The following is a 57,671-nucleotide window of genomic DNA, read 5'->3' as shown; positions in this document are numbered from 1 at the left end:
GTGGCGGTTGACGACCGTGATCGTCTCCTCGGCCTTGCGGATCTGGAGCCGGTCCCACATCCGCACCATGCGCTTGGCGGCGCGCACCGCGACCACGTCCGGGGTGAGCAGCAGCAGCGCCTGGTCGGCGGTCTCGATGGCGGCGGCGGTCGCGGACGTCACGTACGTACCGCAGTCGACGATCACCACCTCGTAGCGGCCGCGCAGGGCGGTGAGGGTCTGACGGGCGACCCGGTCGGTGACCTCCTCGCCGCGTTCACCGTCGGCCGGGGCCAGCAGCAGGCCGATGCCGGACTCATGCGTAAAGACGGCGTCCTGAAGGACGCGCGGCGTGATGTCGCGGATGGTCGCGAGGTCGGCGACGGAGCGGCGGAACTGGACGTCCAGGTACGAGGCGACGTCGCCGGACTGCAGGTCGAGGTCGAAGAGCGCGACGGAGTGGCCGGACGCGTGGGCGGCGAGGGCGAGTTGGACGGCGGTGAGGGTGGTGCCGACGCCGCCCTTCGCGCCGGTCACGGCGATGACGCGGCCTCCGACGCCGTGCCCGCCGGGGACGAGGTCGGTGCTCGCGCTGCCCAGGTGCCGCCGCATCCCGGCGGACCAGGCCGCGGCGGCCTGGACGCGCTCGGCGAGGGCGTCGTACGCGAGCGGGAACCCGACGATGCCGCGGGCGCCGGAGTCCATGGCGGCCGTGAGCAGGGCGGGGCTGGTGTCGGCGGTGATGAGGACGACGCCGACGGCCGGGAAGCGGAGCACCAGGTCCCGGATGAGGTCGAGGGCGGGGACCGGCCCGATGCGCTCATGCACGAGCACGACCTCGGGCAGCTCCTCGACGGACTCGGCGGCGAGGCGGGCGAGGGTGTCGATGAGGGTGGTGGAGTCGGCGACGGGCAGGGCGGGTTCGGCGTCGGGGAGCTGCCCGATGAGGCTGGAGAGGGCGCGGCCGGCGTCGACGTCGGCGATGGCGGGGAGGATGCGGGTGCTCATGAGCGGCCCGCCTCTGCGATGGTGGCCATGCCGCTTGCTGCGGTGGGCATGCCGCGCCTCCTACTTGTCCTCGTCGAGGGTGTACGTCCGGTCGCCGGGCGGCACGTTCGTCGACCCGCCCCCGCCGACGAGGGCGAGCCGCACGTGCGTGGCGAACGACTCCGCGTACGCGACGCGCTGCGCGTCGGCGGTGTCCAGCGCGAAGGTGATCGGCACCCCGTCGGTCTGCTTGCGGCGGGTGCGGTCGTCCTGCTCCGGGTCGAACGGGGTCAGCTTGCCCACGTCGATGACCTTGGCATTCGCCACGATGACCTTGGACTGGTCCTTGCTCTTGTCGTTCTCGGCCTTGAAGGTGGCGTAGATGTTGACCTTCGAGCCCGGGGTGACCTTGCCCGCGACACCGGTGGACGCGTCGATCATGATCGCGATCTCCTGCTGCCCGGCGGCGAGTTCGGGCCGCTTGACGATCATGTCGGTCTGGAGAAGCGAACCCTTGCGGAGCTGGGTGACGGCGATCTTGCCCCGGATCTGCCGCAGATCGGTCACGGCGGTGTCCGACCGCCACCGCTCCGGCATCTCCGTCTTCTCGAACTGATCGGCCGTAAGCGCCTTGTAGGGCGCGACGTCCTCCTTGAGCCGGTACGCCGCGACTTCCGGCCCCACCTTCGAGTTCACGTCACGGATGACCGACAGCACGCCCGCGAACGCGCCGAACGCGGTCAGGACCGAAAGGACCAGCAGGATGACGCCGCGGCGCTGGCGTGAGTTCATGGGCCGTACTACCTCGATCGGGGACGTGTGCTGGGGACGTGTGGTGGTGGTTACGGTCGGTGAGGGGGGTGGGGCGTACTTCGGGCTCGCGTATGCGAGGAGTGAGGGCTGTTACGTCACGCCGCGGGGCAGGGCGTCCCGAGAGGCGGGCAGGACGGAGGCAGGGGCGGAGGCGGTGACGGGAGAAGCGGTGGGGCGCTCGTCCGGCGGGGGCAGCGGCGCGGCGCAGAACGCGCAGCGGTCACCGATGAGTTCGAGGCCGCACCAGTGGCACTCCTCTCTCCGAACCGACGACACCAGCTGATAGAGCACGGAAATATCCGGAATGGCGGCGGCAAACTCAACGAGCTTGCCGGTGGCCCACCACCGCGACGACTCTGCGGGCAACCGGACATCACTGACACCCTGGACGTTCCACTGCGAGGCGAGGGTCACGGCGACCCAGTCCGGGGCGAGCTGCCCCTGCGCGTACAGCAGCCGGGTGGCGAACCCGGGCCCGGCGGGGCAGGCATCCCCGCCCCCCTTCCCGTTCACCCTCACCAACTCGGGCCGGGGCGTGGCCAGCACGGCGAACTGGGCACCGGGCACCCACGACTTGGCGTGCGACTGCAGGCTTACGGGCACCCGGTCGAGCTTGGCGACGGAGCCGAGCAGGGCGCCCGCGTAGATGTAGTGGGAGAGCAGCCGCCCGGCACAGGCGAGGACGCCGGGGCTGAAGTCGCAGATGGACAACTGCCTTAGCTGCAGCGCGAGTACGGCAAGCCCGAGCGGCGGCAGTTCGGGCCGGAGCAAGGCGATCCGGTCGCTCTCCAGCACGGACCGGACGGCGTGCAGGCGCTGCACGACGGGCGCGGGCGCGGAGGCCGGGCAGAGCACGATCACGTAGCCGTGGTGCTCGATGAGCGTGTGCATCTCGGTGATCGCCCGGTCCAGCGAGTAGTCCTGGGCGGCTCCCCGCGGATCGCGCGCGGCGGCGACGGCGGACTGCAGTACGGCCGCGGAGGGGGTGTGCCGGTCGGGCGACGGCAGCACGAGGTCGGGGCCGGTGACGGCTATCGCGGTCGGCATGCGGACACCCCCGGTCGACGTGCACTGATACTCACCCTGCCGCTTCCCCCTGCTACTTCCCCTTCTGCTTCAGCACCATATCCAGGCAGGGGCCACGCCAACACCCAACTTCGCAGTGTTCACTTGTGAGGTGAGGGGGCCGCTGTCCGGATCGTTGCGTATGCGGGTGTCCGGTCCGCGTGCGACGATCACTCTGTGGAATGCCCGGGTAGCCGACGATCTTCTCGGGGGTGGGCCAGGTGAAAATCGATGAGATACGCGCGAGATTCGACGGCCGTGGACGCGTCGAACTGAGACTCCGGCATCTCAACGTCGGCCGACGAAACGACATCGACTGGATCGCCTTTGCGCTCGGCTACCGCCTGCTTGGCGTCCACAACCTCGGCAAAGCCGGGTTCCGACTCGACTTCGAACGCGACGACGGTCCACTGGCACGCCGCCGTGCCGAGTTGACCCGCGCACGGCTGCTCGCGGGCGGGCCGCTGCTGCCGGTGGTGGAACTGCCTCCGCCCCCGCCACCGGGGCCTCCCCCGTCGGCTCCCCCACCGGATGACTCTCGGCAGCGCCGGCCCCGCAGGTCCCTGTCCGAGCCGCCACCGCCGCCTGGGCCTCCGCCATCCAGAGGGCCAGAGTGAGGGAAGCAGTACGTCCCGTAGGAGAGTTGAGGAACCGTCTGCCCTCACGACAGATCACTGCGCCCCCACCAAGAGGGCCGCACCGGCACACCGTCGTCGTACCGTGCCTGCGCATCCAGGTCCGGGGCCTGCGGGTCCGTGGCCTGCGGTACAGCATCCTCGGGCCCAGGATCCGCCAGCGGTGCGGCGATTCGGGGATCCGCCGAGTCCTGGATCAGTTCCGCCACAGTGAGCCGGGTGCTGAAGTCCTGCAGGACACCGTCGATCAAGAGCAGGAACCCGTCACCGTGCCGGTACAGGCGGCGCCGCTTCGGGCTGCGCGGATGCTCGGGCTGATAGACGAGCGCGTGCCGCTCCAACTCCGCAAGCGCGTCCTCCCGGGTTCCTTCCACGTGACCGATCACGAATCCGGTGGGGTACTTGCGCTCCCCCGACCCCGTGGTCGTCTCGACCACCAAACCCCATTTCGCCATACGCGACCCCTTTCACTTCACGTCTCACTTCACGTCCGCCGACCAGGTCGACGCACCAACCCATACGCCGCCCCACCCTCACACGGCACCGTCCCCCACATCCGCGTCCCCCCACCCGGCTCCCGCGCCTCCCCGAACCCCCACTCCCCCTCACACGCACGCGCCACACAAGCCAGCAGGCGCAGGGCGGCACGGCGCCGAGCGTCGCAGGCGGCGGCGAGGCGCGGGTGGGTGTGCCGGGGGTGTGCGTCGTAGACGATGACGCGGAGGGCGCCGTCGCGGAAGCGGAGCGAGAGGTAAACCTCGGCGCTGGCCGCACCGAACTGACAGCCGGCCGAGATCAGTTCCGACACCATCTGCGTCGCCGGGTCGAGGAGGGCGGTGAGCCCGTGCGCGGCGAGAACGGTTCGGGTGGCCGCGCGGGCGATGGCAGGCGAGCTGAGGGCGGCGGGAAGGGTGAGGCTGTAGGCGAGGTCTTCGGGGGTGGGGGTGCGGTGGTCGCCGTTGGCGGGGCAGGGGGTGACGGCAGGCATGGAGGCTCCCTGAGTGACTGGGTCACGGGTGTGTGGTCGGGCAGCGGTGGCTCGTCTCCCTGGCGCGGACCCGCCCCTCCCAGGGGAGGAGAGTGCGGGCAGGCTCGCGCGATGCACTGCCAACTGCCGTGTGTAGCTTGTGCGTTACTTAACGTAGGGCAGTTGGGGGCTAATTTGGCCCTCGTCGGTGAAAGTTGCACCCGATCGTGGCTCGCTCACACGTGCAAGCGGCAGACTGCTCACGTCAGCACTTGGAGGAAGTGGCATGGCAGCGAGGACATCGCCCACGGAACGTCAGAAGCGCCTCGGGGCCGAAGTACGCAGGATGCGTACGGCAGCAGGCATGTCCGCCGAGTACGCCGCCGGACTGCTGGGAGTCGACCGCGGGAAGATTTCCCACATCGAGTCCGGTGTGCGCGCGATCAGTCCGGAGCGCGTGCGCACGCTTGCCTGCAACTGCGGCTGCGAAGACGCTGATTACGTGGATGCCCTGGCAGACATGGCCCGCCCCGGCCGACGCGGCTGGTGGGACCGCTACAGGGGTTCTCTACCTCAAGGCTTGCTGGACATCGCAGAATTGGAACAGCACTCCGTACGCATGCGGGCGGCGTACTCCATGCACATCCCCGGCCTGCTCCAGACCTCGGACCACGCCCTCGCCGTCTTCCGCGTCGTCATCCCACAGCTCCCACAGCACGAGATCGCCCTGCGCCTGGCCCATCGGGTGGAACGCCAGCAAGTCCTGGATGACGAAGACCCGACACCATTCGTCGCGATCGTGCACGAGGCGGCCCTACGTATGCGATTCGGCGGGCCCGACGTCGCCCGGGAACAACTCGACCACCTGGTCAAGCGATCCGAGGAACCCAACATCGAGATCAGAGTCATCCCATTCGAGGCCGGAGCATTCCCCGGGGCGGGTCAGACAGTCCTCTACGCGGAAGGGCCAGTGTCACAGCTGGACACCGTACAAGTCGACAACTCTCACGGACCAGACTTTCTGCATGCCGAGGGGCAGTTGGCGAAATACCGGGCTCATCTGGACTGGATGGAGAACATCGCTCTAGCCCCCGAAGCGTCCCGCGACTTCATCGCCCAAATCGCCACCACCTTCTGACTCTTGAGGAGAAGTAATCGTGTCCGAGATCAACTGGGACGACCCGTTCTGCGGCGAGGGAAACTCCTGCTTCCGCCTCGGCACCGACGAACTCGGCAACGCCTACATCGCCATAGCCGGCGAGGAGGACCACTACCTCACCGACTCCCACGAGGCACTCCGCACCATGATCCGCGACATCAAGGCAGGCAAAGCGGACCACTTGCTCTGACGCACGTTGCGATCCAGCCACTCCGCAATTACCCGACTGCAAACTGTCACACCTGACGACTAGAGTTTCCCGTGAGGCTTTGGCCATACGGGGAGGCATGGTGCAGTCAAGTCAAGGCGGGGGAAGCGGGGGCGGCACGAGCGGGCAGTCGTGGACAACGAGCCTGTTCGACGGAGCGAGGAACGCGACCGCCGACCTCTACACCGAGCTGTCGTCCTTCGCAAAGTTCCAGCGCCGCGTGGACGACCTGATTCGCGACCTCAAGGGGTCGGAAGCCGGACCGGGAAAGGTCGGTCAAGAGCGCCTGGCACGCCACCAGTTGGGTGGTGGAGAGGGCGGCTGGGCCGAGGCGGCGGGTCTGTTCGGCGCGTACGAAACGGTGATCACGGAGCTGGAGAGCCTGTCGAAGGTCCTCTCCGACTCCATCGAGGGCATGGGCATCGCGGTGATGGCCGCGCACAAGGGTTACGAGAACATCGACGTGGACATCCTCGACCGGATGAGGGCAATCACGGTGGGGATCGACAAGCACGGTGGCGGGACGAGCGGCGCCGAAGGCACTGGCGCGGGCCAGGAACAGCCCTCGGCCAACGACGCTGGAGGGTCGATCTGATGGCCACATCCTTCGAGGGCATGAGCCACGAGGAAATGCTCAAGTGGCTGGATCAGGCCAACAGCGGCCATGTGCAGGCCGCAGCGGACCGGCTGGTCGCGGCGGCCAAGGAGATCCGCAAGATCGGCGAAGAGCTCAAGGTCCGCCCGCAGTACGTGGAGTGGAAGGGCGAGGGCGCGGACGCGTTCCGTACGTGGAGCGCGGACCTGGCCAACTCGACGCTGCGCCTCGGCGACTTCAGCGAGGACTCCGGTACGTGGCTGTCCCGATCAGCGACGGCAATCGCCACGGCACAGGCCGCGATCCCTCGCGACAAGGGCAGCGCCGAGGGCAACTTGGCTGCGGCACAGGCCAACTCCAACGACCCGGACGCGCGGAAGGTGGGCACCAAGTCGGCGGACGAGCTGTCCGCGATTGCGGCGGGCAAGGAGAAGGTGCGGCAGGAAGCGGCTGCCGAGATGCGGAAGTTGGGGCAGTCTTACCAGCATTCGACTTCGCAGTTGGAGGGGTTGGAGCGGCCGAAATTCAGGAAGGTGCCCGAACAACTGGTGCCTGACCCGCGCATGATCAGCTCTAAGGAGTCATCGCCTGGCACCCATAGCCCTGGTACTGGGTCGGCCACACCCTCCAGCGGAGATTCCCCCTCCGGGGCAGGTGCAGAACACCGGAATCCCGGCCATGGCGTTGGGGGTGGCGGGGTGGGCACCGGTTCCGAAGTGCCCGACACAACTCGTCGGCCACTGCCTGAAGCCGTGGACCCCGTAGGTGTGGAGATCGACGGTACGGCGACGCTGCCACCGCAGCCCTCATCGCCTCCGACAAATCCAGTCGGTCCGCCGACCGGAGGTCGGCCTGAGGGGGGTGGTCCACAGCCCCTGAGCCCAATGCCGCCAACGTTCGGTGGCGGTCCGAACCTTTCCCCGCCCCCAGCGGGCCCAGGGCGCGGCACGGGCAGCGGTCGACTCCCGACCCCTTCTAGTGGCCGCACAGCACCGCCACCAGGTGGCCGCACGGCGACACCGCCCCCAGGACGTGCGGCCGGCAGGGGTACGCCAACGCCCGGCACGACCGGACCGGTACGCCCAGTGACCGGCGGGAGGCCATCGCCTCTGCCCGGAAGGGCGGGTGGCCCGACTCCCGGGCGAGTGCCGAACAACAACGGCATCGTCGGCGGGCGACCTACTCCCCCGGCCACAGGCAGGCCGTCAGCCGGAATACCTCGAGGCACAGTCATCGGTGGCGAGCGACAGAGCCCCGTCGGCCGTGGACCGAACGGACAAGGGGTCGGCACCCCACGACCCGGCCCCGGGCAGCGCGGGACGACTCCCCGGCAGCGGCCTACTGGAGCTGACAACGGCATCGTCGGCGGGCAGCCAAGACAACAAGGACGCCCTGGCGCCCGCCCGTCCGCCCCCGGTGGCGCAGGCATGGCAGGGGGCCAGGGTTCCCAACCGCCGACCACGCGCCGTGACCGCGATCGTGACCGAGACGAGAAGCGGAGCGACAGGCCCGACTACCTCACCGAAGACCAGGAGACCTGGCAGCAGGGCGGCCCTAGGGTCGTACCTCCGGTGATCGACTGACCGTGCCCAAAGAGACCAAGAGGACGTACATGTCTGCCAGCACGATGCTCCGCGGCCACATCGGCAGTAGGGGCGCCGCTGCTGTGGCCCTGCTGTTGATCGGCGTGGTGGCTACTCCCGCACAAGCGGATTCTTTTAGCGACAAGCAGTGGCACCTGAGCGCCATGAAGGCTGATCAGATGTGGCAGACGAGCACGGGTAAGGGTGTCACTGTCGCCGTCATCGATACGGGCGTTGATGACAAACAGCAGGATTTGCGAGGACGTGTGCTCCCTGGATTGGACGAGGCTCCGAAGTCAGCAGGAGATGAGCACACAGACTACGACGGCCACGGAACCGGTATGGCCATCCTCATCGCAGGCGCCAAGGGAAGCGGCGGGCTCGCCCCCGCAGCCAAGATCCTGCCGATTCGGCTGGCCGACCGTGGACTGGATTCTGGCCGGTACACCAAGGAGTTCAACGAAACAGTCAGTGCTGGAATCCGTCATGCAGTTGACTCCGGCGCGCGCGTCATCAATATCTCCATGCGTGCGTTCGAAGGGTCGAAGCAACTCACCTCTGCCGTGAAGTACGCCTTGGATAAGGGGGCATTGGTCTTTGCAGGAGTTGGGAACAACGGCGATTCTGACCTCGAGTACCCGGCGGCAACCCCTGGAGTAGTGGCGGTCGGGGCAATCGGGAAGAACCTCCGCAAGACGAAGGAGTCCCAGTACGGTCCACAGGTGGATGTCGCCGCCCCTGGCGAGGAGATCTACTCCACCTGCAACACCGGTGCCGGCTTGTGCAAGTCCCACGGCACCAGCGACGCCACAGCCTTGGCCTCCGCCAGCGCCGCCCTCATCTGGTCCAAACACCCCAACTGGACCAACAATCAGGTTCTCCGAGTCATGCTCAACACCATCGGCGCCCCCACGGACGGCTCCAAGCGCAACGACTCAATCGGCTACGGAGTCGTGCGCCCCCGGGTCGCCCTGGAGAACCCGGGCGACCCAGGTCCAGCCGACGAGTACCCGTTGCCCGACCTCAAGCAGGCATCAACCGCATCCCCCACCCCCTCAACCCCCAAGCCCGGCTCCGGCTCTGGGACTGGCGAAGAGAACCAGCCCAAGAACCGGCCGGCAGCATCAGCCTCTTCCAGCTCGGACGACTCCAGCAACACAACGCTCATGGTTTCCCTGGGCGTTGGAGCAGTAGCGGTGATCGGCGGGGCACTCATCGCCATGGCACTCCGCAAGCGACGCCATACCGCCTCGAGCTGACCGCGCAGCGGTGGCAACTCCGGGGAAGGGCCCGGCTGATGGCTTGGGACAAGCGGGGGAGCATCAAAGCCGAGACGACTGACTGACACTCGGCGAAGATGCAGCCCACCAAGCCGTGACACCAAGCGGCCCCGGAGGCCCCCAGCTCCGGCACAGGGCATGCCGCCATGCCACCGAAGAGGCGCACGGACCAGGACGATTGGCTTCGTCCAAAAGAACCTTGAGGTGACGTCGCCCTTCAGGTAATCCCGAACTACCCACGGAGCAGCACGGCTGAAGTCGCCTCAATGCTCTTTCGCATACGTCACAACCCACGCGATCGAGAGTGCCACGCCAGCCCCCCCTGCCGCGAGGAAGCCGAGGACTTGCAGGATTCCGGATCCCTCCATCATTCCTCTGACGGCACCCGCGAGGCCAACCACAGCGGCACCTATTCCGAGGATAAATGTGCGGTGGCCCCTCGGCTTCAGCCAGTTCAAGGAGAAGGGAGCCCGATACGAGGTGGGGGTGTTGCTTGCATGCCTCACTTGTATTTCACCTTTGATGGTACGTCGGGGGCGACTACCTTGTCTTCACCCGGCTCTCTGCTTGACCCTGGCGGGGTGTAATAGAAATCAATCATGGTGGCCGCGACGCCAAGCGGCGCCCCGAATACCTTGCCACCGAACTTTCCCAGAACATTTACCGCGGACGGTTTGCGGTGAAGTCCACCGCCCCCAATGTTCTTCTCAAGACCACCACTCACCAGGCCCCCAGCTGCCGACGGAAGTCCGCCCTTGAAGTACTCGACTCCCTTGTCAACATCGCCGTGAAGGAAGTACTGGCCACTATTCATCCACGAGCGGAAGCTGAGGAATTCAGCCACCGGTTTGATCGTGCCACTGCCCCACCTATTTCCGGGTTCGTATTCCGTCGTGTCCAGCTTTGTCCGCTCGTATTCGGCTGAGGCTGCCTTTGCTTCCTTGAGTGACCCGTAGTACTGGCTGTTGAACTCGTGCGGGTCCTTGGTGAGGCTGGCCAGGCCCCAGGCGCAAGCTGCGTCTGCGTCGGCCGCGCGCTGGAGTATGGCCTCCATCTGCTTGAGGAGCGTCTCCACCTCGCCATCGGGGACGTCGGAGTCCTGCTGGTGGCTGACGACGCCGTCCGGGGCGATGGTAAGGCCCCTGGGCGGGTTCTCGTAGATCGCCTGGAGGTCGGACTTGGCCTTACTGAACTCGCTGTACGCGTCCTTCAGGAGGTTGGTGATGCTCTCCGCCTGCGTCACCGCATCCTGGAACTCGTATGCCGTCTTGGTGACGAACGGCTTGGTGACGGAGGCGTTTTCGCCCCTCCAGGCCGTCCCTTTCGCGTAGCTGCCCATGTGTCCGGCATCCTTCGCGAGTTCCTTGAGCTTCTTGGTCATGACGACCCAGTCGTCGATCGCCGAGTCGAGCGGTTTCGTCTTCAGATTGAGAAGCTGCTGGAACAGCACCTGTGCCTCACCTGGAACCTGTCAATGGGGTGGGAATAGAGGAGGTGGAGCGGAAGACGCGTGTGGGCACCGCTCAGATGATGGGCCCTTCTGGCTTCGGTACCGAAGGCGCACCGGAAGAGCCCTGAGGTTCCCCCTCGGGCACATCGTAGTAATCAGATATCTTGGACGCACTGATCGTGGCGGCGACGAACTCATCGTCCTTCTTCTTCAACTTTTTAGAGAAGTCGAGATGATTAGAAATGTGAGCGCAGGCATCGAGCAGCGTCCCGATCTGCTTCTCCCATACCTTGGAGACCTCGATCAGCGCGGCACCGGTGGCGAACCCGTCGTCCTTCAGGCTGGCGCCGGCGGCCCTGGTCTGGGTCTGAGCGTGCTTGCCGTCGGACTTGAGATGGTTGTGCAGCAGATAGGCGGAATGGCCAATCTTGCCCAGCTCGTCGTCAAAGACGACGAGGTCAGCGTCGGACGGAGAAGGGTGCGGATCCATCTCGGGGGTACTGTTCAGCTCCATACGAGCAGCGGCCGCCGCCTTGAGACCAGCCCACTCCTCTTCGAAAGACATGGCCCTCCTCGCGTCGAGACGTATACGTGCAGGACCCAATTATGAACTGATCGCGTCGCGCACCGCATCCACCAACCAAAGTCATGACGTCGGAAGTTGGCCATATCCAACTGCTGCCAGTCAGTACCAGTGGCCGTTGACCACGACTGACACGATCAGTTGTTCCAGTGCTCGGTGCCCCGGCCCCCGGCGCTTACATGGCCCCCTGGACCGCAATACGAGATCACGGCTGACGGCAGCAATGCTCGCGACAGAAGGTTCGTGCGAGCCACGAGAGTCGCTACCGCGGCTTCACGGCATGCGCGGTCGGCCATGTGATCAGCCGAACCGGCCGAAGACCGCGGTCTTTCCGCTTACCTCCCACTGCCGATGGCTTGATCCCGCCTATTTCCGCAGTGATCCGACTGCGAACTGTGATTCCCGGGAGCTACAGTCACGCGGGAGTCTTTTGTCCATGCGGGGGCATGGTGCAGGCACGTCAAGTGAGGGAAGCGGGGGCGGCACGAGCGGGTGCCCGCTGCGGCCAGTGGTCGGAGGCAAGCCAGCACCTCTCTTCGGGCGAGCCGGTGGCCTTGCTCCACGGCGGGTGCCGGGCAGCACGTGTTTGCACTCAACTACCTCCACGACAGACACGCGGACACCTACCCCCTCCGCCGCTGCCCTGTCCCATTCACCACTCCCGCCTTGAAAGCGTTCGCCGACAGCGAAGTGCAGCAGCGTGACTGTTGCGACGTCCAGCTGACGCAGCACAATGAGCGCTTCCCCAATTCTGCTTCGACCGCGTGCGCACTACACAGGTGACGACTGGAACGCCTTCCGCACAGCAGGCCGAGCATGACAGTGCACTGAGAGATGTTCAGGAATCCGATCGCACAGTTCAGATAGAGAGTATCTGATGGGCCTTCGAGGCATGTTCAGCCGTACCCAAGACCGGCTGAACAGGTACCAAGTATCCCGACAGTGCAGCAACAGCACAGTCGACAGCGGCAGTTCGGGCCGCATTGCTCGCATTCAACAGCTCAGGGGCGCTCTTCCAAGTGCGTCAGGCTACCTCCGGCGAGAAGGCCGACCTCGTAGCGAACTGTCAGGTCCGGCAGGTGGGTCTGACCCTCAAGATCCGGATGCGCTTGGTTCCGGACAAGTGTGAGGTGCGGGCCCTGGAAGAACGATGGGAAAGCAGTTCGGGGATCAACGCCAGTCGCCAATACGGGCGCGGGCACGCGCCTGCGGTGTTTCGGTGGCGCGAGACTCGACAAGGGCCCGATGGCAGCAGCCAGAAGGTGACGCTCACATTCGACACACGAGTAGATATGACAGATCCTCTACGGAATGCAGTCCTTGACGCGGGGTGGACCTGGCGGGGAGCGCTCAAGCTCTGACGGTAGGGCCGATACAGGAACCGCCAGCGAAGACAAATAGGGTGCGACCAGTTCGCCTCCAGGTTTGTGCCGACGATTGGAACATCTGTCACCCTGCGCGCCATGGGATGGATCTAGACCTTCGCGGGCGCGTCGTTCGTCACCTTGGACCTCATCGACTGAGCTGACCCTCGCGGACCGGGGTGTGCTGGATTCCTTACACAAGAATCCCAATCTCCCAGTCAGATTTCGCTTTGAATGTGGACGAACACCTCAACACCGTGGCTCATCAGGGGACTTGGTGTAGCGTGCTGGCCCGTGCGAGGTTCCGGCACTGAGCCGCGCCTTTGGGGATATCGAGGCAACGACCACACGGGGGAGGCACTGAACCAATGGCCTGGGATGAATGGGAGAAGCTGAAAGCGGACGCTGCTGGGCGGCAGGCCGAGCGGATGCAACTGAACCAGTTGCCTGCCGAGCGCGGGGACGGGAGCGGGGGCGACAAGGACCTCGTCGTCCACGACAACGAGCTCGGGCGACTCGGCAATATGGCGTACGACCTGCGGGAGCGATTCCGCGGGGACAGCGACTTTGCTCGGCAGGCCACGTTCGATGCCTCCATCGAGCTGTTCAACGACGGCCTGGACACCGGCTCCGCGCTCACCGAGCTGCATGACGCGTGGAACAGCAAGACCGGGGTCCTCAAGGATGCCTGCGCCCACATCTCGAACGGACTGGACTTCGCCCGCTCTCAGCACGCCAAGGATGAGGACGAGGTCGCGGCAGCCATCAAAGCCTCGACCATCTCGCGGTACTTGACGTAGGGGGAACTGGTGTTGACCGTCTCGGAGCTGCTCGAGCTCCGCCTGGGGAAGCTACAGGAAGCCGTCAACGACTGGCAGACCGTGGCAACGCGCCTTCAGCGGCTGGCCGATGGCAAGGAAGGGATCTCCGCTGCCGACCTGGCCCAGCAGGCCGACGGGGCCGACTGGCGCGGCGTGAACGCCACCGTGACGCGGGAGTTCATCACCAAGACCAGCCGCGAGTTCGGCCATGCCGCCGCCGAGGCGAAAACAATTCTCGGCCTGCTGCGCGACGCGCACGGTGACTTTACCAAGTACAAGAGTGACCTCAAGGCGGCCGTCGACAACGGGATCGCGCGGCGGATCCGCTACGGGGAGGACGGCTCAGCGCACCATGCCTATCCGCAGGCGATCCGTGACGGCGAAATCAAGGATGCGCCCACCCAGGCGGAACTGGACGCCGCGGCCGAGCGGGTGACCCGGATCCTGTGGGAAGCCACAGAGACGGACAGGATCGCGGCCCGGGCCCTGCGTGACATCGCGAAGAACAAGCACGACTTCCGTACCGGCGGCCCCAAGGGCCTCGATGAGGCAGATGCCAGGCAGGGCAAGAAGGAAGCCGAGTACTGGGCGAAGAAGATCAAGGAGGGCGATGTCGACGAGTGGAGCGACAAGGACCTTGCCCGCTTCAACGAGGCGCTGAGGAACCAGCGGGACAACAAGGCTTTCACTGCCACGCTCGCCACCCGGCTGGGCGGCGAGGGGACCTTGCAGTTCTGGCGCGACCTCGCCGCCCCGCCCGGTGCCGACATCGAGGGCGACCGGGCGAAGATGCTTGGCCACGTCCAAGACAACCTGAGCATGTCGCTGGCGAACGCGAGCCACGTCGACACCCCGGCCATGGATGAGTGGAAACGCGACGTCATCGCGTCAGGCGACAAGCAGTTCCCGCTCCGCGAGGGCCTCCAAGGGCCTTACGGATTCCAGATCGCCAGCAGCCTCATGAAGAAGGGGAAATTCGAGTCGGGCTTCCTCAACGACTACGGCACGAACCTGATCGAGTTCGAGCGGAAGCAGGTGAAGGACCCCACCCTCGGCGCCCCCGCGACACTCTGGAACTTCGACAGCCAGCTCGACTACCCGCCCTCGAACAAGCCGAACGACCCCATGACCGGCTTCTTGGAGAGCTTGGCCCACAATCCTGATGCTTCAGCCGACTTCTTCAAGGGCTCCACACAGGGCGAGGGCCTCGAGGCGGTCGACAACTTCGACTACCTGGTAGGCGAGAAGGGCGATGAGGACAACGCACCCGACGCGCGCTCCTGGCCGCAGGGCGAGGACGGCAAGCCGGCCGGGTACGCGAGCCTGGGGCATGCGCTGGAGTCGGCGACGCTCGGGTACGCGTATGACGACAAGACACCCGAGATTCCCCCGATAAAGACCGACGCGCAGATCGAAGCACGTGAGGATCGAACTGACCTGATGGCCAAGGTCGTTGATCACTACAAGAGCGCCGACGTGATCGACGGACAGCCCGGGATACGGGACAGTCTGGCTCGCATGGCCGCGGGGCATGTGGACAGCATCACGTACTCCACGGCGGACTTCGGCGGCAGCAACGAGGTGACAAGCGTCAACGAGTTGCTGGACGCCGACAAAAGACACCTGGTCAATTTCGGATCGGGGACCCCGAACTTCCTTCACGCCCTGGCCTCGGACCAGGACTCCTACGCGACGGTGTCCAGTGCCCAACAGGTCTACGGGGCAAGCCTCATGGCGGCCCAGGGCGGCGACCATGACGCAGCCATGGACGCGGCCGGTCACAGCCTCAAGGTGCACGGCGCGCTTGATGAGGCCCGGATGGAGGCCATCGGCAAGGAGTTCGCCGACGAGAAGGAGGCGCGCAACCAGGCGCTGGAAAAGCAGGGGGAGTGGAGGAACTTCGCAGCAAGTGCCGCTATTGGCACGGTCGTTGGCGTGGGTACGGCCACCATTATCCCCGCGGGAGCCGCCGCCGCCATTGCGGTCCCTCTCGCCTTCGAGGCCGGGGGCGGCGCTGCCGAGACGGCGTTCAGCACAAACACCATCGGCTGGCTGAAGGACAACGAGTACGACAATAGTCAGCAGGCCATCGACACCATCGACAAAGCGAAGGCCGCAGGCCAGCATAACGCCATGGCTCCGATCATCAACTACGCACAATCCGAGGGGCTGTCCGGTAAACCGATGGAAAAATTCATGCCAGACCTAGAGGCCAGTTACGTTAATGGTGGCAGAGAGACGGACACTGACAATGCGAGAGGTTACTGATGCGGAACCTCCGCCTCGCCACGCTCACCCTGGCCTGTGCACTCCTCGCCGTGGGAGGCTGCACCAGTGGCGACAAGAAGAAGGACCGCGCCGAAAGCGAGAGCTGGGCATGCGCGAAACTGATGGGGAAAGAAGGAATGGCGTGGCTGAAGAATCCCACGCCGCCATCCGAGCCGGATCCTGACGACCCCGGGACGGTTGCTTATGCGCGCTCGGAATTCCGCAAACAAGTCCCCACTTGGAAACCCAAAGAGTTTGACTTCCCCCACACTGCGCGATCCGAAATGTGTGATATCGGAAACCCGAAGCGCGACCCCGGTGACGATTTTGTGCTGACCTATGGTGCGGCAGCATATCCCTTCGACAAACACCCCGGCCCCAACAGCGAGGAGATCTCGGTCCGCGTCGGGCCAGACGCAAAGCTCGTCTACGGAAAGGACCATCAACGCGACGAGTGGATGTACTACGTCTACGTCAAGTGTGGAGCGCCTGGAGCACCCGCCTCACAGCTGAACGACGTGACACTGGAAGGGTGGATGTCAGACCGCCTCACCGGCGACCCCAGCCACCGCACTCACCTCCGGTACCTCCTCCACTCCGCCAAGGTGATGGCCGACGCCTTCGACTGCACCAACAACCCTCAGATCCCCACCACCGTCCCTTCCTCCGTCAAGGACTGACCTCCACGCACAGAGATCACATGAATGTCCGGTTACAGGGGGGGGCAGCGATGGGCTTCAAAGCGCAACGTTACGAGGAGGACGCCCGGGTGCCGGTCGGGTAACAGTGTTTCTGAGGACTGCTGTTATCCATTGTCGCGGCCGTCATCCTCATTCGATTCGGGTTCGCGCTGATCGAGCCGTTCGATGGCTGCGGCTCGCTTGTCTTCACGACAACGATCGCGGCGGTTCGTACGGGGGTACGCGGGCGCACCGTGCACGGAGGGGATAGATCGGCTGCGGGAAGCCGAGAAGCGCTGAGCGCAGCCGCCGAGCGCCATCCCCAAGCCTGCCCGGCACCCCACCCTGCGACGAGCTCCGCGCAAAGGGTTGACATTGCTATTGGTCTGGACCAGATTGCTCGACCAAGCAAGCCCCTTGCCCACAGCAGTGGCCACCGTGACGCAAGTGCGCGTACCTGCACGCCCGTTGACGTGCGTACGCCCACGCACACCCGTGTACACGCACGACACGCAACACCTCCTCCCCCCACTCCCCCCACCCCCGGAGGCCCCAGTGCACCGCATACGGAGACGAACAGGCGCAGCCATGGCCGGCGGCCTCACCGCCCTTGCTCTCGCCCTCACCGGGCTCTTCACCACCGGCGCCCCCACCGCCGGCGCCGAGACCCGGGCCGTGCCCCAGCACGCCGTGACCGGGTACTGGCAGAACTTCAACAACGGCGCCACCGTGCAGAAGCTGAGCGACGTCCAGGACGACTACGACATCATCGCTGTCGCCTTCGCCGATGCCACCGCCACACCCGGGCAGCTCGCCTTCAACCTCGACTCGGCCGGGCTCGGCGGCTACACCGTCGAGCAGTTCAAGGCCGACATCAAGGCCAAGCAGGCCGACGGGAAGTCCGTGATCCTCTCCGTCGGTGGCGAGAAGGGGGCCGTCAGTGTCAATGACTCCGCCTCCGCCTCCGCCTTCGCCGACTCCGCGTACAAGCTCATGCAGGAGTACGGGTTCGACGGTGTCGACATCGACCTGGAGAACGGGCTCAACTCCACCTATATGGCGCAGGCGCTCAAGTCCCTTGCGGGTAAAGCTGGTTCTGGGTTCGTGCTGACCATGGCGCCCCAGACCATCGACATGCAGTCCACCTCCGCCGAGTACTTCAAGACCGCGCTCGCCGTGAAGGACATCCTCACCGTCGTCAACATGCAGTACTACAACAGCGGTTCGATGCTGGGCTGCGACGGCAAGGTCTACAGCCAGGGGTCCGTCGACTTTCTCACCGCTCTTGCCTGTATTCAGCTGGAAGGTGGGCTCGATCCGTCGCAAGTAGGGATCGGGACTCCCGCTTCCACCCGCGGTGCCGGATCCGGGTACGTCGAGCCGTCCGTCGTCAACGACGCCCTCGACTGTCTCGCCAAGGGGACCGGGTGCGGCTCCTTCAAGCCCTCCAAGACCTACCCGGGCATCCGCGGCGCCATGACCTGGTCCACCAACTGGGACGCGGCCAACGGCAACGCCTGGTCGAAATCCGTCGGGCCGCACGTTCACGGGCTTCCGTAGTCCCGGGCGGCCCCTCCCCCCACCCACCGAAAGACCGCAGCGCCGCCGCTCCCCCGGCGGCGCTGCCGTGTGTCCGCAGGCCAGACTCGAAGGACCGGCTAGAAGAAGCTGCCCCAGTCCACATCCCTGATCTGCTGCACGCACAGCACCAGGAACAGCAGCCCCGCGATCGCCAGCATGCCGTTGCTCAGCCAGCCGTTGCGCCACTGCTTCGGCGTGCGCGAGGTGTTGAGCAGCCAGAGGAGGGTCAGGGCCAGGAACGGCATGAAGGCCGCGCCCAGCACGCCGTAGATGATGACCAGGCGGAACGGCTGGTTCTGGAAGAGCAGGATCATCGGGGGGAAGGTCAGCCAGAGCAGGTACGCGCGGAACGGGAGGGACTTCTCGCGCTTGCCCGCCGCCACCTCCTCGACCATCTCGTCCGGAGTGCCGAGGGCCACCTCGCCGCCGTCCCCGCGCGCGGCCCCGTCGCCCGCCCGCCTGCTCTTGCGCTCCCGCTGGATCCGCTCCACGAAGTCCGCGAACATCAGGCTCACTCCGTGCCACACGCCCATCAGCGCGCCGAACGACGTGGCGAAGAAGCCGATGAGGAACAGGTTCGCGGTGGTCGCGCCGAAGCGGTCCTCCAGGACGTCGCCGAGCTGGACGAGGCCCTTGTCGCCGGTGGTGAGCGCGATGTTGGCGGAGTGCAGGAGCTCGGCGCCGATGATGAGCATGGCGACCACGAAGACGCCCGTCGTGATGTACGCGACGCGGTTGTCCAGGCGCATCACCTTGAGCCAGGTGATGTCGGTCCAGCCCTTGGAGTTCACCCAGTACCCGTACGCGGCCATGGTGATCGTGCCGCCGACGCCGCCGATCAGCCCCAGGGTGTAGAGGAGCGAGTCGTCCGGGAGGGACGGGACCAGGCCCGCGAGCGCGTCGCCGAGGTCGGGGGCGACCCTGATCGCCACGTACACGACGATCAGGAACTTCATGCCGATGACGACCGTCATGGCCTTCTCGAAGACCGCGTACCGGTTGAACCAGACGAAGGCCAGGCCGAGTACGCCGCAGATGATGGCCCACGTCTTGATCCCCGGGCCGCTCGGCCAGAGCGCGACCAGGGGCAGGGCGCTGGAAGACATCGCCGTGGCGCCGTACACGAAGCCCCAGATCACTACGTATATGGCGAAGTAGACCGTCGTCCACTGGCCCAGGCTGCGCCAGCCCTCGAAGAGGGTGCGGCCGGTGGCCAGATGCCAGCGGCCGGTCGCCTCCGCGAGGGAGATCTTGACGAGACAGCCGATGATCGCGGCCCACAGCAGCGTGTAGCCGAACTTGCTGCCCGCGATCAGCGTCGCGACCAGGTCACCCGCCCCGACGCCGGTCGCGGCCACGACGATGCCCGGCCCGACGTACTTCCAACTCGCCTTGCGGAGCCGCACGGTGCCGCCCGCCGAGCCCGTGGAGCCCGCCGAGCCCGTGGAGCCCGTGGAGCCCGCCGAACCCGTGGAGCCCGTGTCCCCCGTACTGATGTCGCCACCCGTGGAATCAGCCATGCGATCAAGAAAGCGCACTGACCGCCGGTGCACAAGAGGGAGGAGCATGGCCGATCCCGCATCTTGACCGGTCCATGCCACCCCACCATCCTGAGCGCCACCGCACCACGCACGTCGCACGGAGCCACCCCCCGCTCCACCCCCACACTCCACACCCAACTCCGCACCACGGAGAGCTTGGAGAACTGATGCGACTCCGCATACGCGGCAGACGGCGCTCCACCACCCTCGCCGCCCTCATCGCCCTGGCCCTGGCCGCCCCGGTCTCCGCCACCGTCGCGACCGCCTCGCCCCCGGACCACGCCGCGACCCCGGCGTCCGGCGCCGACACCGCCAGTACGCAGACCCGGCAGTACGAGATCGCGGGACCCTCGACTCCCGCCGCCCGCACGGTGATCGCCTCCACCGGCGTCTCCATCGACGAGTCCGACGCGCACTCCGTCGTCGTCTCGGCCAGCGCCGCCCAGGCCAGGAAGCTGCGCTCGCTCGGCTACAAGCTGACCGCGCTGCCCGCACCGCCCGCCCGCACCGACGGCAAGCAGGTCGGCGCCAAGGACTTCCCGCCCGCCGACTCCAAGTACCACAACTACGCGGAGGCGATGGCCGAGATCAACCAGCGCATCCAGCAGTACCCGAACCTGATGTCCAAGCGCGTCATCGGCAAGTCGTACGAGGGCCGGGACATCATCGCGGTCAAGATCAGCGACAACGTGGCGACCGACGAGAACGAGCCCGAGGTCCTCTTCACCCACCACCAGCACGCCCGTGAGCACCTGACGGTGGAGATGGCGCTGTATCTGATGCGCGAGCTCGGCGCGGGCTACGCAACCGACGCCCGGGTCAAGAAGATGCTCGACGAGCGCGAGATCTGGATCGTCCCGGACGTGAACCCGGACGGCGGCGAGTACGACATCGCGACCGGCCGCTACCGCAGCTGGCGGCTGAACCGGCAGCCCAACCCGGGCGGCGCCACCGGCACCGACCTGAACCGCAACTGGAACTACAAGTGGGCCTGTTGCGGCGGCTCCTCCAACACCCCCGGCTCGGAGACGTACCACGGCAAGGCGGGCGAGTCCGCCCCCGAGGTCAAGGTCGTCGCGGACTTCGTGCGCAGCCGGATCGTCGGCGGCAAACAGCAGATCAAGGCGGGCATCGACTTCCACACGTACAGCGAGCTCGTCCTGTGGCCCTACGGCTACACGTACAACGACACGGCCCCCGGCCTCACCCAGGACGACCGGGACGCGCACGCGGCGGTCGGCAAGAAGATGGCCGCGAGCAACGGCTACACGCCCGAGCAGTCCAGTGACCTGTACATCACGGACGGCACGATCGACGACTGGCTCTGGGGCAACCAGAAGATCTTCAGCTACACCTTCGAGATGTATCCGACGTCGTCCGGCGCCGGCGGCTTCTACCCGCCCGACGAGGTCATCGAGCGGGAGACCAGCCGGAACCGGGACGCGGTGCTCCAGCTCCTGGAGAACGCGGACTGTATGTACCGCTCGATCGGCAAGGAGCAGCAGTACTGCAAGAGTTGACGAGTGCGGCGGTGTCCCCGGCCGGGCGGCCGGGGACACCGTCTTGCACACCCGCCGTACCGGCTGGACCGGCTAGACCGGCTGCACCGCGAACAGCTCCAGGTGCCCGCACATCCGGCACCGGTGCGCGTCTATCTGCCAGCGATGCCGGCCCATCCTCTTCGCGCCGCCGAATATCCCGCGCTCCAGGGCGCCCTGGATCCACCGTGTGTACCCGGTGGCGCTCTGCCCTGTGTCCTCCAGGAATCCCGGTTCGAGCTCCGCCGCGCCACAGTGTGTGCACTTCATCTCAGCCATCGCAGGAGGATAGGCCACGAGGTCCTCCTACCTCCGTACACCCAGACGCGCGTAGTCGTAGCGCTCGTTGAAGGACACGCTCGTGAACACGTTGGTGAGGCGGGGCGCGCGCCAGCGGACCTCCTTCTCGAAGGTGACCGGGAGGTAGACCGCGTGCCGGGCGAGGGCCGCGTCGGCCGCCGCGTACTGGGCCGCCGCCTTGCGGGGGTCGCGCTGCGCCATCGCCGCGTCGAGCTGCCTGTCGAGTGAACGGTCGGACAGGAGCGGGTAGTTGCGGTTGCCGCCGGCCGGCTGGATGTACGCGGAGTGCGCCAGCCACGGCAGCATCGTGCGGGCCGACGGCAGGTCGGGGTACCAGCCGTCGACGACGATCCCGTAGCCCTTCCTCGCCACGACGTCCGGGTCGCCGACGGTGGCGGAGCGCGTCCCCTCGTACGTCGTCGTCCGCGCGCGGATGCCGGCCTTGCGCAGCGCCTCGCGCAGGGAGACGGCGACGGCGCGGTGGTCCGGCTCGTCCGCCGCGGCCACGATCGTCGTCGTGAAGCCGTGCGGCCGCCCGCACGCGCGGAGTTCGGCGCGGGCCTTCGCCAGGTCGGGGCGGCCGTCGCGGGCGGCGATGCCGTAGGGGTCGCGGTCGGGTCGGCTGCCCGGCATCACGGGCGGCAGCACGGTCGTGGCGACGTCGGCGGCGAGCAGGGTCGAGCTCGCCTCACGGGCCGCCGTGAGGTCGGCGGCGTACATGACGGCGCGGCGGCAGTGCACGTCGTCCAGGGGCTTCGCGCCGCCCGCGAAGGCCGCGTACGTGACGTATCCGGACCGCGGGTTGTCGAGGGAGCTCTCGCGGCCCTCGGCGCGGGTCTCGTCGTATGCCCGCTGGCCGAGGCCGGTGCCGAGGACGTTCAGGTCGTACGTCCCGGCGAGCAGCCCGCGCTCCGCCGCGGCCGGGTCGCCGAGGATCCGCAGGGTGATCCGGTCCGGGAGCGCGGTGCGGACCGGGTCGGTGGCGCGCCGCCAGTGCGGGTTGCGGACGAGGGTGAGGGAGTGGCCTGGCCGGTAGGAGTCCCACCGGTAGGGGCCGGAGGAGAACGGCCACCCTCCCTCAGTGCCCTTGGGGTCCCTGGTGCCCTCGGCGGCCGTCGCGCCCTTGTCCGCGCGCGCCGGTGAGCCCGCCGGCATCGCCAGCATCTGCTCGAAGTCCCCCACGGGTTCGAGGAGATGGAAGACGACGGTGCGGGAGTCGGGGGTCGTGACGGACTCGACGGCGTCACGGAGGTAGGCGGGGCCCTGCGGCGGGGCGGTCCCGCGGGCCCAGCCCCGCTCGATGCCGTACTTCACGTCACGGGAGGTGATCGGCCTCCCGTCCTCCCAGGTGACGCCCTTCTTCAGGGTGTACGTGTAGCTGCGCCCGCCGTCGCCGACCCGCGCCGTCGAGGTGGCGAGGTCAGGGACCAGCTCGTGGCCGCGCGCGCCGGGGGCGGGCCGGTAGGTGACCAGCTGCCGTGTGTAGTACCGCATGAAGTCCCGTACGAAGGCGTAGTCCGCGCGCTGCGGGTCCCAGGAGTCGGCGTCCTCGGTGCCGACGAATCTGAGGGTGCCGCCCCGGGTGCGGGAGGGGTTGACCACGCGGTGGGAGGCGGCGTCGTAGGTGGCGTGCGTGGCGGCGGGCTTGTCGTCCGGGGCGCCGCCCGGCTTGTGGTGCTCGGAGTAGAGCGTGCCGCCGGTGACCACGGCCGCCCCGACCACGAGGACGAACGCGAGCCGCCGGAGCACCCCCATGGACGGCAGTACCTGCCCGGTCTTCTCCTTGCCCGTGAGCAGGTGGTCGACGACCGGGCGCAGGCCGTGCCTGAGGGCGACGTACAGCTTGTCGCGGAACTCGGCGCACCGCACCATCGGCATCAGCTCGGCGTCCAGCCACACGAAGTACGGCCGCCAGGAGCCGCCGGTGGCCCGGCTGTAGTGGACGGCCGCCCTGATCCGGGCGGGCATGGCGGGGCTGTGCTGGCGGGGGTCGGGGGCGTACGGGGGCAGCGGGGGCGGGTCGGGCAGGATGCTCAGCTCGCGGCGGGCGATCGCGCGGAAGTCGTCGTACGCGGCGTGCTCCATCGGCACGAGCAGGACGAGCCGTTCGGGCGGCAGGATCCGCATGGCCTCGACGAGCTCCCACAGGGTGCCGGGCCCGGTGCCGAGGGCCAGGACGACGAGGCGGGCGTTCAGCATCATGTCGCGGACGGTGTCCTGCCAGTCGTCGAGCGGCAGGTACAGGCGGGACGCGCCCACGTAGGGCAGCCGCTCGCCGGGCTCCCCCACGGCGACGAGCGGCCCCAGGTCCCGTAAGGCGGCGGCGAGTTGCTCTTCCTCGCTCCGCCCCGAGATGAGGAAGTGGTGCATCACCGCCGAGCCCTCGCGGCGCTGCGGCCGGTCCAGGGGCGCGTCGTCGGTGAAGGACCTGAGGTAGAGGACGTAGCCGTCGGGGGTGAGCTCGCCTGGGGACGTGATGATGCGGACGAGGTGTCTGCGGCCGCGGCGGCGCAGGTTCAGGCCGACGGTGAACAGGGCGGGCGAGAGGAACACGACGACGGGCGGCGTGATGATGAGGAGGGGCCCGTCCACGCCGCCCCGGAAGCCCACCTGGACGGTGAGGCAGACGCAGAGGGCGACGACGGCGAGGTTCAGGAGGGTGCCCGCGGCGACCAGGAGCACACCGGTGGCGCGCGACTGTCCGCCGCTGAGCGGAGCCCGCTGCTCCGCGCCCGTTCCCCCGTCCCGGTGTGCCGCGCGCCGGGCCCTGGCCCACAGATAGATCCCGGCGGCCACCGAGTTGACGAAGACCATTTTGGCGACGTCGAGCCAGGGGCTGGAGGAGGCGGAGAAGAGCCTCAACTGCTCGCCGAACAGCTGGACTTCGTCCTTGGGTCGGGCCAGCAGGGCGCTGACGGCGGTGATGACGGCGAAGTTCCCGACGCCCATCAGCGCCATGCCGTGGACGAGGATCCGCACCCCGAACCGCCGGGGATCGGCGGCGGCCCGCTCCGGCACCTCGAAGCGCTCCGGGATCGGATGCCCCTTGGCGAAGCGCGTGCCCCATCGCATCCGGTACAGGCCGCGGAGCACCAGCACACAGCCGAGAGCGAGGTACAGGATGAGTAGCAGCATGCGGTGGTCCTTGTCTCAACGACGTGTGCCCCAGGCCATGTTGACCCAGGGCACACACGCGGACACGCGGAACGGACTACACGAACAGACTCACTACCGCGGCGACCGCGAAGCCCGCCACCGACAGGACCGACTCCAGCACCGTCCACGACTTCAGCGTGTCCCGCTCGGAGATGCCGAAGTACTTGGCGACCATCCAGAAGCCGCCGTCGTTGACGTGCGAGGCGAAGATCGAGCCCGCGGAGATCGCCATGATGACGAGGGCCACGAACGCCTGGGAGTAGTCGCCCTCGGCGAGGAGCGGGGCGACGATGCCCGCCGTCGTGACGATCGCGACCGTCGCGGAGCCCTGGGCGACGCGCAGGATCAGGGAGAGCAGATAGGCCAGGACGATGACCGGCAGGCCCACGTCGTGGAAGGTGTCGGAGAGGGCCTTGGCCACGCCGCTCGCCTTCAGGACGGCGCCGAAGATGCCGCCCGCGCCGACCACCAGGAGGATGTTGCCGACCGGCTTGAGCGATGAAGTGAACACCGTCTCAAGGGACTTGCGGGACCAGCCGCGGCGGATGCCCAGCAGGTAGTACGCCATGAGGAGGGCGATCGTCAGGGCGACGAAGGGGCTGCCGAAGAACTCGATGACCGAGCGGACGGAATGGGGCATCCCCTGCTCGGAGCCTGTCGAAGAGCTCGGGGAAGAGTCGAAGGCGATCGAGGAGAACGTGGCCAGGAGGATGAGGACCAGGGGCGTGCCGATGATCGCGAAGACGGTGCCGAGGGGGACCGGCTTCTCCGTCGGCTCGACGCCCGCGGCGCGCTGTTCCGCCACGACCGCCGCCTTCGCCTCCTCCGCCGCCTCGACCATGTCCTGCGGGACGGGCACGAAGATGCGCTTGCCGATCCACGCCGAGTAGACCCAGGCGGCGAGCACCGCGGGGATGCCGCAGACGATGCCCATGAGGATGACCCAGCCGAGGTCGACCTTGAGGAGGCCCGCCGCGGCCACCGGACCGGGGTGCGGGGGCAGGAACGCGTGGGTCATCGACAGACCCGCGAGCAGCGGGAGGCAGTACAGGAGGATCGACTTGCCGCTGCGCTTGGCGGCCGCGTAGACGATCGGCGCGAGGACGAAGATGCCGACGTCGAAGAAGACGGGGATGCCGAAGATCAGACCCGTCATGCCCATCGCGAGCGGGGCGCGCTTCTCGCCGAAGAGCCCGAGCAGGCGGGAGGCCAGCACCTCGGCGCCGCCGGAGACTTCGAGGATCGCGCCGAGCATCGTGCCGAGGCCGATGATGATCGCCACATGGCCGAGGATGCCGCCCATCCCGGACTCGATGACCGAGGTGACGTCGGACTTCTGGACCGTGCCGAAGAGCTCGGTGACGGAGAGACCGGCCGAGAGGCCGACGACTATGGAGACCGCGAGCAGCGCCACGAAGGGCTGCAGCCTGACCTTGATGATCAGGAAGAGCAACAGGAGGATGCCGAGCGCGGCGACGGTCAGCAGACCGGCCGTGCCGTCGACCAGCGTGAGGATTCCGCCGGTGTGGACTGGCTCCGGTGGGGCGGGCGCGGCGGCGAGCGGGAGCAGCGGGGACATGTGGGACCTCGTAAGTGCATGGGGCTTTCGGGGCAGGGGGGATCGCGGCACGGCGCCCCGTGCGGTCGGGGCGCCGTGCCGTGACGACGAACGGCTAGCTGGGGGTGGATGGCTGAGGACGCGTCAGCTCAGGACGGCGAGCGCGTCGATCTCGATGAGCAGGCCCGCCGGGAGCCCGACGTAGACCGTCGTACGGGCGGAGGCCGGGGCCTTCAGGCCCTGCTCCTCGAAGTACTCGTTGTAGATCTGGTTCATCTCCGCGAAGTGGTCCACGTCCGTGAGGTAGACGCGCATCATCATCACGTCGTCCCAGGTCGCGCCGCCCTCTTCGAGGATGGCCTTGACGTTGGCGAAGGTCTGCAGGCTCTGCTCGCGCAGGGTGGGGCCGGCGGGGGTGGGGGCCTTGCCCTCCTCGGCGGGCAGGAAGCCGACCTGACCGGCGACCTGGAGGATGTTGCCCTTCTTCACGCCGTGGGAGAACTTCGCGGGCGGGGTGGTGTGCGTGGCCGGGGTGAGAGCGATCTTCTCGGTCGACGTCGACTGCTCGGTCATGGTGGGTTCAGGCTTCCTTGAGGGGTGACTTGCCGGAGTACTCCCGGCTGATGGCGTCCGCCGTGCGGCGCACCAGCGGGAGAAGGGTGAGGAGTTCCTCGGCCGTGACGACGACGTTCGGCGCGGACACCGACATGGCGGCGACGACGCGGCCGTCCGCACCGCGGATGGGGGCCCCGATGCAGTTGATGGACTCCTCGTGGCCACCGAGGTCGGTGGCCCAGCCCTGTTCGCTCACCTTGTCCAACTCCCGCAGGAAGGCAGCGGCGTTGGGTGTCGAACGGGACGTGTACGTGGGGTAGTCGAGCTTCTCCGCGACGGCGCGGCGCTCGGCTTCGGGAAAGTCGGCGAGCAGCAGCTTCGCGACGGCGGCGACCGTGATGGCGACGGGCTTGCCGATGCGCGAGTACATCCGCACCGGGTAGCGGCTCTCCACCTTGTCGATGTAGAGGACCTCCTGCTCCTCGTAGACCGCGAGGTGGACCGTGTGGCCGCACTTCTCGTTCAGGGCGAGGAGGTGGGGGTGGGCGATCTCGCGCACGTCGAGGTTCTCGACGGCCTCCTGGGCGAGCGCGAAGAGCCGGGCGCCGAGGCGGTAGCGCTGGTCGGACTGGCGGAAGACCAGGCCGTGTTCGTGGAGCGTGCGCAGCAGGCGCAGCGCCGTGGACTTGTGGACGCCGAGGCGGTCGGCGACCTGGCCGAGGTCGGCGGGGCCCTCCGCGAGCAGCGGCAGGATGGACAGGGCGCGGTCGACGGTCTGGCTCATGACGTACGTACCTCCTGCGCGGCCTCGTGGTCGGCTGCCGTCCAGCCGGGGCCGAGGTGCAGTCTCCCCCAGGCGTCGGCGTCGAGGGCGGCGAGGCGGTCGGCGTGGTCGCGGGCGGGCGGGGTGGCGAGGTCGCCGGGGACGGTGAGGGCGGCGGCGGCCATCAGGTGTCCGTGGCGCAGGCGCTGTGCGACGGGCAGGCCGCGCAGCGTCGCGGACAGGAACCCGGCGGCGAAGGCGTCCCCGGCGCCGACGGCGGCGACGACGTCGACGCGCGGCGCGGGCTCCTCGTACCGCGTGTCGTCACCGTCGCCGTCGAAGGCGACGGCGCCCGCGGCACCCCGCTTGACGACGAGGAGCCGCGGCTCGGGCAGGGCGGCGCGGACGGCGTCGGGCCCGCCGGTGACTCCCCAGGCGTCGGCGGCCTCGTCCTCGCCGACGAAGACGAGGTCGGCGCCGCGGGCCAGGTCGAGGAGGACCCTCTCGCCGCCGTCGGGCCACAGGCCCGGCCGGTGGTTCACGTCGAAGGAGAGGAGGGAGCCGCGTGCGGGGCGGGCGCACAGGTGGCGGACGAGGTCCAGGCAGTCCGCCGAGAGGGCGGGCGTGATGCCCGAGAGGTGGAGCACGCGGCCCGAGCGGAGCGCGGCGTCCGGGACCGACTCCGTGGACATCGCGGAGGCGGCGGATCCGGCGCGGTAGTAGGCGACCTCGTGCGCGTCGGTGGCGCGGTCCCCTGCGGTACGGAAGTAGATGCCGGTCGGCCGGTCCGGGTCCCGGCGCACGGCGGAGGTGTCGACCCCGTACGCGGCGACGGCCTCGACGAGGTGGTCGCCGAAGCCGTCGGCGCCGACGCGGGAGACCCAGCGGGTGCGGTGTCCGGCGGCGGCCAGGACGCAGGCCACGTTGGACTCGGCGCCGCCGATGCCGCGCTCGAAGGAGGGGACGTCGGCGAGGCGGCCGGGACAGGAGGGCAGAAACGTGACCATGGACTCGCCTAGCGCGACGACGTCCACGTCGCCCAGTTCACCGTGTGCGGTCACGTCCGATCCCACTCCTCACCGGGCTTCCGGGTCCGTTGACCCGGCGTTGGCTCGGATGTTAGACAGCAGTAAGCGACATACGCAATGACCGTTGCACATTACGCAACGCACCTTTTCGAGGAGGCGCCGCATGGCCGCCGAGCACGCCGAGTCCGTCGAGTCCGCCGATTCAGCAGCCGAATCCGCAGCCGAGTCCGCGGCCGCCGAGTCCGTCGCATCCGCAGGCGCCGAGGCCCTGTCCCGACTGGCCGGGGAGCGGATCGACCACCGCTTCAAGGCCCTCCCGCCGGACGCCGAAGGACTGACCGTCGGCGAGCTCGCCGCCCAGCGCCGCAACCTCTTCACGGGCGGCTTCACCACGCCCGTGCTCGCCCTCTCCGCCGAGCGCCTGGAGCACAACCTCGCGCTGATGGAGCAGTACGCGACCCGCCACGGCCTCGCCTTCGCGCCGCACGGCAAGACGTCGATGGCCCCCGAGCTCTTCGCCCGCCAGCAGGCGCACGGCGCGGTCGGCATCACGCTCGCGGTCCCCCACCAGGTGCGCGTGGCACGGTCGTTCGGCGTCCCCTTCGTCTTCCTCGCCAACGAACTCGTCGACGCGGCCGCCCTGCGCTGGCTCGCCGCCGAGCTCGACGCCGACCCCGGCTTCCGCTTCGTCTGTTACGTGGACTCGGTGCGGGGCGTGGCCCTGATGGACGCCGCGCTGCGCGAGGCGGGCGCGCGCCGTCCCGTCGACGTGGTCGTCGAGCTGGCGGCGGGCGAGGGCGCGCGTACGGGCGTCCGCACCGAGGCGGAGTGCTTCGAGATCGCGGACGCGGTGGCGGCGGCGGACACGCTCCGCCTGGTGGGCGTCGCCGGGTACGAGGGCGAGGTCCCGGACGCGACCCCGGAGCGGGTGCACGCGTGGCTGCGCCGCCTGGTCGCCCTCCTGACGGACCTCGACAAGGCGAACCGGTTCGCGGACCTGCGGGAGATCGTGGTGAGCGCGGGGGGCAGCGCCTGGTTCGACGCGGTGGCGGACGTCTTCGCGGAGATCCCCGAACTCTCGGCCCCCGTCCTGAAGTTGCTCCGCTCGGGCGCGTACGTGTCCCACGACGACGGCCACTACCGGCACCTGACGCCCTTCAACCGGGTGCCCGAAGAGGGCGCCCTGCAGCCGGCGTTCCGCCTCTGGGCCCAGGTCGTCTCGCGCCCTTCCCCGGAGCAGGCGTTCCTCAACGCGGGCAAGCGGGACGCGGCCTACGACCTGGACCTGCCTCAGGCGCAGGTCGTACGGCGGGACGGGGCGGAGCGCGCCGCGACGGGGGTGAGCGTGACGGGCCTCTCCGACCAGCACGCCTGGGTGCGGACGACGCCGGAGGCGGACCTGGAGGTGGGCGACTGGGTCGGCCTCGGCCTGTCGCACCCGTGCACGGCGTTCGACAAGTGGCAGCTGATCCCGCTGGTCGAGTCGGACGGCACGGTCTCGGAGTACATCCGCACGTACTTCTGACCCTTGCGGGTGGGTGGGCGGTACTCGTGGGCGCCCCCTCACCTTTCTCACCCTCTGGGGCGGGGCCCCGCGGGAGCCGCCGACGGCGATCAGCCCCCACCAGCCCCCCCCCCGCACCCGACAACGGATCCGCACGAGTGGTGCGGGTGGGAATCCCATCCGCACCCAGCGACGAAAGAGGCACCCCCATGGACCGGGACCTGGTCATCCGAGACGCACAGGTCATCGACGGCAGCGGCGCCCCCTCGTACCGCGCTGACGTGGTCGTGCAGAGCGGCAGGATCACCGAGATCCACCGAGAGGGTCCGGGCCCCCGCCCCACGGCGGCCCGGACCCAGGACGCCGACGGCCTCGCCCTCTCCCCCGGCTTCATCGACATGCACGCCCACAGCGACCTCGCTCTCCTGCGCGACCCGGACCACAGCGCGAAGGCCGCCCAGGGAGTCACCCTCGAAGTCCTCGGCCAGGACGGGCTCAGCTACGCCCCCACCGACGACCGCACCCTCTCCGAGGTCCGCAAGGCCATCACCGGCTGGAACGGCAACGGGGACGACATCGACTTCGACTGGCGCACCGTCGGCGAGTACCTGGACCGGCTCGACCGCCAGGGCATCGCCGTCAACGCCGCCTACCTCATCCCCCAGGGCACCGTCCGCATGTACGCGATGGGCTGGGACGACCGCGAGGCGACCCCCGAGGAGCTCGCCCGCATGAAGCAGCTCGTCGCCGAGGGCATGGAGCAGGGCGCCGTCGGGATGTCGTCCGGGCTCACGTACACCCCCGGGATGTACGCCAAGGACGCCGAGCTCACCGAGCTCTGCCGGGTCGTCGCGGCCTACGACGGCTACTACTGCCCGCACCACCGCTCCTACGGCGCCGGCGCCCTGGAGGCGTACGAGGAGATGGTCGCCCTCACCCGCGACGCCGGCTGCGCCCTGCACCTCGCCCACGCCACCATGAACTTCGGCGTGAACAAGGGGAAGGCCCCCGACCTGCTCGCCCTCCTCGACGAGGCACTCGCCGGCGGCGCCGACATCAGCCTGGACACCTACCCGTACACCCCGGGCTGCACGACTCTGGTGGCGATGCTGCCCAGTTGGGCGAGCGAGGGCGGCCCGGAGGCGATCCTGGACCGGCTCCGGGACGACGCGACCGCCGAGCGGATCCGCCACCACATGGAGGTCATCGGCGCCGACGGCTGCCACGGCGTGCCCATCGAGTGGGACACCATCGAGATCTCCGGCGTGAGCGACCCCGGGCTCGCCTCCTGCGTGGGCAAGACCCTCGCGCAGTCCGCAGCCATGCGCGGCGAGGAGCCCTGGGTCACCGCCCGCCGCCTGCTCATCAACGACCGGCTCGGGTCCACCATCCTCCAGCACGTCGGGCACGAGGACAACGTCCGCGCGATCATGAAGCACCCGGTGCACACGGGCGGCAGCGACGGCATCCTCCAGGGCTTCAAGCCGCACCCGCGCGCGTACGGCACGTTCCCGCACTACCTCGGCCACTACGCGCGCGACCTCGGCGTCCTCTCCCTGGAGGAGACCGTCGCGCACCTCACCTCGCGCCCGGCCGCGCGCCTGCGCCTGCCGGACCGGGGCCTGGTCCGCGAGGGCTACCGGGCCGACCTGGTGCTCTTCGACCCGGAGACCGTCGCGGCGGGCTCCACCTTCGAGGCGCCGCGCACCCTGCCCACCGGCATCCCGCACGTCCTCGTCGACGGGAAGTTCGTCATCGAGGACGGCCGCAGGACGGACGTCCTGGCGGGCAGGTCGGTGCGCCGCACCCCCGGCAGTCGGCAGGTCGGGTGAGCGTCACGGCTTGGGCAGCACGCACCCCGGCCGCTTCGGGTCGATCACGCTCTTGGGGCCCACGCACGGCACGATGAGGTAGGTCTCCTGGGCGTAGTTGATGCCCTTGCGCACCGTCACCTTGCCGTTCTCGTCCACCTCGCACGGGTTGTTGAGCGTGCACCGCTCGCCGTCCTCGTTGCCCGTGTTGTTGACCGCCGTGACCTTGCCGGTCGTCCGGTCGATCACCGGGGAGCCGGAGGTGCCGCCGATGGTCTTGCAGGCGGAGGTGTAGCGGACCGAGTCCTTCCAGGTCCACTCGCCCTCCTTCAAGCGGTACACGAAGCCGTCGATGTTGCACGCGTACGTCTTCTTCCAGTACCCGGAGACGACGGTGATGGGCCGCCCCTGCACCGGGTGCCGGCTCTCCAGCTCCAGGGCCTTGATCCCGTACTTCTGCTCGATCTGGCCGTAGGTGCTGGTGAGTTGGTAGAGCGAGATGTCGGTGTCCGTCATCGTCGCGTACGAGATCTTGCTCGCCTTGAGCGTGGCGACCTGGTTCGCGGCGCCGTCGAGGAGCTTGAAGGTGCGGGTCGAGGGCCGGTTGACGATGACCTCGCCCGCGCTGGGGAAGCCCGTCTCCAGACAGTGCCCGTTCGACAGGACGAGCGCGGGGTCGTCGGGCTTGGACTGCGGGGTGCGCACGACGGAGCCGGAGCAGTTGCTGAGCGCCACGGTCCCGGCGAAGTCGACGGCCTTGGCCTTGACGGGCTTGACCGGCTTGGCGTCGGCCGCGACGGTGGGCGCCGCCATGCCCGTCCCGGCGAGGACAAGGGCGAAGACTCCGCCCGCGAACGCGTACTTCATGTTCTTCATCAAGTACCCCCCATACCTCGTGAGTTGGCATGCGCATTCTTGGGGGCGGGACACGGCGCGACAAGAGGGTGGGGGCGCACCGACGGCGCGCCCCCACCTTTTTCAGACGTACGGCCTACAGCCTGTGGCCGGTGGCCCCTGACCTACGGCTTGGGCAGCGTGCAGCCCTCACGGCCGAGGTCGATCTTGTTGCCCGCCCCGATGCACGGCACGATGATGTACGTCTCCTGGGCGTAGTTGATGCCCTTGCGCACCGTCACCTTGCCGTTCTCGTCCACCTCGCACGGGTTGTTGTCCGTGCACTCCTGGCCGTCCTCGTTGCCCGTGTTGTTGACGGCGACGACCTTGCCGGTGGCGTCGTCGACGACCGGGGAGCCCGAGGTGCCGCCGATGGTCTGGCAGTCAGGGGTGTAGCGGACCGAGTCCTTCCAGGTCCACTGGCCCTCCTTGAGGTTGTAGACGAACCCGTCGACGCTGCACTTGTACATCTTCTTCCAGTAGCCGGAGACGACGGTGATCGCCTTCCCCTGCTCCGGGTGCGCGGCGTTGAGCTCGAGGGCCTTGATGCCGTACTTGCTCTCGATGTCGGCGTAGGTGCTGGTGAGTTGGTACAGCGACACATCGGTGTCGGTCATGGTGGCGTACGCGACCTTGCTCGCCTTGACCGTCCCGGCGTCGCCGCCGCTGGAGTCGAGCAGCGTGAAGGAGCGCGACGAGGGCTGGTCGACGACGACCTCGCCGGGGCCGGGGAAGCCGGTCTCCAGGCAGTGGCCGTTCGACATGACGAGCGCGGGGTCCTCGGGCTTGGAGTCGGGCACGCGGACGACGGAGCCGGAACAGTTGCTGAGCGCCACGGTCCCGGCGAAGTCGACGGCCTTGGCCTTGGGCTTCTGCTGGTGCTTCTGCTGGGCCGGGTGCTGCTTCGCGGGCGCGGGTGCGTCGCCCTGACCGGCGGCGGTCGCGGGCGCCGCCATCGCTCCTCCTATGAGGAGGACGGCGAAAGCGGCACCGACGAGAGGCTTCTTCATGTGGGGGGTCCCCTCTGATGGCTATGTGGCCGAAGTTTCTTCGGTTTTGTCATGCGCATTCTTGGGGCAGTGTGGTCCGAGGGCAAGGGGCCCTGAAATCTCGGCAGTTGAGACGGCCGCCGCCACGGTGGTGCTCCCCCCTTCAACTGCACGGTCCCCGAAGTGGCCGAGAACACGAGACGGCCCGCGTTACCCGGCCGTAAGCTCGCTGACATGCAGGTCATCCAGTCAACGAAGCTCGCCAACGTCTGCTACGAGATCCGGGGCCCCGTACTCGAAGAGGCCATGCGGCTCGAGGCGGCCGGCCATCGCATCCTCAAGCTGAACACCGGCAACCCCGCCGCCTTCGGCTTCGAGTGCCCGCCGGAGATCCTGGAGGACATCCTCCGCAACGTCGGCAGCGCGCACGGCTACGGCGACGCGAAGGGCCTGCTCGCCGCCCGGCGCGCCGTCGTCATGAACTACCAGACGCAGGGCGTGGAGACCGACGTCGAGCACGTCTACATCGGCAACGGCGTCTCCGAGCTGATCGTGATGGCGATGCAGGGCCTGCTCGACGACGGCGACGAGGTCCTCGTCCCGGCGCCGGACTACCCCCTGTGGACGGCCGCCGTCTCCCTCTCCGGCGGCACCGCCGTGCACTACCGCTGCGACGAGCAGTCCGACTGGATGCCCGACCTGATCGACGTGGAGCGGAAGGTCACCGACCGCACCAAGGCGATCGTGATCATCAACCCGAACAACCCCACGGGCGCCGTCTACAGCGACGAGATGCTGCGCGGCCTCACCGACATCGCCCGCCGCCACAACCTCCTGGTCTGCTCGGACGAGATCTACGACAAGATCCTCTACGACGGCGCGACGCACACCCCGACGGCGGCGATCGCCCCCGACCTGCTCACCCTCACCTTCAACGGCATGTCGAAGGCGTACCGGGTCGCGGGCTACCGGGTGGGCTGGCTGGCCATCTCGGGCCCGAAGGCGCACGCGTCCTCGTACATCGAGGGGCTCACCATCCTGGCCAATATGCGCCTGTGCGCGAACATGCCGGGCCAGCACGGGGTGGTCGCCGCGCTGAGCGGCCGCCAGACCATCAACGAGCTGGTCCTGCCGGGCGGCCGCCTGCTCGAACAGCGCGACACGGCGTACGAGCTGCTGACCCGGATACCGGGCGTGACCTGCGTGAAGCCGAAGGGGGCGATGTACCTCTTCCCCCGGCTCGACCCGAAGGTCTTCAAGATCAAGGACGACCGCCAGATGGTCCTTGACCTGCTCAGGGCCGAAAAGATCATGGTGGTGAACGGCACGGGGTTCAACTGGCCGGAGCCGGATCACTTCCGCGTGGTGACGCTCCCGTCGGCGCGGGACCTCACGGACGCGGTGACGCGGATCGGCAAGTTCCTGGACGGCTACGGCCAGCCGTGACGCTCGCGCCGAGCGGGAACGGAACGTGGGGCCGGGCGCGGCGAGCGCCCGGCCCCACAGGGTTTTTCAGACTCCGCTCAACTTTAGACGAAATCTAAGCTAGGATGGAGCTCCAGCACCGCTTGGAGGCCATCCCATGTACGAGCCGATCCGCACCAAGTCGGTCCACTCGATGGCCGACGCGTCCGCGAACTTCCCGCACCGCTCCCGCGAGGAGGAGCTGGACATCCAGCTCGCCGGACACCTCGCCGCGCTGCTGGCCGTCACCGACGAGCTCCGCGCCCTGGCGCCCGATGCCGAACTGGACGGCGCCGCGGAGGAGTTGGCGTCCCAGGTGGCCCGTCTGCGCGGCGGCCTGCCGCCGGTCCGCTCCGCCGTGGTGACCGCCATCCACGAACCGCACCTCACGTCCCTGCACCAGCGCGCCCACGCCCTCGCGGGCCGCGCCCTGGTCGTGGCCGCCTCCCGCGCCGACACGAGGGCGGCGATCCTGGCGGCCCAGCGCATGGAGTCCCACGCCGCCGCGAGCCACCTGGTGGGCGCCCCCTGAGCCGCACGGCTCCCCCCCATCGGCCTCGGGCCGCGCGTACCCGCAGTCACGCGGCCCGGGTGCCCCTACGTGAAGGGCCCCGCACAGTTCTGTGCGGGGCCCTCGTCACGTACGAGAAGGCGCCGAGTCCCGTACGAGGGGCACTACGCGGTGATCTTCACCGTCGCCTGCGCCGACGAGCCCGCGTGCAGCGCGTCGCCCCCGTAGCTCACCTCGTACACCGTCCTGCCCCGCTTGCCCGGCAGGTCCCTGAGCCTGAACGTGCCGTCGGCCGCGACCTGCGCCGCCGTCAGCTCGCCCGTCGTGCCGGAGCGGTCCGTGCGGGTCACCTTCAGGGCGATCCCGGACGGCAGCGCGCGGCCCTGGCCGGTCAGCCTGCCGGTGATCTCGACGCCGCCCTTGCGGGTCGCCTCGGCGGGCGCCGTCAGCCCGATCGCCGTCGGGGCCTTCGCCACGTCCACGGTGAGCGTGACGTCCTCGGCCGGGCGGTGCGTGACGTCGCCGAGGAACCGCAGCGTGTACGTGGCCTCGCCGACGCGGTCCGGCACGTCGAGGACGGTGAAGCTGCCGTCGGCCGCGACCTTGGCGGCCGCCACCTCCTGCGTGCCGTCGGCGTCCTTGCGCACCGCCGTGACCTTCACCGGCTCCGCGGGCGCAGGTCCAGCCAGCTCCAACTTGCCGCGGATGCCCAGCGGTTCACCGACGACGGGCTTCGACGGCGAGGTGGTCAGGGCGCCCGTGAAGCGGGAGTCGTACTGCGCGGCGGGCGGCTTGATGACGTGCAGCCAGTAGCCGCCGCCCGCGGTCACCGCGAAGAGCCGCGAGCCGTCCGCGGCCCAGCCGAGCCCCCGCGGCACCACCCGCGCGCCGTCGAGCTCGCTCTCGAAGGCGAACTCCAGCGGCGCCGTGCCGTCCGCCGGGTCGGCCGGCTGGATCAGCAGATCGGGTGTGCTGCCGGAGGCGGCAGCGCCCCGCGCCACGTACTTGCCGTCGGCGCTCTGGGCGATGTCCGCCAGGTCGAGCGCGCCCTTGCCCTCGGCGTCCGCGAACCGCCGCTGGGGCCCCCGCACGAGGGTCCCGCCGCTCGCGTCGAACGTGGTGAGGAACGGGTTCGCCGTGTCCCCCGCGCCCGACTGCCCCATCACGAGCCGGTCCGGCGCCTCGGGCCCCGCCGCCAGCTTCAGCCGCCCCTGGGCGCTCCAGCCGGTCCCGATCGGATAGGGGTCGCCGACCTGGTTGAGCGACGTGTTGTTGTCGGCCCGGTCGCAGTACGGCTCGTAGTACGGCGTCTCCGTGTACCACGTCTTGCCGCCCGCCACCGCCAGCTCACGGCCGCACGTCACGTCGTACGACGTGAACGCGGCGCCGCTCTTGGCCTGCGTCGCCGTGTCGAAGCTCAGGATCCGGTCGGACTGCGACACCTGGAGCGTCGCGCCGTCCGCGCTGAGCGCCATCCCGGAGACCGCCTTGTCGGTGGGGGCTCTTGCCGCCGTCGGTGAGTAGACGCGCTCGTGCGCGGAGTCCACCACCATCGCCCCGAACGACCCGACGGGCAGCTTCGCCACCGCCCCCTTTGCGGCTAAGCCGCCGCCGCTCTCGCGGACCGCAATACTCGCCGTTAAGTTGCTCAATTGATGGTTACGGTCCGTGGGTTCCTTCTGAGCGGATCAGACACCATCCGCGGGAAGACTCCGGGGCCCGCCCATTGCGCGGGCCCCGGAGTCACGTCCAGCTCTCAGCCGAGCCGCTTCACCAGCGCCCGGTACTCGTCCCACAGCTCCTTCGGCGTGTGGTCGCCGAAGGTGTTGAGGTGCTCGGGGACCAGGGCGGCCTCCTCGCGCCAGACCTCCTTGTCGACCGTGAGCAGGAACTCCAGGTCGGCGTCGGCCAGTTGGAGGCCGTTCGTGTCCAGCGAGTCGACCGTCGGCAGGATGCCGATGGGGGTCTCGACGCCCTCCGCGCGGCCGTCGAGGCGGTCGACGATCCACTTCAGGACGCGGGAGTTCTCACCGAAGCCGGGCCACACGAACTTGCCGTCGGCGTTCTTCCGGAACCAGTTCACGTAGTAGATCTTCGGCAGCTTCGCCTGGTCCTTGTCGGCGCCGACCTTGACCCAGTGCGCCATGTAGTCGCCCATGTTGTAGCCGCAGAACGGCAGCATGGCGAAGGGGTCGCGGCGCAGCTCGCCGACCTTGCCCTCGGCGGCGGCGGTCTTCTCGGAGGCGACGTTGGCGCCCAGGAAGACCCCGTGGTTCCAGTCGAAGGACTCGGTCACCAGCGGCACCGCCGAGGCGCGGCGGCCGCCGAAGAGGATCGCCGAGATCGGCACGCCCTTCGGGTCCTCCCACTCGGGCGCGATGATCGGGCACTGCGAGGCCGGGACGGTGAAGCGGGCGTTCGGGTGAGCGGCCGGGGTGCCGGACTCCGGCGTCCAGTCGTTGCCCTTCCAGTCGGTGAGGTGGGCCGGGGTCTCCTCCGTCATGCCCTCCCACCAGATGTCGTTGTCGTCGGTGAGGGCGACGTTGGTGAAGACCGAGTTGCCCCAGAGGGTCTTCATCGCGTTGGCGTTGGTGTGCTCGCCGGTGCCCGGCGCGACGCCGAAGAAGCCCGCCTCCGGGTTGATCGCGTACAGCCGCCCGTCCTCGCCGAACCGCATCCAGGCGATGTCGTCACCGATCGTCTCGACCGTCCAGCCGGAGATCGTGGGCTCCAGCATGGCGAGGTTGGTCTTGCCGCAGGCGGACGGGAACGCGGCGGCGACGTACTTCGACTCGCCCTGCGGCGGCGTCAGCTTGAGGATCAGCATGTGCTCGGCGAGCCAGCCCTCGTCCCGCGCCATGACGGAGGCGATGCGCAGCGCGTAGCACTTCTTGCCGAGCAGCGCGTTGCCGCCGTACCCGGAGCCGTACGACCAGATCTCGCGGGACTCCGGGAAGTGCGAGATGTACTTGGTGCTGTTGCACGGCCAGGGGACGTCCGCCTCGCCCTCGGCGAGCGGCGCACCCAGCGTGTGGACGGCCTTCACGAAGAAGCCGTCGGAGCCGAGCTCGTCCAGGACCGGCCGGCCCATGCGGGTCATGGTGCGCATGGAGACGGCGACGTAGGCGGAGTCGGTGATCTCGACGCCGATCGCGGACAGCGGCGAGCCGAGCGGACCCATGCAGAACGGCACGACGTACATCGTCCGGCCGCGCATCGAGCCGCGGAAGATCCCCTTCTCACCGGCGAAGACGTCCCGCATCTCCGCCGGGGCCTTCCAGTGGTTGGTCGGTCCCGCGTCCTCTTCCTTCTCGGAGCAGATGAAGGTGCGGTCCTCGACGCGCGCGACATCGGTCGGGTCGGAGGCCGCGTAGTAGGAGTTGGGGCGCTTGATCGAGTCGAGCTTCTTGAAGGTGCCCTTGGCGACGAGCTCCTCTGCCAGGCGCTCGTACTCGGCCTCGGACCCGTCGCACCAGACCACGCTGTCCGGCTGGGTCAGTTCGGCGATCTCGTTCACCCAGGAGATGAGGCCCTGGTGGTTGGTGGGGGGAGCCGCGATGTCGCGCGCCACGATTGCTCCTAAAGCGAGGGGTTTTGTTTGTTGTGCCCCTTGGGGGCCACGGTCCGGACGCATTCACGTACTCGATCATTGGCGCTCATCCGGTACCGACCACACTCATTTGATCATCCGACGGGACCGCGCATATGTCCAGAGGGCCTCACACCTGAGCAAAGTGACCATCACCACTCGCTACCTTGGGATGTCCACGTGAGGCTCGCCACTTGTAGGCTCTGCGTTCACGGCAGCCTGATGTGTAACTTACGGTTCCGTAGGTACGATGCCGCATATGACCGCTCCCGTCCCCGACGCGATCACGAACTCCCCGGCCACGGGCCCCGGTTCGACAGCGCTCCCCCTTCCGCATCCGGCGAAGCCGCTTCCGGTGAAGCCGATGATGCGCGGCTGGCTGCACGCCGGCATGTTCCCGGCGGTGCTCGTCTCCGGCCTGGTGCTCACCGCACTCGCGGACTCCACCCGGGGCCGCATCGCCTGCGGCATCTTCGCCCTGACGGCCTGCCTCCTCTTCGGCGTCAGCGCCCTCTACCACCGGGGCAACTGGAGCCCCCGGATGGACGGCGTGCTCCGCAGACTCGACCACTCCAACATCTTCCTGATCATCGCGGGGACGTACACGCCCCTGACGATGCTGCTGCTCCCCGAGGCCAAGGGGCAGTGGCTGCTCTGGGGCGTATGGGGCGCAGCCGTGGCCGGGATCGCCTTCCGCGTCTTCTGGGTCGGCGCGCCCCGCTGGCTCTACACCCCGTGCTACATCGCGATGGGCTGGGCGGCGGTCTTCTTCCTGCCGGACTTCATGCGCGCGGGCGGCATCGCCGTCCTCGTCCTGGTGATCGTCGGCGGCCTCCTCTACAGCGTGGGCGGCGTGATCTACGGCATCAAGCGCCCCAACCCCTCCCCCCGCTTCTTCGGCTTCCACGAGGTCTTCCACTCGCTGACCCTCGCGGCCTTCGCCGTCCACTACGTGGGCATCTCGCTGGTGGCCTACCAGCACGCCTGACCCTTCCCACCCCTCCCCTCTTCCCCCCCCTCATCCCTACGCCCCTTCGGTGGCCGTGGCTCCTCGGAGCCGCGGCCACTTTTCGTGTGCCCGAGGGAAGCAGACCCATTGACAGTAGCCATCTTTTGAGAGCTACTCTCATTTTATGGCTACTGTCACTCAGGCTGCCGAGGTGCAGCAGAACCCCCGTCGCTGGTGGGCGCTCGGCGCCCTGGTCGCGAGCATGCTGGTGCTCGGCTTCGACATGACGATCCTGAACGTGGCGCTGCCGACGATGGCCGAGCAGCTCGGCGCCGACACCGGTCAGCAGCAGTGGATGGCCGACGCCTACGTCGTCGTCTTCGCCGCCCTGATGCTCCCGGCCGGAATGCTCGGCGACCGCTTCGGGCGGCGCCGGATGCTCATCGTCGGGCTCGGCGTCTTCCTCGCCGGCTCGCTCGTCGGCGCCCTCGCCGGGGACGTGGCGCCCGTCATCGTGGCCCGCGCCGTGATGGGCGTCGGCGGCGCCCTGGTGATGCCGCTCGCGATGTCCGTGCTGCCCTCGCTGTTCGCGCCCGCCGAGCGCGCCAAGGCCATCGGCGCGGTCACGGCCTCCTCGGCGCTCGGCATCCCGCTCGGGCCGATCGTCGGCGGCTGGCTCCTCGACCACTTCTGGTGGGGCTCGATCTTCCTGATCAACGTCCCGATGGTGGCCATCGGCATCGCCGCCTGCCTCTTCCTGCTGCCCGAGACCCACGACCCGTCCTCGCCCAGGGTCGACCCGCTCTCCACGGCGCTCACCGCGGGCGGGCTCGGCGCCCTCGTCTACGCGGTCATCGAGGCCCCGCACCGCGGCTGGGGCGACCCGCTGTGCCTCGCGCTGTTCGGCACCTCGGCGGTCCTTGTCGCTCTTCTCGTCGTACGGGAGCGGGGGCGCGTGCGGCCGATGCTGGACCTGGCGCTGCTCGCCCGGCGCGGCTTCCTGCTCAACACCCTCGCCGCGACGCTCGGGATGTTCGTGCTCTCCGGCCTGATGTTCATGCTGCCCCAGTACCTGCAGGCCGTGCTCGGCCACGACGCGTTCGGCACCGGGGTGCGGCTGCTGCCGATGATGGGCGGGCTGCTCGTCGCGGCGAAGGGCGCGCCGCCGCTGGTCGCGAAGTTCGGCTCGCGCGGAGTGATCAGCGCGGGGCTCGTCACGCTGTCCTTCGCCGCGTTCCTCGGCGCCCGCACCACCGTCGACTCCGGCTACGGCTTCGCCGCGCTCTGGCTCGCCATCACCGGGCTCGGCTTCGGCTTCGCGATGGTGCCGCCCATGACCGCGGCCATCAACGCGCTGCCCGCCGACCGCGCGGGCTCCGGCTCGGGCCTGCTCCTCACGGTGCGCCAGGTCGGCAGCGCCCTCGGCATCGCGCTGCTCGGCTCACTGCTGGCGAGCGCGTACAGCGACCGGCTCGACGTGGCCGGGCTCCCGGAGCAGGCCGCCGACGCGGCCGGGGACTCCGTGGTCGGCGCACACCTGGTCGCCGGCCGGCTCGGCAACGACGCGCTCGCGGCGTCCGCCGACTCCGCGTACATCCACGGCATGACCGTCGCGCTGGTCGTCATCGGCGTCGCCGCCCTGGTCACGGCGCTGCTCGCGGCGGCCCTGCTGCCGAAGGACACGGCCGGGGAGCAGGACACCGCCGCCGCTCCGGGCGACGGGCCGGACCCGGCCGCCGACGTGGCCGCGGCCCGGCTGGATGCCTGACAATGACCGACATGGCCGCCACCGCACGCACCCCCGACTCCGCCGCAGCCGCTCCCGCCGCCCCGAAGCCGAGCCTGCGCGAGCGGAAGAAGCAGAAGACCCGCGTCGCGATCCGCACGGCGACGTACCGGCTCATCACCGAGCAGGGGTACGACGCGACGACCGTCGAGCAGATCGCGGAGGCGGCGGAGGTCTCGCCGAGCACGGTGTTCCGGTACTTCCCCACCAAGGAAGACATCGTGCTCACCGACGAGTACGACTCGCTGATGGAGGCCCAGTTGCGGGCCCGGCCCGCGGACGAGCCGTTCCTCGCCTCGCTGCGGCACGTCATCCGCAGCTCCGTGACGCTCAGCGTCTACGACGCGATGGACCGCACGGACGAGACCCGCATCCGCACCCAGCTGATGATCGACTCGCCCGCGGTGCGCTCCCGGATGCTGGAGTCCATGTCGGTCACCGGCCGCATGATGTGCCAGGTCCTGGCCGACCGCACCGGCCGCGACGCCGACGACCTGGAGGTCCGCGCGTACTGCATGGGCATCGTCGGCGCGCTTCTGGAGGCGTCGATCTACTGGGGGGAGAACGGCTACAAGGACGATCTGCGGGACCTGGTCGACCGGGTCCTGGTGGCGTTCGAGGGCGGACTCACGGACTGAGCCCGCCCCCTCCTTCTCGCTGCTTCCCGCTACTTCCTGCTACTTCCTGCTACTTCCCGCTCAACGGGTCCAGCTGCTCGGCCAGTTGCTCCGCGTCCGTCGTCGGCGCGTGGCACACGAAGTTCCGGCACACGTACGCCGTCTCCCTGCCGTCCACCTCGGGCCGGTCCACCAGGAGCGGCAGCTCGGCCGCGTCCGCGCCGCCCGCCGGACCCGCCGCCACCACCGCGCCGGGCGCCCTCCCCAGCAGCGCCGTCCGGTGCAGCGAGCCGCCGACCGCCCCGACCACGGCCACCTCGCGCGGCCCGTCCAGGGCGGCCTCCGCGACCGCGAGGCCGTGCCCGATGAAGCGCGGGGCGCGCGGGCCGATGGCCGTGACGACGCCCAACGCCCGCTCGGCGGCGGTGCGATGGGGCTCGGAGCCGGTGTGCGCGGCGTACGAGAGCAGGGCTCCGGCGGCGGCGGTCCAGCCGGACGGGGTGGCGTTGTCGGTGGGGTCCTGGGGGCGCCGGATGAGGCGCTCGGCGTCGGCGGCCGTGTCGAAGAGGGCGCCGGTCTCCGGGTCCGTGAACTGGTCCAGGACGTGGTCGAGCAGGAACCCGGCGAACTCCAGCCACACCCCCTCCCCCGTCACCGACGCGAGCGCGAGGAAGCCCTCCGCGACGTCCGCGTAGTCCTCCAGCACCCCCGCGTTGGCGGCGGCCTGCCCGTCCTTGGAGGTGCGGGCGAGCCGCGCCCGCGGGTCCATGTGCAGACGTACGAGGAGGTCGCCCGCCGCGACCGCGGCCGCTACCAGGTCCGGGCGGCCGAAGTAGGCGCCGGTCTCGGCGAGCGCGGCGACGGCGAGGCCGTTCCAGGCGGCGACCACCTTGTCGTCGCGGCCGGGCGCGGGGCGCTCGGCGCGCGCGGCGAGCAGCCGCTCGCGGATGGAGGCGATCCGCCCGGCGTCGGCCAACTCACTGTCCCGCTGGGGCAGTTGAAGAACCGAGGCGCCCTTCTCGAAGGTGCCATCGGCCGTCACGCCGAAGTGGGCGGCCGCCAGCTCGGCGTCCGCGTCGCCGAGGGCCTCGCGCAGCTGCTCCGGGGTCCACACGTAGTAGGCGCCCTCGACATGGGCGCCCGTCGCGGGGTCCTCGCTGTCGGCGTCGAGCGCGGAGGCGAACCCGCCCTCGTTCGTACGGAGTTCGCGCACCATGAAGTCCGCGGTCTCCAGGGCGATGCGCCGCGCGAGCTCCGAGCCGGTGGCGCGCCACAGGTGGGCGTAGGCGCGGCACAGCAGCGCGTTGTCGTACAGCATCTTCTCGAAGTGCGGCACCACCCACTCGCGGTCCACCGAGTAGCGGGCGAAGCCGCCGCCGAGCTGGTCGTAGATGCCGCCGCGCGCCATCCGCTCACAGGTGTCCGCGGCCATCTGCAGGGCACCCTCCGCGCCGGTGCGGGCGTGGTGGCGCAGCAGGAACTCGATCACCATGGACGGCGGGAACTTGGGCGCGCCGCCGAAGCCGCCGTGCGTCGCGTCGTACTCCCGGACCAGGCCGAGCAGCGCCTGCGACAGCTCCTCCTCGCCGGGAAGGCCGCCCTCACCGAGCCCGAGGCGGCGCTCCGAGAGGTCCGCAACGATCTTCCCCGCGACCTCGGCGACCTCTTCGCGCCGCCCCGTCCACGCCTGGTGGACGCCCTCCAGGACCTGGGCGAAGGACGGCATGCCGTGGCGCGGCTCGGGCGGGAAGTACGTACCGAAGTAGAAGGGCTCGGCGTCCCCGGTCAGGAACACCGTCATGGGCCAGCCGCCCTGGCCCGTCGCGGCCTGCACCGCCTCCATGTAGACGGCGTCGACGTCGGGCCGCTCCTCGCGGTCCACCTTGATGTTCACGAACTTCTCGTTCATGAGCGCCGCGGTCTCCGCGTCCTCGAACGACTCGTGGGCCATGACGTGACACCAGTGGCAGGCGGAGTACCCGACCGAGAGGAGGACGGGCACCCCGCGCCTGCGGGCCTCTTCGAAGGCTGCGTCACACCACGGCCACCAGTCGACCGGGTTGTCGGCGTGCTGGAGCAGGTAGGGCGACTGCGAGTCGGCCAGTCGGTTCATACCGGCATCGTCGCACGAGTGGTCCGGGCGCTAGTTCTTCGGCGCCGCGAAGTGGTCACGGATGGCGTCGGTCTGCTTCTCCATCATGGCGATGATGCCCTCGACGGTCTCCGGGTCGTGGTCCTCGGCGATCGTCAGCTCGCGCGACCACTCGAAGTAGCTGCGGGCCGGGTCGTTGGTGATCTCCCGGACGCGGATCGTGGCCACATAGGCGTCGACGCCCGTCGTCGGGGCGATGGCGCGGTAGGTCTGGGAGCGGTCCACCTCGCTGCGGCCCGCGACCTCCTGCTGGACGAGGCCGTCGCAGAACACCAGCGTGAAGTCGTAGCGCGACGGCACCCGCTCCACCGCGCCGCCGTCGGCCCAGCCCACGTCCTTCGCCGCGGGACCGGACACGATCTGCACCACCTGGAGGGCGTCCCGGACCACGGACCAGACGGTGTCCGGGTCGGCCTCGACGATCGTCGAGTGGAACATCGTGTGCTTCCGCTGGATCGCCACGAGAACTCCTTTTCAGGCAAGGCGGATCCCTTGGGGAGCACCTTGCTTCGTCTTGCTGCGTCGCGCCTTGTGCGAGGAAGTACATCGCCGATGGTGCAGATCCGGCCAGGGCCGAAAGCTATGAAAAGGTCCGCAGACTGAGACAAGTCTTCGTGTCTTCCGTCACTGGCTGGCCTCGCCCGGCGGGCTGTCTACTCCTCAACGCACGTCGAACGAGCGGGAATTGTGCACGTACGAAAGGGAAAGCCTTGCCTGAGTCTTTGTCCGGTCGGCACATCGAGATCGTCTGGCCTGATCTGGGTATCACCGTCACCGCGGAACTGGACGGCCGCAACCCCGAGTTGGCAGACGCCCTGTGGGAGTCACTGCCCTACCAGAGCCTGCAGGGGCACGCGCTCGTGGCGGGCCAGCACCTGTACCACCACGTACCGATCCCCAAGCTGCTGCACGTACACCCCTCCGAGCGCATCGCCGACCGGCGCGACGCGCCCAACGGGACGGTGTTCTGCTCGGGGCTGCAGCATCTGGGCATCAAGTACGGCGAGTTGACCGAGCCGATGCCCGCGGCGCCCGTGGGCCGGATCCGGGACGCGGACATACCCGCCCTGGACGAGGCCGCGCAGGCGGTCTGGGACGCGGTCTACTCGACGAAGAAGGAGATCCTCGTCGAGGTCCGCAAGGCGGGCACGGCGGGCGGCCACAGCATCCCGCGCCTGACCGCCGCCGACGCCGCCGCCGACGGCCTGCTCCAGGACGTGTACGCGGAGACCGAGCGGATCTGGCTGACCGCGCCGCCCGAGCTCGACGACATGCACCGGGGCCTGATCCCCTCCGGCGCCGGGTCGTACGAGACGGTGCTGCCCACCCTGCTGTTCGTCAACGGCGAGACCCGCCCGCTGGGTTACGCCAGCTACGGCGGCCTCGTCCGGGCCGCCGTCGGGGACATGCCGATGGACTCGCTGCGCCAGATGACCCGGCTGCTGGTCGGCGTCCCGGCCGAGTTCCTCGGCTACTGCGGCCTGGAGAAGCTGTGGGGCTTCACCCAGCGCTTCCTGGCCTGCCTCGACGACCTCGACCGCGACGACTTCCTGGCCGTGGTCAGCCAGATGGCGCTCTACATCAACTGCCTGGGCGGCTGGAACCTGCACCTGTTCCCGTGGGACGCCACCGACGGCCTGCGCCAGCTGCGCTCCGCCGAGGCGGTCCGCCCGTCATGAGCGCCCTGCCCCACAGCGCCCTGCCCGACCGCACCGACGCCCTCGTCATCGGCGGCGGCGTCATCGGCACCGCGATCGCCTGCGAACTCGCCGAGGCCGGGGTCGGCACCGTCCTGCTCGAGCGCGGCACGCTCGGCTCGGGCTCGTCCGGGTCCACCGCGAACGTCGTACGGACCTACTTCCCCGGCGAGGCCCGCACCGGCGCCCTCGCCGTGCGCAGCATGGCCGCGTACCGGTCCTTCGCCGAACGGACCGGAACCCCGCTCGGCCTGGAGCGCGTCGGCTTCATGGTGCTGTTCACCGAGGAGCGGCAGGTCGAGGAGTTCCACCGGGACCACGCCGCCCAGCGCGAGGCGGGCGTGGACGTCCAGCTCGTGTCCGCGGCCGAGGCGGCACAGCTGAACCCGCTGCTCGACGAGAGCACGATCCTGGCGGCGGCCTGGTCGCCCGAGGCGTACTCCTGCGACCCGGTCGCGATCGTGCGCGGCTACGCCGCGGCGGCCCAGGAGGCCGGGGCGGTCCTGCGCACGGAGACCCCCGTCACCGGCATCGACCCCGACGGGCGGGTCCACACCCCGGCGGGCAGCATCCTCGCGGGCACCGTCATCTGCGCGGCCGGCGCCTGGTCGGGAGAGGTGGCCGCGCTGGCGGGCGTCCGGCTCCCGGTGGCCCCGGAGCCCATCGAACTGCTCCTCACGGACCCTCCGGCACAGCCGGCCGGCGCCCTGCCGATGACGCTGCACCCCTCCAGCCTGCGGATCCGCGCCTGGAAGGACCGCATCCTCGTCGGGATGGGCCGCCCCCAGGACGGCGAGTCCCGGGACGCCTGGCTCCAGCGGCTCGCGCGGCAGCTCGGCACCACCTACCCGGCGCTCGACGGCATCCGGCTGCGCCGCGGCTGGGGCGGTGCCCTCGACGCCAGTCCCGACGGACTCCCCCTCATCGGCCGCGCCCCCTCCCGCCCCTTCCTCTACGCGGCGGGGTTCTCGGGCCAGGGACTGTGCCAGGCGCCCGCGGCCGGAGAGCTCGTCCGCGACCTCTACCTCGGCAAGGAAGGCAACTGACATGAAGGTCCTGGGGTGGAACGGCTTCACCCGCGTCTCGGACTTCTTCGCCGAGCACTTCGGCGCGGTCGGCACCGAGAAGCACTACCTCCTCGGCCATGACGCGGGCGCCTCGCTGCTCGTGGACGGCGAACTGGTCGCGGCCGTCGAGGAGGAGCGGCTCAACCGCGAGAAGAAGACCACCGACTTCCCGGTCAACGCGGTCAACTGGTGCCTCGAGCAGGCAGGGTTGGACTTCTCCGACATCGACCTGATCGCCATTCCGTGGAACTGGTCCGCCGAGGTCGAGGAAGAGATCGTCGCGGACATCACGGCGGCGCCGATGGAGCCCGCGGCACGGGAGTACCTCGTGGCCGCCATGCGCAAGCTGTTCGCCGAGGTCGTCAGCCCCGAGGCGGTCCTCGCCGACTTCGCCGCGCGCACCGGCTTCACCCCTGACCCGGCCAAGGTGGTGTTCGTCCCGCACCACCTCGCGCACGCCATGACCGGCTGGTACCTGGCGGGCGGGAAGGACGCCGCGTTCCTCGTCAGCGACGGCCGCGCCGAGCGGTTCTCCACGCTGCTCGGCGAGATCCGCGACGGCCGGATCCGCGTCTTCGACGAGTCGACCATCGGCGCCGAGCACTCGATCGGGCTCCTCTTCGGCGCGATCACGCGGTTCCTCGGCTTCGTGCCCAACAACGACGAGTACAAGGTCATGGGCCTGGCCGGATACGCCGATCCGCCGGCGGTGAACCCCTTCGTCGAGCACCTCGTCGAACTGCACGAGGAGGGGCGCTACACCTTCATCCGGCCCCTGGAGACCGATGACCCGCGCAGCCTGGAACCCGTATTCGAGGAGTACTTCGGCCCCCGGCAGGACACCCTGGAATACCAGGCCCGGGTGGCCGCGGCGGCCCAGGAGATGCTCGGCGTCGTCACCCGCCACCAGGTCCGCGCCCTGGAGGAGAAGTCGGACCTGAACCACCTGCTGTTCGAGGGCGGCGTGGCACTGAACTGCCTCAACAACACGCCGTTGCTGGAGGGTTCGCGCTTCGACGACATGGACGTGAGCTTCGGCGCCAGCGACACGGGAATCGTCATCGGCGCCGCGGTGCACGCCTGGGTCAACCACCCCGACAGGAAGGGAGAGTTGACGTTCCCGTCGCGGGTCACCCCGTATCTCGGGCCGGAGTACGACGACGCGGCGATCGAGCGGACGCTGCGGGACTTCGACGGGCGGGTGCGCTGGACCCGGCTGAGCGACGACGAGGTCGTCGACCAGGTGGCGAAGCTGCTCACCGAGAAGACCGTCGTCGGCTACTTCGAGGGGCGGGTCGAGCACGGCCCGCGGGCCCTGGGGCACCGCAGCATCCTGGCGAACCCCAGCTTCCCGGACATCAAGGACATCATCAACACGAAGGTCAAGCACCGGGAGCCGTTCCGCCCGTTCGCCCCGCTCGTCATCGAGTCGGACGCGCCGAGGGTCTTCGAGATGGGGCGCAAGTCCCGCTCCCCGTACATGACGTTCGTGTTCCCGGTGCGGCCGGAGTTCCACGAGGTCATCCCCGGGGCGACCCATGTGGACGGCACGTCCCGGGTGCAGACGGTCACCGACGAGGACACCCCTCGCCTCGCGGCCCTGCTGCGCAGGTTCACGGCCCTGACCGACGTCCCCTGCCTGATCAACACCTCGTTCAACGTGGCGGGCGAGCCGATCGTGTGCACTCCGGCCGACGCGCTGAACTGCTTCCTGGGCACGGAGATCGACCACCTGGTCCTCGGCAACCACCTCGTCACGAAGGTCTGAGCGGCGTGCGCACGACGCTGCTGTTGCTGCGGCACGGTGAGACGGCGCTGACCGCGCACCAGCGGCTCTCGGGCAGCGGCGGAGACGATCCGCCGCTGTCCGGCACGGGCCGCGGGCAGGCGGACGCCGCGGCCGAGTTGCTCGCGGCGCGCGGCGGTGTCCAGGCCGTGGTGTCCTCGCCGCTGCGCCGGTGCCGGGAGACGGCCGGGGCCGCGGCGCGCCGCCTCGGCCTGGCGGTGCGGGTCGACGAAGGGCTGCGCGAGGCGGACTTCGGCGCCTGGGAGGGGCTGACGTTCGCCGAGGTGCGCGAGCGGTACCCGCGGGAGTTCGCGGCGTGGCAGGCGGACCCCGCGGCGGTGCCGGGCGGCACGGGCGAGAGCTTCGCGTCCGTGACCAACCGGGTCGAGCAGGCCCGGGACAAGCTGCTCGCGGAGTACGCGGGCCAGGTGGTCCTGGTCGTCTCGCACGTGGCGCCGCTGCGCACCCTGGTCCGGCTCGCGCTCGGCGCACCGCCGCGGACGCTGTTCCGGATGGACCTCGCGGCGGCCTCGCTGTCCAAGGTGACGTACGACGGGGCGGGCGAGGCCACGCTGCGCTGCCTCAACGACACCTCGCACCTATGACCCAAGACCCCCGTAGAGCAAGCGATGAGGCCGACGCCCGGTGTTCGTGCACCGGGCGTCGGCCTCATCCGTCTCGACAGCGACCGACCTCAACAGCGGTCGATACGGTCAGTAGTCGATGCGGTCCGTCTTGGCCAGCCACGCGTCGAACGGCGCCGTGCGGTTCGGCAGCTCGATCCGCTCGACCGACATCGGCCACAGCTCCGGCGACTTCTTCTCGAGCAGGTCGTAGAAGCGGCGGTCGTCGAAGCCCGCCACCGCGGCGTCGTCACGGTCGGCGGCGAAGTAGACGCGCTCGACGCGGGCCCACAGCGCGGAGGTCAGACACATCGGGCACGGCTCGCACGAGGTGATCAGGACACAGCCCTCGAGCGAGAAGGTGCCGAGCTCCTTGCAGGCGGCGCGGATCGCGCTGACCTCGGCGTGCGCCGTGGGGTCCAGGTTCTCGGTGACGTGGTTGTTCTCAAGAGCGACGATCTCGCCGTCCTTGGCGATCAGCGCGCCGAAGGGACCGCCTCCGTTGTTGACACTCTCGACGGCACGGTTGATCGCCTTGTCCAGCCAGGCGCGCTCGAGCTCGAGGGTGCTCGTTTCCAGGGTGTGCGCGGTCACTGTCGCTCCTTTTCGGAGGTTGGTGGAGGATTCCCCGGGCCGCGCTGCGGGTTCGCGGTTTCGGGTCGTTCTTTTCGAGCCAGGAGACCGAAGTCCCTTACGTGTTTCGTTCACGTGCTGTTAACGCGGAATAACGCAAGTACACCCGGCCGCCCCCTCCGAGGGTCAGTCACCGAAACCATGAAGGAAGTGACTGGTCGGCCGACCTGGCTTGTAGATTCACATGAAAGGTGACCCTCAGCGAGTGCACGTATTTGCCTGCGGAACCAAAGGCGGGCAAAAAGGTCTCTCCCGGCGGCAAGATCAAGACAGGGAGGCCCTCGCGCCCCCGCCCCCCACGCAGGACACTTGTGACCAGACGCGTCGTGTACGTCGGAGGGGGACCCTGTGCGAGAGAGCCATCGGGCCGAAGCCGAGCGCCTTCTGGTGCGTGCGGTGGAGGAGGAGGTCCGCCGCTCGGGCGGGCGCGTCGACGGTCCGGTGCTGCTCTCCCGGGCGCGCGGCGCACTCGACGGGATGGCGAGGACCGCGGCCGAGGAGTACGAGACGTACACCAAGGCCCTGGACGAGGCGGCGGCCGGACAGATCGGCTTCGGGCAGCGGTTCGCGAAGGAGAAGGCCGGAACCCCCTTACTGGTGACCGCCGTTGCCGCGGTCGCGGCGGGCGTCGCCGACGTGGCGCTCGGTACGGACGGCTCCACGGCCCTCGCCGCCGGGGCGGCCGTCGGCGTGGTGGGCGCGGCCGTGACCGTCGGCAAGGTCGCCGCAGCGCATCTGCCCGCCGCCAGCCGCCACGCGGGCGCGGTGGGCCAGCCCGGCGGCCCCGAGCAGCTGCGCCTGCAGTGGCTGACGGCCCTGGAGGTGCGCGGCGTGCGCCCCTTCTTCGACCAGCAGCGGGTCCTCGCCTCCAGCTCCGGCACGAAGACCGCGGCGGCGCCCCAGCTGCGCCGCACCGACAAAAGCGCGGCCGCGCGGCGCCGGGCCGTCCTGGAGCAGTCGTTCGGCCAGCTGCCGCAGCCCGAGGGCCCCTTCTCGGGGCGGCGGGCCGAGCTCGGGCAGATAGGCCAGTGGGTGCGGGCGGCCCGCGCGAGCACCGACACCCGGCCCACGGTGGTGGTGCTGCACGGCGCACCGGGCGCGGGCCGCACGACCCTCGCCGTCCGGGCCGCGCACGAGCTGCGCGACCAGTTCCGGGGCGCGTGCGTGGTGGACCTGCGCGGCGACAGCCCCACGGACCCGCCCCTGACCACCCGGGACGCCCTCCTCCACCTCCTGAACCGCCTCGGCGCCCCTCGAGAGCAGCTCCTGTTCCGTGAGCGGTCCACCCAGGACCAGCAGGTCAGGCGCCTGGCCGAGCTCTATCACCAGCAGCTGACCGGCCTGCCCGTGACGGTCGTCCTGGACGACGCGAGCGACCCCGAGCAGGTCCGTGCCCTGATCCCGGAGCGCTCCGACAGCCTGGTCCTGGTCACCGCCCGTGACGCCCTGGAACTCCCCGACGACCTGGCCGCCTGGGTGCACCACCTGCCGGTGGAGGCGCTGGACGCGGCGGGCGCCGAGGAGCTCCTCGCGGCGTCGGCGGCCCCCGAGGCGCACGCCCCGTACGACGCCGAAGCCACCGAATCCGTACGGGAGTTGTGCGGCGGTCTCCCGCTGGCGCTGCGCATCGCCGGGTCCGCGCTCGGCCCCCGTACGCCCGCGGAGCTGGCCGCCGACCTCGCGGCGTACGGCCCCGCCGGGTCGGCCACGGCGATCAGTCCCGTCGAGCGGGTCCTGTGGCTGCGCTACACCGACCAGTCCGAGCCCGCCCGCCGGCTGCTGCGGCGCCTCGCCCTCGCCGGGCGCGCCTCGCTCGGGGCGGCGGCCGCGGCGGCCCTGCTCGGCACCGACACCCGGGACCCGCAGACCGCCGAGCGCCACCTGGCCGAGCTCTCCCGGGCGGGCCTGGTCGACCGCGTACGGGGCAGCCGCTACCGCCTGCACGACCTGGTGCGCGCCTTCGCGCAGGCCCGCCTCCTGGACGAGGAGGAGCCGGGCGAGCGCACCGCCGCCCAGGAGCGCCTCATCGTCAGCTACAGCGAGCTGGCGGACGCGGTGATCCGCCTCGTCGACGGCAAGATGTCGACGCGCGCGGGCCAGTTCGACGGCCACGGCTTCACGTCCCTGGACGCCGCGCTGCGCTGGCTCGACGACGAGTCGAGCTTCATCACGGCGGCGCTGCGGCACGCGGAGGGCGTCAACCAGGACGCGGTCCTGCGCCTCCTCGGCGCGCTCTGCGACTACTGCCTGCTGCGCGGCGACCTCTACCGCCTCGGCGAGATCAGCGAGCTGACGCAGGCGGTCGACCAGGGCCTCCTCGTCCGCTCCGTGCAGTGGCGCACCGGCATCGCCTCGCGCCAGCTCGGCGAGCTGGACCAGGCCCGCACGACGCTCACCTCCGTCGTCGACCTCTACTTCGAGGCCCGCCACGACGCGGGCGCGGCCCTGGCCCTGTGCTCCCTCGGCATCACGCTCCACCACCAGGGCCAGCTCACGGAGGCGGCGGAACGCCTCCACGAGGCCCTCGCGCTCCAGTCCGCCGAGGCCCTCGCGGGCGACCGCGCCTGGACCCTGCACGCCCTGGCCGCGGTGGAGCGGGACCGCTCGCAACTGGCGGACGCCCTGGCCCACTTGGAGGAGTCGCTGCGGCTGCACCGGGCCAACGAGTCGATGCACGGCGAAGCCTGGGCCCACTTCCAGCTGGGCCAGCTCTGTCTGCGCCTCGGCGACGTGCCCCGCGCGGAGGCCGAACTGCGCGAGGCCCTCGGCCTGTACGGCAAGACCCGCGACGGCCGCGGCGAAGCCTGGGCCCTGACCCAGCTGGCCCGGGCCCGCCTGGTCGACGGCGACGCGACGGCGGCCTGCGAGTCCCTGCGCCACGCCGTCTCCCGGCACCGCGACAACGAGGACGCGCGCGGCGAGGCGTGGTCGGCCTACTACCTGGGCCAGGCCCTGGAGGAGACGGGCAACCTCGACCAGGCGGTCCGCGAGCTGGAGCGCTCCCGCACGATGTTCTCGCGCATGCGCGACGTCTACGGTCTGGCCTGCGCCCGCCACCACTCCGCCCGCGTCACCCGCGACCAACGGGCCGCCCAGACCGGCTCGTTGCGCAACTCCGGCTTCGCCCGCCAGCTCCTGATGGACGCCCGCGCCGACTTCCAGCGCATCGGCGTCGCCCACGGCGAGGCGTGGACCTGCCTGGAGCTCGCGGTGGTCGACGCGGGCAACACCCGCGCCGCCCAGGCCCTCTCCCTCTGCGACGACGCCCTGGAGCTCTTCACCTCGTACGGCGACCACCGGGGCGCCGACTGGGCCCGCTTCCTGCGCTGCACCCTGCTGCCCTTCGCCTCCCCGGGCGGCTCGGAGGTGGGCACGGCGGTGGCGCTGGAGGACCTGTCCGAACTGGCCCGCTCCGGCCACCCGACGCGCGACGGGAAGCTGGACGCGTACGTGGAGGCGTACCAGCTGATGCTGGAGCGGGGCGCGGACCTGGAGGCCGGGTGGCAGGCGTGGCGCCTGGGGATGGTGCCGGACCGGCATGCGCGGGAGGTCATGGGGGTCAGCGGAACCGGGACTCCCTAGGCCCTTCCCCCGTGGGCTCCCCGCGGGCTCCGCGCGGACGTCGGGACGTCGGCGGACGCGCCCGTGCGGCATGCGGCACCCCTTGAAGTCCCGGTGGCGAGGGACCAAGCCTCGCGCGCCGGGATGAGAGTGCCTCTTACGGGATGAGAGTGCCTCTTATCGGCTCCGCCCGCTCGCGCCACCGGGCACGGGCGGGCGGAGTCGCTACTTCTGCGGCGCCGCGCCCGGCTCCGCGGCCGCCTTGTCCGACGACTCCTTGAAGTCGACCTTCCGCATGTGCTTGTTCATCGACTTCATCAGGCCCCAGACCGCCAGAGCCATCACCGCGAAGACGATGAACCCCAGGACGCCGGGGGTCACCTTGTCGTCGTCGACCTCCTTGGCGAGGGGGACGAGGTGCGTCAGTGCCAGATCTACTCGCGCGCTCATATCAGGCATTGTCGCGGATGCCCGCAAAGAGGTCGTCCTCGGGGAGGGAGGTATCGACGAGAGACTTCGCCAGCTCGTACTCCTCGGTGGGCCAGACCTCCTTCTGGAGCTCCATCGGGACCGTGAACCAGCCGCCGTCGGGGTCGATCTGCGTGGCGTGCGCGATCAGCGCCTTGTCGCGGATCTCGAAGAAGTCGCCGCACGGGATGTGCGTGGTCAGCGTCCGCTCGACCCGCTCGAACTCGTCCCAGCGCTTGAGCCAGTCCCCGTACGGCGACTCCAGGCCCCGGTCGAGCAGCGCGTGGTGCAGCGCCTCGGTGCGGGGGCGGTTGAAGCCCTGGTTGTAGTAGAGCTTCTGCGGCTGGAACGCCGGGCCGAACTCCGACTCCGGGTACTTCTCGGCGTCCGCCGCGCCCTCGAAGGCCACCATCGTGATCTTGTGGGTCATGATGTGGTCAGGGTGCGGATAGCCGCCGTTCTCGTCGTACGTCGTGATGACCTGCGGCCGGAACGAGCGGATCTGCTTGACCAGCTCCCCCGCCGCCTTGTCGACGTCCTCCAGCGCGAAGCAGCCCTCGGGCAGCGGCGGCAGCGGGTCGCCCTCGGGCAGCCCGGAGTCGACGAAGCCGAGCCACTCCTGCTTGACGCCGAGGATCTCGCGCGCCTCGTCCATCTCCTTCTTGCGCACCTCGTGGATGTGCTCCTGGATGTAGGCGTCGCCCTGGAGCTTCGGGTTCAGGATGTCGCCGCGCTCGCCGCCCGTGCAGGTCACGACGAGCACGTCCACCCCCTCGGACACGTACTTGGCCATGGTGGCCGCGCCCTTCGACGACTCGTCGTCGGGGTGGGCGTGAACGGCCATCAGTCGCAGCTGCTCAGTCAAGACAAGATCCTCAGCGGTGATAAAGGTCAGCGGGACGCCCTCGGTCGGTGCACGCAATTATCAGGTGCCGCCCCGCAGGGGCGTCGATGAGGGGCGGCGGTCGGGTGGCGGGTGGGAGGCTTCTATAGTGACGGAACCGGGGGGCGGAAAATTCCGGCATCCCCCTGTCCTGGAGGACGATCATGAGTGCGGTCAGCGGCGGCGACCTCGACGGCTCGGCCGCGCAGATCCCCGCTCAGCGCCCCGAGGGCCGCTACGGCCGCTCCTCGGACGAGCGCGCCGACCGCACTCTGAAGCTCGTGGGCGCCGCACTCGGCGCGGTGCTGCTCGTGGTGATCGGCTGGTTCGCCTACCACTACGTCGCCGGGACGAAGATCAGCGCCGAGGTGATCACGTTCGACCCGGTCTCGGACAAGGCCGTGAAGGTCCACCTCGAAGTGCGCAAGGACGCCGACGCGAACGGCTACTGCACGGTGCGCTCGCAGGCGAAGGACGGCTCCGAGGTGGGGCGCGCGGACTTCCGCTTCGACCAGGACTCCGGCCGCATCGACAAGGTCGTCACCCTGCGTACGACGGGGCGCGGCAACACCGCCGAGCTGCTCGGCTGCCACGCGGACTGACCCGTCAGCCCCGGGCCGCCGCTGCCGCCCCGCGCTCCCCGGCGGCCACATACCGCCTCACCTGCGTTGACGTATTTCTGATGGCTTATGTCCTCCCCCTCGCGCGCCTGAATTGTTAGGCTCGTGGTTTCGCCCACCCGTGAGGGAACATCCTTCTGGGTAGGGCGTGCTTTGTATTCCCAGTACCTACGAGGAGCACCTGTGACCCAGACCAGCGAGAACGTCACCTGGCTCACCCAGGAGGCGTACAACCAGCTCAAGGCCGAGCTGGAGTACCTGTCTGGTCCTGCGCGCACCGAGATCGCGACCAAGATCGCGGCGGCGCGCGAGGAGGGCGACCTGCGGGAGAACGGCGGGTACCACGCGGCCAAGGAGGAGCAGGGCAAGCAGGAGCTCCGCGTCCGGCAGCTGACCCAGCTCCTGGAGCACGCGAAGGTCGGCGAGGCCCCGGCCGCGGACGGCGTGGTGGCTCCCGGCATGGTCGTCACGATCGCCTTCGACGGCGACGAGGACGACACCCTGGAATTCCTGCTCGCCTCCCGCGAGTACGCGAGCTCGGACATCGAGACGTACTCGCCGCAGTCCCCGCTGGGTTCCGGCGTGAACGGCAAGAAGATCGGCGAGGACGCGGAGTACGAGCTGCCGAACGGCAAGCTCGCCTCGGTGAAGATCCTCGCGGCGAAGCCGTACCAGGGCTGACCGCCCCGCGGACCAGACCGTACGCCAGAGCCCCCGGCACACGCTGTGTGCCGGGGGCTCTGGCGTACGCGCCCCCTTCGCGCGGGCCCTCGCGGGCGTCGTTGCCCCTTGAGGCAGTGCACGAAGAGCCAATGGCGGCGCCCGTGCGGCCGACCCGAGGATGATCCGCGCGGGGCGGCCCCGAGCCGTCCCGTTTCCTCAGCAGAAGGAGTTGCGATCTCGTGCAGATGAAACACTCCCTCGCGGCCACCGCCACGGCCGTCGCGCTGCTCGCCGGTGGTGCCGCCACCGCCACCGCGGCGCAGGATTCCGCCCCTGCCCACAAGAGCACCGTCAGCTCCCAGCAGGTCGAGGCCAAGAAGGCCGCCAAGCTGACGCCGCTGTACCCGAAGAAGCACAAGAAGAACGGGAAGTGGCGCATCTACGCGCAGGCGAAGGTCAACAAGGGCGGCAAGCTGCCGAAGGGCGCGGTGGCCTGCGTCTCGCTGCTGCAGGCCCACCCGTACACACCCGACCTGGAGGTGGCCAACTCCTGCTCGAAGAAGAAGCGGCGCACCGGCCTGTTCTGGACGTCGGCCCAGGCGAGCCCCTGTGGGTCGTACAAGTCCCTGTCGTACTACAAGTACAAGGGCAAGACGCACCAGTTCAAGCGCAGCAGGAGCGTCGCGTACTGCATCTGAGCGCGCGTGGGGCGGGACCCCGGGTCCCGCCCCACGTCGGTGTCAGGCCGTGGCCGAGCGGTACTTGCGGACCGCCAGCGTCCGGAAGACCACGATGATCAGGACGGACCAGATGATCGAGGCCAGGACCGGCTGTTCCATGGGCCAGGCGCCGGTCAGTGACTTGGGCTGGCCCGCGATGGTGTTGCCGAAGAGCTGGCGGGCCGCCGCGACGGTCGCGCTGAAGGGGTTCCACTCGGCGACGTGCTG

48 protein-coding genes (2 of these 48 only partly in view) are annotated in these 57,671 nt (G+C 69.5%); 24 read left to right on the top strand and 24 right to left on the bottom strand.

The window, feature by feature from the left end; all coding sequences use genetic code 11:
* The 5 genes from ACQB60_RS33880 to ACQB60_RS33860 form a co-directional block, all read right to left on the bottom strand.
* Positions 1-987: the 5' portion of a CpaE/TadZ family protein gene (locus ACQB60_RS33880; RefSeq protein WP_496929940.1), read on the bottom strand. Its footprint begins 624 nt before the window's first position; only the first 987 of its 1,611 coding nucleotides appear in the window; its start codon is at positions 985-987; the stop codon falls past the left edge of the window.
* 60 nt (positions 988-1,047) lie between these two features.
* Positions 1,048-1,758 carry a Flp pilus assembly protein CpaB gene (cpaB, locus tag ACQB60_RS33875; RefSeq protein WP_496929939.1) on the bottom strand — a complete coding sequence of 237 codons (711 nt, stop codon included), beginning with the start codon at positions 1,756-1,758 and terminating at the stop codon, positions 1,048-1,050.
* A 111-nt stretch (positions 1,759-1,869) separates the two neighbouring features.
* The gene (locus ACQB60_RS33870; protein WP_496929938.1) at positions 1,870-2,826 is read right to left on the bottom strand and encodes a hypothetical protein; all 957 of its coding nucleotides are present in this window, start codon (positions 2,824-2,826) and stop codon (positions 1,870-1,872) included.
* 679 nt (positions 2,827-3,505) lie between these two features.
* Entirely contained in the window at positions 3,506-3,934 is a 429-nt protein-coding gene (locus ACQB60_RS33865; RefSeq protein ID WP_496929937.1) for a hypothetical protein, read from the bottom strand.
* 29 nt (positions 3,935-3,963) lie between these two features.
* Positions 3,964-4,467, bottom strand: a complete 504-nt coding sequence (locus ACQB60_RS33860; protein ID WP_496929936.1) for an ATP-binding protein — start codon at positions 4,465-4,467, stop codon at positions 3,964-3,966.
* 265 nt (positions 4,468-4,732) lie between these two features.
* Here ACQB60_RS33860 and ACQB60_RS33855 point away from each other — a divergent pair, with 265 nt between their 5' ends.
* The 4 genes from ACQB60_RS33855 (at position 4,733) to mycP (ending at position 9,250) form a co-directional block, all read left to right on the top strand.
* Positions 4,733-5,584: a helix-turn-helix domain-containing protein gene (locus ACQB60_RS33855; protein WP_496929935.1), complete on the top strand. Its 852-nt coding sequence runs from the start codon at positions 4,733-4,735 to the stop codon at positions 5,582-5,584.
* A gap of 19 nt (positions 5,585-5,603) precedes the next feature.
* Positions 5,604-5,795, top strand: a complete 192-nt coding sequence (locus tag ACQB60_RS33850; RefSeq protein ID WP_496929934.1) for a hypothetical protein — start codon at positions 5,604-5,606, stop codon at positions 5,793-5,795.
* 97 nt (positions 5,796-5,892) lie between these two features.
* Complete coding sequence (locus tag ACQB60_RS33845; protein ID WP_496929933.1) at positions 5,893-6,408, top strand: DUF2563 family protein; 516 nt, start codon at positions 5,893-5,895, stop codon at positions 6,406-6,408.
* 1,612 nt (positions 6,409-8,020) lie between these two features.
* Positions 8,021-9,250 (top strand): type VII secretion-associated serine protease mycosin, encoded by a 1,230-nt coding sequence (gene mycP, locus ACQB60_RS33840; protein ID WP_496929932.1) that lies wholly within the window; start codon positions 8,021-8,023, stop codon positions 9,248-9,250.
* A gap of 523 nt (positions 9,251-9,773) precedes the next feature.
* Here the strand turns inward: mycP and ACQB60_RS33835 are convergent.
* Both ACQB60_RS33835 and ACQB60_RS33830 read right to left on the bottom strand, forming a co-directional pair.
* Positions 9,774-10,721, bottom strand: a complete 948-nt coding sequence (locus tag ACQB60_RS33835; RefSeq protein WP_496929931.1) for a hypothetical protein — start codon at positions 10,719-10,721, stop codon at positions 9,774-9,776.
* A 73-nt stretch (positions 10,722-10,794) separates the two neighbouring features.
* Positions 10,795-11,286 (bottom strand): hypothetical protein, encoded by a 492-nt coding sequence (locus tag ACQB60_RS33830; RefSeq protein ID WP_496929930.1) that lies wholly within the window; start codon positions 11,284-11,286, stop codon positions 10,795-10,797.
* Positions 11,287-13,036: 1,750 nt separating this feature from the next.
* On the opposite strand from ACQB60_RS33830, the gene ACQB60_RS33825 reads away from it, so the two are divergent.
* From ACQB60_RS33825 to ACQB60_RS33810, 4 genes are all read left to right on the top strand, one after another.
* Positions 13,037-13,468, top strand: coding sequence for a hypothetical protein (locus ACQB60_RS33825; RefSeq protein WP_496929929.1), 432 nt, complete (start codon positions 13,037-13,039; stop codon positions 13,466-13,468).
* Between the two features lie 12 nt (positions 13,469-13,480).
* A complete protein-coding gene (locus tag ACQB60_RS33820; protein ID WP_496929928.1) occupies positions 13,481-15,757 on the top strand; it encodes a hypothetical protein in 2,277 nt (758 codons plus the stop codon).
* Positions 15,757-16,437: a hypothetical protein gene (locus tag ACQB60_RS33815; protein ID WP_496929927.1), complete on the top strand. Its 681-nt coding sequence runs from the start codon at positions 15,757-15,759 to the stop codon at positions 16,435-16,437. Before ACQB60_RS33820 ends, ACQB60_RS33815 begins: the two co-directional genes overlap by 1 nt.
* A gap of 588 nt (positions 16,438-17,025) precedes the next feature.
* A complete protein-coding gene (locus tag ACQB60_RS33810; protein ID WP_496929926.1) occupies positions 17,026-17,997 on the top strand; it encodes a chitinase in 972 nt (323 codons plus the stop codon).
* Positions 17,998-18,095: 98 nt separating this feature from the next.
* Here the strand turns inward: ACQB60_RS33810 and ACQB60_RS33805 are convergent, their stop codons facing one another.
* A complete protein-coding gene (locus ACQB60_RS33805) occupies positions 18,096-19,538 on the bottom strand; it encodes an Nramp family divalent metal transporter (RefSeq protein ID WP_496929925.1) in 1,443 nt (480 codons plus the stop codon).
* Positions 19,539-19,726: 188 nt separating this feature from the next.
* On the opposite strand from ACQB60_RS33805, the gene ACQB60_RS33800 reads away from it, so the two are divergent.
* Entirely contained in the window at positions 19,727-21,079 is a 1,353-nt protein-coding gene (locus ACQB60_RS33800) for a M14 family metallopeptidase (protein ID WP_496929924.1), read from the top strand.
* 72 nt (positions 21,080-21,151) lie between these two features.
* Here the strand turns inward: ACQB60_RS33800 and ACQB60_RS33795 are convergent, their stop codons facing one another.
* The 6 genes from ACQB60_RS33795 to ACQB60_RS33770 form a co-directional block, all read right to left on the bottom strand.
* Positions 21,152-21,376 (bottom strand): hypothetical protein, encoded by a 225-nt coding sequence (locus tag ACQB60_RS33795; protein ID WP_496929923.1) that lies wholly within the window; start codon positions 21,374-21,376, stop codon positions 21,152-21,154.
* Positions 21,377-21,403: 27 nt separating this feature from the next.
* Complete coding sequence (locus ACQB60_RS33790) at positions 21,404-24,532, bottom strand: ABC transporter substrate-binding protein (RefSeq protein ID WP_496929922.1); 3,129 nt, start codon at positions 24,530-24,532, stop codon at positions 21,404-21,406.
* A 76-nt stretch (positions 24,533-24,608) separates the two neighbouring features.
* Positions 24,609-26,132 (bottom strand): GntP family permease, encoded by a 1,524-nt coding sequence (locus ACQB60_RS33785; protein ID WP_496929921.1) that lies wholly within the window; start codon positions 26,130-26,132, stop codon positions 24,609-24,611.
* A gap of 123 nt (positions 26,133-26,255) precedes the next feature.
* The gene (locus tag ACQB60_RS33780) at positions 26,256-26,684 is read right to left on the bottom strand and encodes a RidA family protein (protein WP_496929920.1); all 429 of its coding nucleotides are present in this window, start codon (positions 26,682-26,684) and stop codon (positions 26,256-26,258) included.
* A gap of 7 nt (positions 26,685-26,691) precedes the next feature.
* A complete protein-coding gene (locus tag ACQB60_RS33775) occupies positions 26,692-27,450 on the bottom strand; it encodes an IclR family transcriptional regulator (protein WP_496929919.1) in 759 nt (252 codons plus the stop codon).
* Positions 27,447-28,436 carry a sugar kinase gene (locus tag ACQB60_RS33770; RefSeq protein ID WP_496930033.1) on the bottom strand — a complete coding sequence of 330 codons (990 nt, stop codon included), beginning with the start codon at positions 28,434-28,436 and terminating at the stop codon, positions 27,447-27,449. The genes ACQB60_RS33775 and ACQB60_RS33770 overlap by 4 nt, the downstream gene beginning before the upstream one ends.
* A 184-nt stretch (positions 28,437-28,620) precedes the next feature.
* On the opposite strand from ACQB60_RS33770, the gene ACQB60_RS33765 reads away from it, so the two are divergent.
* Positions 28,621-29,982, top strand: a complete 1,362-nt coding sequence (locus ACQB60_RS33765) for an amino acid deaminase (protein ID WP_496929918.1) — start codon at positions 28,621-28,623, stop codon at positions 29,980-29,982.
* Between the two features lie 188 nt (positions 29,983-30,170).
* Entirely contained in the window at positions 30,171-31,793 is a 1,623-nt protein-coding gene (locus tag ACQB60_RS33760; protein ID WP_496929917.1) for an N-acyl-D-amino-acid deacylase family protein, read from the top strand.
* A 3-nt stretch (positions 31,794-31,796) separates the two neighbouring features.
* Here the strand turns inward: ACQB60_RS33760 and ACQB60_RS33755 are convergent, their stop codons facing one another.
* Both ACQB60_RS33755 and ACQB60_RS33750 read right to left on the bottom strand, forming a co-directional pair.
* Positions 31,797-32,639, bottom strand: a complete 843-nt coding sequence (locus tag ACQB60_RS33755) for a trypsin-like serine peptidase (RefSeq protein WP_496930032.1) — start codon at positions 32,637-32,639, stop codon at positions 31,797-31,799.
* Between the two features lie 152 nt (positions 32,640-32,791).
* Positions 32,792-33,676: a S1 family peptidase gene (locus tag ACQB60_RS33750; RefSeq protein ID WP_496929916.1), complete on the bottom strand. Its 885-nt coding sequence runs from the start codon at positions 33,674-33,676 to the stop codon at positions 32,792-32,794.
* A 213-nt stretch (positions 33,677-33,889) separates the two neighbouring features.
* Here ACQB60_RS33750 and ACQB60_RS33745 point away from each other — a divergent pair, with 213 nt between their 5' ends.
* Both ACQB60_RS33745 and ACQB60_RS33740 read left to right on the top strand, forming a co-directional pair.
* On the top strand, positions 33,890-35,101 hold the full coding sequence (locus ACQB60_RS33745) for a pyridoxal phosphate-dependent aminotransferase (protein WP_384846387.1): 1,212 nt from the start codon (positions 33,890-33,892) through the stop codon (positions 35,099-35,101).
* A 136-nt stretch (positions 35,102-35,237) separates the two neighbouring features.
* Entirely contained in the window at positions 35,238-35,651 is a 414-nt protein-coding gene (locus ACQB60_RS33740; protein WP_496929915.1) for an SCO4983 family protein, read from the top strand.
* 143 nt (positions 35,652-35,794) lie between these two features.
* On the opposite strand, the gene ACQB60_RS33735 is transcribed toward ACQB60_RS33740, so the two are convergent.
* A complete protein-coding gene (locus tag ACQB60_RS33735; protein ID WP_496929914.1) occupies positions 35,795-37,216 on the bottom strand; it encodes an Ig-like domain repeat protein in 1,422 nt (473 codons plus the stop codon).
* Positions 37,217-37,386: 170 nt separating this feature from the next.
* Positions 37,387-39,201 (bottom strand): phosphoenolpyruvate carboxykinase (GTP), encoded by a 1,815-nt coding sequence (locus ACQB60_RS33730; RefSeq protein WP_496929913.1) that lies wholly within the window; start codon positions 39,199-39,201, stop codon positions 37,387-37,389.
* Between the two features lie 277 nt (positions 39,202-39,478).
* Here ACQB60_RS33730 and trhA point away from each other — a divergent pair, with 277 nt between their 5' ends.
* From trhA to ACQB60_RS33715, 3 genes are all read left to right on the top strand, one after another.
* Positions 39,479-40,207 carry a PAQR family membrane homeostasis protein TrhA gene (gene trhA / locus ACQB60_RS33725; protein WP_384846393.1) on the top strand — a complete coding sequence of 243 codons (729 nt, stop codon included), beginning with the start codon at positions 39,479-39,481 and terminating at the stop codon, positions 40,205-40,207.
* A 145-nt stretch (positions 40,208-40,352) separates the two neighbouring features.
* The gene (locus ACQB60_RS33720) at positions 40,353-41,936 is read left to right on the top strand and encodes an MFS transporter (RefSeq protein ID WP_496929912.1); all 1,584 of its coding nucleotides are present in this window, start codon (positions 40,353-40,355) and stop codon (positions 41,934-41,936) included.
* A gap of 11 nt (positions 41,937-41,947) precedes the next feature.
* A complete protein-coding gene (locus ACQB60_RS33715; RefSeq protein ID WP_496929911.1) occupies positions 41,948-42,592 on the top strand; it encodes a TetR/AcrR family transcriptional regulator in 645 nt (214 codons plus the stop codon).
* 49 nt (positions 42,593-42,641) lie between these two features.
* Here ACQB60_RS33715 and ACQB60_RS33710 read toward each other — a convergent pair whose 3' ends face one another.
* A complete protein-coding gene (locus tag ACQB60_RS33710) occupies positions 42,642-44,684 on the bottom strand; it encodes a thioredoxin domain-containing protein (protein WP_496929910.1) in 2,043 nt (680 codons plus the stop codon).
* Between the two features lie 30 nt (positions 44,685-44,714).
* Entirely contained in the window at positions 44,715-45,185 is a 471-nt protein-coding gene (locus ACQB60_RS33705; RefSeq protein WP_496929909.1) for an SRPBCC family protein, read from the bottom strand.
* Positions 45,186-45,433: 248 nt separating this feature from the next.
* Between ACQB60_RS33705 and ACQB60_RS33700 the strand changes: the two genes are divergently transcribed.
* Genes ACQB60_RS33700 through ACQB60_RS33685 form a run of 4 tightly spaced genes read left to right on the top strand, consistent with a single transcriptional unit; the run spans position 45,434 to position 49,878 of the window.
* Positions 45,434-46,402 carry a cucumopine synthase-related protein gene (locus tag ACQB60_RS33700; RefSeq protein ID WP_496929908.1) on the top strand — a complete coding sequence of 323 codons (969 nt, stop codon included), beginning with the start codon at positions 45,434-45,436 and terminating at the stop codon, positions 46,400-46,402.
* Positions 46,399-47,466, top strand: coding sequence for an NAD(P)/FAD-dependent oxidoreductase (locus tag ACQB60_RS33695; protein ID WP_496929907.1), 1,068 nt, complete (start codon positions 46,399-46,401; stop codon positions 47,464-47,466). Before ACQB60_RS33700 ends, ACQB60_RS33695 begins: the two co-directional genes overlap by 4 nt.
* 1 nt (position 47,467) lies before the next feature.
* Positions 47,468-49,255, top strand: coding sequence for a carbamoyltransferase family protein (locus tag ACQB60_RS33690; protein WP_496929906.1), 1,788 nt, complete (start codon positions 47,468-47,470; stop codon positions 49,253-49,255).
* 5 nt (positions 49,256-49,260) lie between these two features.
* Positions 49,261-49,878, top strand: a complete 618-nt coding sequence (locus ACQB60_RS33685; RefSeq protein ID WP_496929905.1) for a histidine phosphatase family protein — start codon at positions 49,261-49,263, stop codon at positions 49,876-49,878.
* A 108-nt stretch (positions 49,879-49,986) separates the two neighbouring features.
* Here the strand turns inward: ACQB60_RS33685 and ACQB60_RS33680 are convergent, their stop codons facing one another.
* A complete protein-coding gene (locus ACQB60_RS33680; RefSeq protein ID WP_496929904.1) occupies positions 49,987-50,490 on the bottom strand; it encodes a nucleoside deaminase in 504 nt (167 codons plus the stop codon).
* A 387-nt stretch (positions 50,491-50,877) separates the two neighbouring features.
* On the opposite strand from ACQB60_RS33680, the gene ACQB60_RS33675 reads away from it, so the two are divergent.
* Positions 50,878-54,111 carry a tetratricopeptide repeat protein gene (locus ACQB60_RS33675; RefSeq protein WP_496929903.1) on the top strand — a complete coding sequence of 1,078 codons (3,234 nt, stop codon included), beginning with the start codon at positions 50,878-50,880 and terminating at the stop codon, positions 54,109-54,111.
* A gap of 204 nt (positions 54,112-54,315) precedes the next feature.
* Here ACQB60_RS33675 and ACQB60_RS33670 read toward each other — a convergent pair whose 3' ends face one another.
* Both ACQB60_RS33670 and mca read right to left on the bottom strand, forming a co-directional pair.
* A complete protein-coding gene (locus ACQB60_RS33670; RefSeq protein ID WP_496929902.1) occupies positions 54,316-54,549 on the bottom strand; it encodes a hypothetical protein in 234 nt (77 codons plus the stop codon).
* The gene (mca, locus tag ACQB60_RS33665) at positions 54,542-55,423 is read right to left on the bottom strand and encodes a mycothiol conjugate amidase Mca (RefSeq protein WP_496929901.1); all 882 of its coding nucleotides are present in this window, start codon (positions 55,421-55,423) and stop codon (positions 54,542-54,544) included. Before mca ends, ACQB60_RS33670 begins: the two co-directional genes overlap by 8 nt.
* Before the next feature lie 182 nt (positions 55,424-55,605).
* On the opposite strand from mca, the gene ACQB60_RS33660 reads away from it, so the two are divergent.
* The 3 genes from ACQB60_RS33660 (at position 55,606) to ACQB60_RS33650 (ending at position 57,422) form a co-directional block, all read left to right on the top strand.
* A complete protein-coding gene (locus ACQB60_RS33660; RefSeq protein WP_496929900.1) occupies positions 55,606-56,043 on the top strand; it encodes a DUF4307 domain-containing protein in 438 nt (145 codons plus the stop codon).
* A 201-nt stretch (positions 56,044-56,244) separates the two neighbouring features.
* Entirely contained in the window at positions 56,245-56,742 is a 498-nt protein-coding gene (gene greA / locus ACQB60_RS33655) for a transcription elongation factor GreA (protein ID WP_496929899.1), read from the top strand.
* 221 nt (positions 56,743-56,963) lie between these two features.
* Complete coding sequence (locus tag ACQB60_RS33650) at positions 56,964-57,422, top strand: hypothetical protein (RefSeq protein WP_496929898.1); 459 nt, start codon at positions 56,964-56,966, stop codon at positions 57,420-57,422.
* A 42-nt stretch (positions 57,423-57,464) separates the two neighbouring features.
* Here ACQB60_RS33650 and ACQB60_RS33645 read toward each other — a convergent pair whose 3' ends face one another.
* Positions 57,465-57,671 carry the 3' end of an ABC transporter permease gene (locus ACQB60_RS33645; RefSeq protein WP_496929897.1) on the bottom strand. 663 nt of this gene lie beyond the right edge of the window, so the window shows 207 of its 870 coding nt (coding positions 664-870); the start codon falls outside the window, past its right edge — the gene reads right to left on this strand; the stop codon is at positions 57,465-57,467.

Origin of the sequence: Streptomyces odontotermitis (assembly GCF_050510915.1) — a bacterium.
Lineage (GTDB): Bacteria > Actinomycetota > Actinomycetes > Streptomycetales > Streptomycetaceae > Streptomyces.
This window is presented reverse-complemented; position numbering and strand designations above follow the sequence as displayed.

Coding starts and splice junctions, on each gene's coding strand:
- cpaB (WP_496929939.1), bottom strand. CDS start 1,758: ATGAACTCACGCCAGCGCCGCGGCGTCATCCTGCTGGTCCTTTCGGTC.
- ACQB60_RS33870 (WP_496929938.1), bottom strand. CDS start 2,826: ATGCCGACCGCGATAGCCGTCACCGGCCCCGACCTCGTGCTGCCGTCG.
- ACQB60_RS33865 (WP_496929937.1), bottom strand. CDS start 3,934: ATGGCGAAATGGGGTTTGGTGGTCGAGACGACCACGGGGTCGGGGGAG.
- ACQB60_RS33860 (WP_496929936.1), bottom strand. CDS start 4,467: ATGCCTGCCGTCACCCCCTGCCCCGCCAACGGCGACCACCGCACCCCC.
- ACQB60_RS33855 (WP_496929935.1), top strand. CDS start 4,733: ATGGCAGCGAGGACATCGCCCACGGAACGTCAGAAGCGCCTCGGGGCC.
- ACQB60_RS33845 (WP_496929933.1), top strand. CDS start 5,893: ATGGTGCAGTCAAGTCAAGGCGGGGGAAGCGGGGGCGGCACGAGCGGG.
- mycP (WP_496929932.1), top strand. CDS start 8,021: ATGTCTGCCAGCACGATGCTCCGCGGCCACATCGGCAGTAGGGGCGCC.
- ACQB60_RS33830 (WP_496929930.1), bottom strand. CDS start 11,286: ATGTCTTTCGAAGAGGAGTGGGCTGGTCTCAAGGCGGCGGCCGCTGCT.
- ACQB60_RS33825 (WP_496929929.1), top strand. CDS start 13,037: ATGGCCTGGGATGAATGGGAGAAGCTGAAAGCGGACGCTGCTGGGCGG.
- ACQB60_RS33815 (WP_496929927.1), top strand. CDS start 15,757: ATGCGGAACCTCCGCCTCGCCACGCTCACCCTGGCCTGTGCACTCCTC.
- ACQB60_RS33810 (WP_496929926.1), top strand. CDS start 17,026: ATGGCCGGCGGCCTCACCGCCCTTGCTCTCGCCCTCACCGGGCTCTTC.
- ACQB60_RS33805 (WP_496929925.1), bottom strand. CDS start 19,538: ATGGCTGATTCCACGGGTGGCGACATCAGTACGGGGGACACGGGCTCC.
- ACQB60_RS33800 (WP_496929924.1), top strand. CDS start 19,727: ATGCGACTCCGCATACGCGGCAGACGGCGCTCCACCACCCTCGCCGCC.
- ACQB60_RS33795 (WP_496929923.1), bottom strand. CDS start 21,376: ATGGCTGAGATGAAGTGCACACACTGTGGCGCGGCGGAGCTCGAACCG.
- ACQB60_RS33790 (WP_496929922.1), bottom strand. CDS start 24,532: ATGCTGCTACTCATCCTGTACCTCGCTCTCGGCTGTGTGCTGGTGCTC.
- ACQB60_RS33785 (WP_496929921.1), bottom strand. CDS start 26,132: ATGTCCCCGCTGCTCCCGCTCGCCGCCGCGCCCGCCCCACCGGAGCCA.
- ACQB60_RS33780 (WP_496929920.1), bottom strand. CDS start 26,684: ATGACCGAGCAGTCGACGTCGACCGAGAAGATCGCTCTCACCCCGGCC.
- ACQB60_RS33775 (WP_496929919.1), bottom strand. CDS start 27,450: ATGAGCCAGACCGTCGACCGCGCCCTGTCCATCCTGCCGCTGCTCGCG.
- ACQB60_RS33770 (WP_496930033.1), bottom strand. CDS start 28,436: ATGGTCACGTTTCTGCCCTCCTGTCCCGGCCGCCTCGCCGACGTCCCC.
- ACQB60_RS33765 (WP_496929918.1), top strand. CDS start 28,621: ATGGCCGCCGAGCACGCCGAGTCCGTCGAGTCCGCCGATTCAGCAGCC.
- ACQB60_RS33760 (WP_496929917.1), top strand. CDS start 30,171: ATGGACCGGGACCTGGTCATCCGAGACGCACAGGTCATCGACGGCAGC.
- ACQB60_RS33755 (WP_496930032.1), bottom strand. CDS start 32,639: ATGAAGTACGCGTTCGCGGGCGGAGTCTTCGCCCTTGTCCTCGCCGGG.
- ACQB60_RS33750 (WP_496929916.1), bottom strand. CDS start 33,676: ATGAAGAAGCCTCTCGTCGGTGCCGCTTTCGCCGTCCTCCTCATAGGA.
- ACQB60_RS33745 (WP_384846387.1), top strand. CDS start 33,890: ATGCAGGTCATCCAGTCAACGAAGCTCGCCAACGTCTGCTACGAGATC.
- ACQB60_RS33740 (WP_496929915.1), top strand. CDS start 35,238: ATGTACGAGCCGATCCGCACCAAGTCGGTCCACTCGATGGCCGACGCG.
- trhA (WP_384846393.1), top strand. CDS start 39,479: ATGACCGCTCCCGTCCCCGACGCGATCACGAACTCCCCGGCCACGGGC.
- ACQB60_RS33720 (WP_496929912.1), top strand. CDS start 40,353: ATGGCTACTGTCACTCAGGCTGCCGAGGTGCAGCAGAACCCCCGTCGC.
- ACQB60_RS33715 (WP_496929911.1), top strand. CDS start 41,948: ATGGCCGCCACCGCACGCACCCCCGACTCCGCCGCAGCCGCTCCCGCC.
- ACQB60_RS33710 (WP_496929910.1), bottom strand. CDS start 44,684: ATGAACCGACTGGCCGACTCGCAGTCGCCCTACCTGCTCCAGCACGCC.
- ACQB60_RS33695 (WP_496929907.1), top strand. CDS start 46,399: ATGAGCGCCCTGCCCCACAGCGCCCTGCCCGACCGCACCGACGCCCTC.
- ACQB60_RS33690 (WP_496929906.1), top strand. CDS start 47,468: ATGAAGGTCCTGGGGTGGAACGGCTTCACCCGCGTCTCGGACTTCTTC.
- ACQB60_RS33670 (WP_496929902.1), bottom strand. CDS start 54,549: ATGCCTGATATGAGCGCGCGAGTAGATCTGGCACTGACGCACCTCGTC.
- ACQB60_RS33660 (WP_496929900.1), top strand. CDS start 55,606: ATGAGTGCGGTCAGCGGCGGCGACCTCGACGGCTCGGCCGCGCAGATC.